The 55344-nt window shown below is 64.6% G+C and carries 55 protein-coding genes and 3 pseudogenes (2 of these 58 cut by a window edge); 30 read left to right on the top strand and 28 right to left on the bottom strand.

The features are described from left to right. The 3 genes and pseudogenes from arsH to chrA form a co-directional block, all read left to right on the top strand. Window positions 1–328, top strand: partial view of an arsenical resistance protein ArsH gene (gene arsH, locus VG556_RS12080; RefSeq protein WP_024957945.1) — the final stretch only. It extends 413 nt beyond the left edge of the window; only the last 328 of its 741 coding nucleotides appear in the window; its start codon lies off the left edge, out of view; its stop codon occupies window positions 326–328. After that, window positions 325–742: pseudogene (gene arsC, locus VG556_RS12085) on the top strand (arsenate reductase (glutaredoxin)). Before arsH ends, arsC begins: the two are co-directional and overlap by 4 nt. A gap of 54 nt (window positions 743–796) precedes the next feature. Next, entirely contained in the window at window positions 797–1999 is a 1203-nt protein-coding gene (gene chrA, locus VG556_RS12090) for a chromate efflux transporter (protein WP_024957944.1), read from the top strand. A 118-nt stretch (window positions 2000–2117) separates the two neighbouring features. Here chrA and VG556_RS12095 read toward each other — a convergent pair whose 3' ends face one another. The 3 genes from VG556_RS12095 to VG556_RS12105 form a co-directional block, all read right to left on the bottom strand. Beyond that, window positions 2118–3290 (bottom strand): serine hydrolase domain-containing protein, encoded by a 1173-nt coding sequence (locus VG556_RS12095; protein WP_111144157.1) that lies wholly within the window; start codon window positions 3288–3290, stop codon window positions 2118–2120. 169 nt (window positions 3291–3459) lie between these two features. After that, entirely contained in the window at window positions 3460–4575 is a 1116-nt protein-coding gene (locus VG556_RS12100) for a serine hydrolase domain-containing protein (protein WP_050426964.1), read from the bottom strand. Window positions 4576–5088: 513 nt separating this feature from the next. Further along, a complete protein-coding gene (locus tag VG556_RS12105; protein WP_049461414.1) occupies window positions 5089–5457 on the bottom strand; it encodes an H-NS family nucleoid-associated regulatory protein in 369 nt (122 codons plus the stop codon). A gap of 298 nt (window positions 5458–5755) precedes the next feature. On the opposite strand from VG556_RS12105, the gene VG556_RS12110 reads away from it, so the two are divergent. The 3 genes from VG556_RS12110 to VG556_RS12120 all read left to right on the top strand — a co-directional run bounded on the left by VG556_RS12110 (window position 5756) and on the right by VG556_RS12120 (window position 10278). Then, entirely contained in the window at window positions 5756–6853 is a 1098-nt protein-coding gene (locus tag VG556_RS12110) for a hypothetical protein (protein WP_033834877.1), read from the top strand. 51 nt (window positions 6854–6904) lie between these two features. Continuing rightward, window positions 6905–8884 carry a BCCT family transporter gene (locus VG556_RS12115; protein WP_100450732.1) on the top strand — a complete coding sequence of 660 codons (1980 nt, stop codon included), beginning with the start codon at window positions 6905–6907 and terminating at the stop codon, window positions 8882–8884. A gap of 122 nt (window positions 8885–9006) precedes the next feature. Further along, window positions 9007–10278, top strand: a complete 1272-nt coding sequence (locus VG556_RS12120) for a DUF2254 domain-containing protein (protein WP_024957939.1) — start codon at window positions 9007–9009, stop codon at window positions 10276–10278. Between the two features lie 72 nt (window positions 10279–10350). On the opposite strand, the gene VG556_RS12125 is transcribed toward VG556_RS12120, so the two are convergent. Genes VG556_RS12125 through VG556_RS12145 form a run of 5 tightly spaced genes read right to left on the bottom strand, consistent with a single transcriptional unit; the run spans window position 10351 to window position 13371 of the window. After that, entirely contained in the window at window positions 10351–11112 is a 762-nt protein-coding gene (locus VG556_RS12125) for a sulfite exporter TauE/SafE family protein (RefSeq protein ID WP_080264271.1), read from the bottom strand. Between the two features lie 18 nt (window positions 11113–11130). Beyond that, window positions 11131–11568 carry a TIGR01244 family sulfur transferase gene (locus VG556_RS12130; protein ID WP_033834874.1) on the bottom strand — a complete coding sequence of 146 codons (438 nt, stop codon included), beginning with the start codon at window positions 11566–11568 and terminating at the stop codon, window positions 11131–11133. Beyond that, window positions 11565–11996 (bottom strand): DUF6691 family protein, encoded by a 432-nt coding sequence (locus VG556_RS12135; protein ID WP_033834873.1) that lies wholly within the window; start codon window positions 11994–11996, stop codon window positions 11565–11567. The genes VG556_RS12130 and VG556_RS12135 overlap by 4 nt, the downstream gene beginning before the upstream one ends. Further along, window positions 11993–12433: a YeeE/YedE family protein gene (locus VG556_RS12140; protein WP_033834872.1), complete on the bottom strand. Its 441-nt coding sequence runs from the start codon at window positions 12431–12433 to the stop codon at window positions 11993–11995. The genes VG556_RS12135 and VG556_RS12140 overlap by 4 nt, the downstream gene beginning before the upstream one ends. After that, window positions 12430–13371: an MBL fold metallo-hydrolase gene (locus VG556_RS12145; RefSeq protein WP_223224754.1), complete on the bottom strand. Its 942-nt coding sequence runs from the start codon at window positions 13369–13371 to the stop codon at window positions 12430–12432. Before VG556_RS12145 ends, VG556_RS12140 begins: the two co-directional genes overlap by 4 nt. A gap of 172 nt (window positions 13372–13543) precedes the next feature. Here VG556_RS12145 and VG556_RS12150 point away from each other — a divergent pair, with 172 nt between their 5' ends. Further along, entirely contained in the window at window positions 13544–13837 is a 294-nt protein-coding gene (locus VG556_RS12150) for an ArsR/SmtB family transcription factor (RefSeq protein ID WP_024957933.1), read from the top strand. A gap of 263 nt (window positions 13838–14100) precedes the next feature. Here the strand turns inward: VG556_RS12150 and VG556_RS12155 are convergent. Further along, window positions 14101–15006: pseudogene (locus VG556_RS12155) on the bottom strand (YifB family Mg chelatase-like AAA ATPase); the annotation flags it as partial. A gap of 754 nt (window positions 15007–15760) precedes the next feature. Between VG556_RS12155 and VG556_RS12160 the strand changes: the two are divergent. Next, the gene (locus VG556_RS12160; protein WP_100450730.1) at window positions 15761–16147 is read left to right on the top strand and encodes an Imm10 family immunity protein; all 387 of its coding nucleotides are present in this window, start codon (window positions 15761–15763) and stop codon (window positions 16145–16147) included. 84 nt (window positions 16148–16231) lie between these two features. After that, a complete protein-coding gene (locus VG556_RS12165; protein WP_146257701.1) occupies window positions 16232–16789 on the top strand; it encodes a hypothetical protein in 558 nt (185 codons plus the stop codon). Window positions 16790–16841: 52 nt separating this feature from the next. Here the strand turns inward: VG556_RS12165 and VG556_RS12170 are convergent, their stop codons facing one another. Next, window positions 16842–17372, bottom strand: a complete 531-nt coding sequence (locus tag VG556_RS12170; protein WP_100450728.1) for a cold-shock protein — start codon at window positions 17370–17372, stop codon at window positions 16842–16844. A gap of 48 nt (window positions 17373–17420) precedes the next feature. Beyond that, a complete protein-coding gene (locus VG556_RS12175) occupies window positions 17421–17777 on the bottom strand; it encodes a hypothetical protein (protein ID WP_100450727.1) in 357 nt (118 codons plus the stop codon). A gap of 647 nt (window positions 17778–18424) precedes the next feature. On the opposite strand from VG556_RS12175, the gene VG556_RS12180 reads away from it, so the two are divergent. From VG556_RS12180 to VG556_RS12210, 7 genes are all read left to right on the top strand, one after another. Further along, on the top strand, window positions 18425–19027 hold the full coding sequence (locus VG556_RS12180; RefSeq protein ID WP_100450726.1) for a DUF998 domain-containing protein: 603 nt from the start codon (window positions 18425–18427) through the stop codon (window positions 19025–19027). Between the two features lie 61 nt (window positions 19028–19088). Further along, window positions 19089–19448, top strand: coding sequence for a hypothetical protein (locus VG556_RS12185; RefSeq protein ID WP_234413099.1), 360 nt, complete (start codon window positions 19089–19091; stop codon window positions 19446–19448). Between the two features lie 340 nt (window positions 19449–19788). Continuing rightward, complete coding sequence (locus tag VG556_RS12190) at window positions 19789–20097, top strand: hypothetical protein (RefSeq protein WP_141098874.1); 309 nt, start codon at window positions 19789–19791, stop codon at window positions 20095–20097. 76 nt (window positions 20098–20173) lie between these two features. After that, window positions 20174–20989 (top strand): hypothetical protein, encoded by an 816-nt coding sequence (locus tag VG556_RS12195; protein ID WP_141098873.1) that lies wholly within the window; start codon window positions 20174–20176, stop codon window positions 20987–20989. A 342-nt stretch (window positions 20990–21331) separates the two neighbouring features. Further along, the gene (locus VG556_RS12200; RefSeq protein WP_143570029.1) at window positions 21332–21874 is read left to right on the top strand and encodes a hypothetical protein; all 543 of its coding nucleotides are present in this window, start codon (window positions 21332–21334) and stop codon (window positions 21872–21874) included. Window positions 21875–22221: 347 nt separating this feature from the next. After that, window positions 22222–22710 (top strand): hypothetical protein, encoded by a 489-nt coding sequence (locus VG556_RS12205; RefSeq protein ID WP_100450725.1) that lies wholly within the window; start codon window positions 22222–22224, stop codon window positions 22708–22710. Window positions 22711–22894: 184 nt separating this feature from the next. Further along, window positions 22895–23341, top strand: a complete 447-nt coding sequence (locus VG556_RS12210; protein WP_100450724.1) for a DUF4279 domain-containing protein — start codon at window positions 22895–22897, stop codon at window positions 23339–23341. Here VG556_RS12210 and arr read toward each other — a convergent pair. Together arr and ubiK are read right to left on the bottom strand one after the other, a co-directional pair. Then, entirely contained in the window at window positions 23334–23768 is a 435-nt protein-coding gene (gene arr, locus VG556_RS12215; protein WP_100450723.1) for an NAD(+)--rifampin ADP-ribosyltransferase, read from the bottom strand. The two genes, VG556_RS12210 and arr, sit on opposite strands and share 8 nt — an antisense overlap. 126 nt (window positions 23769–23894) lie before the next feature. Further along, complete coding sequence (ubiK, locus tag VG556_RS12220; RefSeq protein ID WP_005419983.1) at window positions 23895–24146, bottom strand: ubiquinone biosynthesis accessory factor UbiK; 252 nt, start codon at window positions 24144–24146, stop codon at window positions 23895–23897. Between the two features lie 155 nt (window positions 24147–24301). Between ubiK and VG556_RS12225 the strand changes: the two genes are divergently transcribed. Further along, entirely contained in the window at window positions 24302–24640 is a 339-nt protein-coding gene (locus VG556_RS12225) for a P-II family nitrogen regulator (protein ID WP_005411374.1), read from the top strand. Between the two features lie 125 nt (window positions 24641–24765). On the opposite strand, the gene VG556_RS12230 is transcribed toward VG556_RS12225, so the two are convergent. Next, window positions 24766–25425, bottom strand: a complete 660-nt coding sequence (locus VG556_RS12230) for an RIO1 family regulatory kinase/ATPase (RefSeq protein WP_032958814.1) — start codon at window positions 25423–25425, stop codon at window positions 24766–24768. Between the two features lie 436 nt (window positions 25426–25861). On the opposite strand from VG556_RS12230, the gene VG556_RS12235 reads away from it, so the two are divergent. Next, complete coding sequence (locus tag VG556_RS12235; RefSeq protein ID WP_032954620.1) at window positions 25862–26767, top strand: aspartyl/asparaginyl beta-hydroxylase domain-containing protein; 906 nt, start codon at window positions 25862–25864, stop codon at window positions 26765–26767. Between the two features lie 119 nt (window positions 26768–26886). Here VG556_RS12235 and speE read toward each other — a convergent pair whose 3' ends face one another. After that, window positions 26887–27738: a polyamine aminopropyltransferase gene (gene speE, locus VG556_RS12240; RefSeq protein WP_032958815.1), complete on the bottom strand. Its 852-nt coding sequence runs from the start codon at window positions 27736–27738 to the stop codon at window positions 26887–26889. A gap of 191 nt (window positions 27739–27929) precedes the next feature. On the opposite strand from speE, the gene speA reads away from it, so the two are divergent. After that, window positions 27930–29819: an arginine decarboxylase gene (speA, locus tag VG556_RS12245; RefSeq protein ID WP_100450722.1), complete on the top strand. Its 1890-nt coding sequence runs from the start codon at window positions 27930–27932 to the stop codon at window positions 29817–29819. 37 nt (window positions 29820–29856) lie between these two features. After that, window positions 29857–30177: a DUF6122 family protein gene (locus tag VG556_RS12250; RefSeq protein WP_075075880.1), complete on the top strand. Its 321-nt coding sequence runs from the start codon at window positions 29857–29859 to the stop codon at window positions 30175–30177. 163 nt (window positions 30178–30340) lie between these two features. Here the strand turns inward: VG556_RS12250 and VG556_RS12255 are convergent, their stop codons facing one another. From VG556_RS12255 to VG556_RS12265, 3 genes are read right to left on the bottom strand one after another with little or no spacing between them, the layout of a single operon-like run. After that, a complete protein-coding gene (locus VG556_RS12255) occupies window positions 30341–31660 on the bottom strand; it encodes a sensor histidine kinase (protein WP_100450721.1) in 1320 nt (439 codons plus the stop codon). Then, entirely contained in the window at window positions 31657–32316 is a 660-nt protein-coding gene (locus VG556_RS12260; RefSeq protein ID WP_100450720.1) for a response regulator transcription factor, read from the bottom strand. The genes VG556_RS12255 and VG556_RS12260 overlap by 4 nt, the downstream gene beginning before the upstream one ends. Continuing rightward, window positions 32316–32606 carry a PepSY domain-containing protein gene (locus VG556_RS12265; RefSeq protein ID WP_049403791.1) on the bottom strand — a complete coding sequence of 97 codons (291 nt, stop codon included), beginning with the start codon at window positions 32604–32606 and terminating at the stop codon, window positions 32316–32318. Before VG556_RS12265 ends, VG556_RS12260 begins: the two co-directional genes overlap by 1 nt. Window positions 32607–32751: 145 nt before the next feature. Between VG556_RS12265 and VG556_RS12270 the strand changes: the two genes are divergently transcribed. Further along, window positions 32752–33186, top strand: coding sequence for a PepSY domain-containing protein (locus tag VG556_RS12270; protein ID WP_065178854.1), 435 nt, complete (start codon window positions 32752–32754; stop codon window positions 33184–33186). Window positions 33187–33338: 152 nt separating this feature from the next. Here the strand turns inward: VG556_RS12270 and VG556_RS12275 are convergent, their stop codons facing one another. From VG556_RS12275 to VG556_RS12285, 3 genes are all read right to left on the bottom strand, one after another. Then, complete coding sequence (locus VG556_RS12275) at window positions 33339–33818, bottom strand: hypothetical protein (protein WP_014038776.1); 480 nt, start codon at window positions 33816–33818, stop codon at window positions 33339–33341. A 125-nt stretch (window positions 33819–33943) separates the two neighbouring features. Beyond that, complete coding sequence (locus VG556_RS12280; RefSeq protein ID WP_032958821.1) at window positions 33944–35152, bottom strand: NAD(P)/FAD-dependent oxidoreductase; 1209 nt, start codon at window positions 35150–35152, stop codon at window positions 33944–33946. A 13-nt stretch (window positions 35153–35165) separates the two neighbouring features. Continuing rightward, a complete protein-coding gene (locus tag VG556_RS12285; protein ID WP_032958822.1) occupies window positions 35166–35660 on the bottom strand; it encodes a lipocalin family protein in 495 nt (164 codons plus the stop codon). Between the two features lie 182 nt (window positions 35661–35842). Here VG556_RS12285 and VG556_RS12290 point away from each other — a divergent pair, with 182 nt between their 5' ends. Then, the gene (locus VG556_RS12290) at window positions 35843–36091 is read left to right on the top strand and encodes a hypothetical protein (protein WP_014648700.1); all 249 of its coding nucleotides are present in this window, start codon (window positions 35843–35845) and stop codon (window positions 36089–36091) included. 95 nt (window positions 36092–36186) lie between these two features. Continuing rightward, the gene (locus VG556_RS12295; protein WP_049403795.1) at window positions 36187–38607 is read left to right on the top strand and encodes a DUF3772 domain-containing protein; all 2421 of its coding nucleotides are present in this window, start codon (window positions 36187–36189) and stop codon (window positions 38605–38607) included. A 517-nt stretch (window positions 38608–39124) separates the two neighbouring features. Here VG556_RS12295 and VG556_RS12300 read toward each other — a convergent pair. Together VG556_RS12300 and VG556_RS12305 are read right to left on the bottom strand one after the other, a co-directional pair. Further along, window positions 39125–41230 (bottom strand): phosphoglycerol transferase I, encoded by a 2106-nt coding sequence (locus VG556_RS12300; RefSeq protein ID WP_100450924.1) that lies wholly within the window; start codon window positions 41228–41230, stop codon window positions 39125–39127. Window positions 41231–41474: 244 nt separating this feature from the next. Then, a pseudogene (locus tag VG556_RS12305) lies at window positions 41475–43124 on the bottom strand (ABC1 kinase family protein); the annotation flags it as partial. A gap of 205 nt (window positions 43125–43329) precedes the next feature. On the opposite strand from VG556_RS12305, the gene VG556_RS12310 reads away from it, so the two are divergent. Further along, window positions 43330–44256, top strand: coding sequence for a DUF808 domain-containing protein (locus tag VG556_RS12310; RefSeq protein WP_100450719.1), 927 nt, complete (start codon window positions 43330–43332; stop codon window positions 44254–44256). A gap of 426 nt (window positions 44257–44682) precedes the next feature. Here the strand turns inward: VG556_RS12310 and VG556_RS12315 are convergent, their stop codons facing one another. Then, the gene (locus VG556_RS12315) at window positions 44683–46221 is read right to left on the bottom strand and encodes a GGDEF domain-containing protein (RefSeq protein WP_100450718.1); all 1539 of its coding nucleotides are present in this window, start codon (window positions 46219–46221) and stop codon (window positions 44683–44685) included. Window positions 46222–46327: 106 nt separating this feature from the next. On the opposite strand from VG556_RS12315, the gene VG556_RS12320 reads away from it, so the two are divergent. The 3 genes from VG556_RS12320 (at window position 46328) to VG556_RS12330 (ending at window position 48341) form a co-directional block, all read left to right on the top strand. Beyond that, window positions 46328–46963: an NAD-dependent dehydratase gene (locus VG556_RS12320; protein ID WP_169411315.1), complete on the top strand. Its 636-nt coding sequence runs from the start codon at window positions 46328–46330 to the stop codon at window positions 46961–46963. Further along, a complete protein-coding gene (locus VG556_RS12325; RefSeq protein WP_014648693.1) occupies window positions 46963–47670 on the top strand; it encodes a helix-turn-helix transcriptional regulator in 708 nt (235 codons plus the stop codon). The genes VG556_RS12320 and VG556_RS12325 overlap by 1 nt, the downstream gene beginning before the upstream one ends. A gap of 284 nt (window positions 47671–47954) precedes the next feature. Continuing rightward, a complete protein-coding gene (locus VG556_RS12330; protein WP_100450716.1) occupies window positions 47955–48341 on the top strand; it encodes a VOC family protein in 387 nt (128 codons plus the stop codon). A gap of 123 nt (window positions 48342–48464) precedes the next feature. On the opposite strand, the gene VG556_RS12335 is transcribed toward VG556_RS12330, so the two are convergent. Genes VG556_RS12335 through pdhA form a run of 4 tightly spaced genes read right to left on the bottom strand, consistent with a single transcriptional unit; the run spans window position 48465 to window position 52347 of the window. Next, a complete protein-coding gene (locus VG556_RS12335) occupies window positions 48465–49853 on the bottom strand; it encodes a dihydrolipoamide acetyltransferase family protein (RefSeq protein ID WP_046432903.1) in 1389 nt (462 codons plus the stop codon). Further along, entirely contained in the window at window positions 49850–50203 is a 354-nt protein-coding gene (locus VG556_RS12340; RefSeq protein WP_100450715.1) for an SH3 domain-containing protein, read from the bottom strand. Before VG556_RS12340 ends, VG556_RS12335 begins: the two co-directional genes overlap by 4 nt. A gap of 1 nt (window position 50204) precedes the next feature. Beyond that, window positions 50205–51272 carry an alpha-ketoacid dehydrogenase subunit beta gene (locus VG556_RS12345; RefSeq protein WP_005414714.1) on the bottom strand — a complete coding sequence of 356 codons (1068 nt, stop codon included), beginning with the start codon at window positions 51270–51272 and terminating at the stop codon, window positions 50205–50207. Further along, a complete protein-coding gene (gene pdhA / locus VG556_RS12350) occupies window positions 51265–52347 on the bottom strand; it encodes a pyruvate dehydrogenase (acetyl-transferring) E1 component subunit alpha (protein ID WP_049404539.1) in 1083 nt (360 codons plus the stop codon). The genes VG556_RS12345 and pdhA overlap by 8 nt, the downstream gene beginning before the upstream one ends. Window positions 52348–52682: 335 nt before the next feature. Between pdhA and VG556_RS12355 the strand changes: the two genes are divergently transcribed. The 3 genes from VG556_RS12355 to VG556_RS12365 form a co-directional block, all read left to right on the top strand. Further along, complete coding sequence (locus VG556_RS12355; RefSeq protein ID WP_100450714.1) at window positions 52683–53558, top strand: tryptophan 2,3-dioxygenase; 876 nt, start codon at window positions 52683–52685, stop codon at window positions 53556–53558. A gap of 181 nt (window positions 53559–53739) precedes the next feature. Continuing rightward, window positions 53740–55239 (top strand): peptide MFS transporter, encoded by a 1500-nt coding sequence (locus VG556_RS12360; protein ID WP_005411345.1) that lies wholly within the window; start codon window positions 53740–53742, stop codon window positions 55237–55239. 19 nt (window positions 55240–55258) lie between these two features. After that, a protein-coding gene (locus VG556_RS12365; RefSeq protein ID WP_014648687.1) for a thioredoxin family protein crosses the window boundary here: on the top strand, window positions 55259–55344 show its beginning. It continues 520 nt past the right edge of the window; only the first 86 of its 606 coding nucleotides appear in the window; the start codon lies at window positions 55259–55261; its stop codon lies beyond the right edge, outside the window.

Consider the following 55344-nt stretch of genomic DNA (forward strand, 5'->3'; position numbering starts at 1 on the left):
GGTCTGCGGCGGTTCGCAGTCGTTCAACGTCGTCAACGCGCTGCGTGTGCTCGGCCGGTGGATGCGGATGGTGACGATCCCCAACCAGTCCTCGGTCGCCAAGGCCTGGCAGGAGTTCGACGACGAAGGTCGAATGAAACCCTCGGCGTACTACGATCGCGTGGTGGACGTCATGGAGGAACTGGTCAAGTTCACCCTGCTGGTACGTGGGCGCACCGACTACCTGGTGGACCGTTACAGCGAGCGCAAGGGGGCCATCGAGGCGGCGGCGCTCGCGGCCGCTGCAGGGGTGGTGGAAACTGTTTTGAACGAGGAGGAAAGTGCGTGAACGCGGTCATCTACCACAACCCCAAGTGCGGCACCTCGCGCAACACCCTGGCGATGATCCGCTTCGCCGGGATCGAGCCGGAAGTGATCGACTACCTGGCCCACCCGCCCAGCCGCGCGCGCCTGGTCGACCTCATCAGGGCCGCGGGCTTGAGCGTGCGCGACGCCCTCCGGCAGAAGGGCACTCCTTATGACGAGCTGGCACTGGGCGATGCGGCACTGAGCGACGACGCGCTGCTTGATGCCATGCTGGCGCACCCAATACTCATCAATCGTCCTTTCGTGCAAACCGATAATGGCACGCGCCTGTGCCGCCCTTCCGAACTGGTGCTGGATCCTGCCGAAGCTTCCCGGACCATTCCGGAAGGAAGATGGAGAGTTGGTGGCCGAGCACAGGGGAAGCCCGGCGACCTAGTCTGGGTGCTGGGCCGGGCTGGCCGCCTTTGAGAACAACCGGAGATCCTGCCCCATGCCGACGCTCCATCCCGCAAAAAGCGAAAGTGCGTGGCGTGTCTTCCTGGTGTTCCTACGACTGGGACTGACCTCGTTCGGCGGCCCGATCGCCCATCTGAGCTACTTCCGCCTCGAGTTTGTCGAGCGCCGCCGGTGGCTGACGGACCGTAGCTACTCGGATCTGGTGGCCTTGTGCCAGTTACTGCCAGGCCCAGCCAGCAGCCAGGTTGGGATGGCGCTGGGCTTGGCTCGCGCCGGCTGGCTTGGCCTGCTGGCCGCCTGGGCAGGTTTTACCCTGCCATCGGCCGTACTGATGATCCTGTTCGGATTTGGCGTTGCTCGATACCAAGGCATCCTCGAATCCGGTTGGCTGCATGGCCTGAAGATCGTTGCAGTTGCCGTGGTGGCGCAGGCTGTATGGGGAATGGCCCGGACCCTATGCCCGGACCGCCTGCGGGCAGGGATGGCGCTTGTCGCCGCCGTATTGACGCTAGCACTGCCCTCGGTCTTCGGCCAGATGGTGGTGATCATCTGCAGCGGCCTGCTCGGTCGCTGGGCGCTGAAAATCGAGCCTGCCCAGGGCCAGTTCGCTTGCAGCTATCCCGTCTCGCGAAGAACGGGCTCGGTAGCGCTGATGCTGTTGGTGCTGCCGCTTGTTCTGCTGCCTGTGTGGGTGGTGGCTAGTGGCTCCCCGTTGGCTGTGCTGTTGGAGGGGACGTACCGTGCTGGTGCCTTGGTCTTTGGCGGCGGCCATGTCGTACTGCCGTTGCTGCAGACCGCGGTTGTCCAAAGCGGCACGGTGACCACTGCGGATCTGCTCGCTGGGTACGGTGCGGCGCAGGCGGTGCCAGGCCCTCTCTTCACTTTCGCGGCGTACTTGGGAGCCCTGGCCAAGGGGCCGCTGGGTGGCTGGCTTGGAGGCCTTGTGCTGTTGGCAGTCATTTTCCTGCCAGCCTTTCTTGTGCTCGTGGGGGCGCTGCCGTTCTGGGAGGCCCTGCGCCACCGAAAGGCTTTGCAAGCTTCGATTGCTGGCGTCAACACCGGGGTGGTCGGGATTCTGCTGGCTGCGTTGTACAACCCGGTGTGGACGAGTGCGATCCATGACCGATGGGATGCCGCGATGGCGCTGGTTGCGTTCGGGCTACTGGCCCTCGCGCGTACACCGCCGATCTTGGTTGTGTTGCTGGCTGCCATGACGACCTGGGCCCTGCCACGGTAACGCCGCCAGGTCAATCAGGCGCGCCTCTGCAGCACAATATAACGTCTGCTTCTGGCCAGCAGCGGTCATTCACAATCCCTCGGTCAAGTCGAGTCGCAGGACGCGAACGTGACAGGCCCTAGCTAGAGATGTTATCTCGCGCGGCTATTCTCTCGACCAGTGTATTGATCGCCGCCTCCATGGCGTGGGCAGTCTTGTCGCCGCTCTGGTTGGTGATGACGAAAATGCCAAGGTCATACTTCGGCATGATGTAGATATAGCACTGCGAGCGGGGCACACCACCATGATGGGCATAGTAGGTGCCCTTCAAGCGGTCGCCGCCGACGATGTTCCAGAAATAGCCGATGCTGAACTCGGAATCGAATTCGACAAGAGTACGGTGTGATTCCGTCACGACGGGCCCACCGGCCAGCTGGAACTTGAGGAACTTCACCATTTCCGGAACGGTCGCCTTTACGTTCCCCGATGCTCCCCAAGGCAACTCCGGCATGGGCGAGGTCGGTACCGCGTTGTCACTGTGGTAGCCGACCGCAAGCCGGGGCGCCTCAGCATCGCCCAGCCTGATTCTGAGGTCCGCCATTGCCGCGGAATCGCGGAAGAATTCGCGTAACAGCGACTCATAGTCGCTCTTGTAAACCGTCTCCAGAATATGCGCCGCCAGTTGGGTTCCAGCACTGGAGTAGGCGTAATCCTTTCCGGGCACCTGGTGAAGCTCGACGGCATGCAGGTCCCTGAAGAAATCCGCCTTGCCATAGCCGGCGTAAATGGCATTGAGTTCACGAGGCGTACGCTGATCGGTGAAGTCCGCGAGCACCGTGTTCGCGCGTTCCGGCAACATGTTCGGAAGACCGCTCGTATGCGACAGCAGGTGACGGATGCGGATGGGGTCGCCCTTGTACTGCAGGTTCGGATAATTGCCGTGCAGATACTTCCGGACATCGTCGTCCAGCCCCAGCCTGCGCTCCAGGACGGCATTGGCCATCAGGGTCCCTGCCATGGTCTTGCTCAACGAACCGATTTCGTAGAGGGTCGCGTCGGTCGGAGGGCTCAGCCTGCCGGCTTCCATGTTGCCGCGATGACGGATGAATTCCTGGCCCCGATATACGACTGCGATCGAGGTTGAGTGGAGCAACGGCTGCTGTATCAGTGTTGCGGCCACCTCATCGAGGTCCGCCCCGAGATCCTTTGCCGGCACATGCTCGCCCTTGCAGCCGGCAGCCAAGAACACGACGGACAATACGAAGTAGTTGAGCCACCGCCCGTTTCGAACAATCCTCGAAATCGCTTGCATGCGTCTGTGCTTGAAGGGTTTTGGCAAGAACTCTCAAGATAGCCGAACACCGAGGGCCGCACACCTGTCCCTGTTCTCGCGGCGGCCGCCCCTGGCGCCAGCCAGAAGGTGTGCGTGTGGACGTCCGCTTCGTGCCGAAAGCACACGTCGTCCCGGAGCTTCGTCGGCATCAATGGGTGGAGTCGTTCGCCCGCGACTGGTAGAACTCGCCGATGCGTCGAACAAACCGCTGCGGGTTCGCACCGGCAAGATTGGTCAGCACGATCACGGCCAAGTCTTCATCCGGGTAGACGACGAATGCCGCGCGGGCACCGCCAATGCCTGCGACCTGGCGCGGGCGATCAGCCTTCAAAACCGGCCAGCCTAAGGCCCAATCGCTTTTCGCCCCGCTGTTCAGTGGCTCTTGCTGCCACATGCGCTGGACATGTGCATCATCAATCAACTGGTCCTGCGACAGCGCAATGATCCAGCGCGACAGCTCTTCGGCCGTCGTCTGGATTCCGCCACCCGCCCACAGGCTGTAGGGCATTTCATAAATCCAATGCGACAGGCGCTCACCATCGTCCGGTGCCAGCGAGCCCCGCGGCGACCAGCTGTAGATCGTGGCGGCTCCGGCAACCAGGTCATAGCTGTCACCGAACGTGGTAGAGGGCATGCCCGCCACATCGAACTGTCGCTGCGTCACGAATCGCTCGTATGGTTGCCCGCTCAACTTGACGATGATCCGCGACAGCAGGCCGTAGTTGGTCTGGTTGTACGAGAACTGTTCGCCTGGCGATACCTCCAGAGGCCGAGCCTCGACCGCACTCCATGCCTCCGGCTCCGTCGCACCGCCAAAGGCCCCCTGCGAGTCGATGATCTCCGGAAGGCCTGATGTATGCCCCAGCAGCTGCCGGATCCGCACCCCACGCCAGGTCGCGGGCACATCGTCCAAATAGCGTGACAAGGGGGCGTCCAGATCCACCCGTCCGTCCTGGACCAGTTGCATCATGGCTACGCCGGTGAACGACTTGGTGGCCGAGTTGATCGGGAACAGCGTCTTGCCGGTAACAGGCACCCGGTTCTCGACATTGGCGAACCCGTAGTTCTCCAGCAGCACTACTTTCCCGTTTTGCACCACTGCCAGCTGGAGGCCCGGAATCCGCTGCTTCTGCATGGCCTGCTGGATGAAGGCCCTGGCCTTGCTGTTGGCTTCCTTAAGAGAACCGGCCGCAAGCGCCTGGGCTGGAAGCCATGCCGACAGGGCAACGGTCAGCAAGGCGGTGCGCAAGAGTGCAGGCAGCATGGATTTCCCTGGGCCAGGTCGTCTGGAAAATGGATTGGCGAGTGCCGACGGAACCGATGCCGGCCGGCAACCCTAGGCCCAGGCACCCGGGCACGACAGTGCAAAGAGTCATGCTCACAATGGAGTTGGCTGAATGGTCCGGGGGAAGTTAGGTAAGCCCGCGCATCGGCGGCCCGCTCGGCATGGGGCTGATCGGGCTGCCTGACGCCCGGAGCGGTTGCACGCCACACGCATGGCCCGGGCAGCGTCGAATCCCCGCTAGGAATCGGATCCTGCCAGATCGGACGGCAGCTGTCGGCCAGAAGTGGATACTGCAATCATTGCTGCCTGAGCCCACTCTCCAAAGGCAAGGGGAGCGCCTGCTGTTCGCCCGCTGTCACATCAACTGCGACTAGCTGAAATCTTTGATCGCCTACCTGGCAGGGCATTCCGCGCACCAGCATCCTGTTCGATCTGATGACTAATGATTCTCAGGACTTGCTGCGGTACCGGTGTGCGGCTACCTCGCTATCACTACTTGATCAGGAAGTCATTCAGTGATTTTCCGCTTGCTACCAGCTCGGCTATCCATCGCGGTTGCCGCCCTCGACCGGACCACGTCTGGCCGCGCACTGCAGGATTGCGGTACTTGGGAGCGATCTTGGGCACTGTCGATTTGGCAGGCCTCCGATCACCTCGCTTCTTGGCGGTTTCGGAGGGCACGATCACTGAAGCGCCGTAGAGTTCCTCTATCGTGTATCCATGATCCTTGACGTACTTGTTGATCTTGGCGCGCATCGCTGTGGCCTTAGGGCGTGACAGCACTTTGGACTGCTGCTTCTCCGCCTGAGCAATCAGTGAGCGAAGTTCCTTGGCAGAAAGGCCGCTGATATCAATAGTCATGAATTCTTCCCCGATGTCGAGGCCCTAGCCTATTCTCAAATGACATTGCGTGTCACTCCATGTCCACTATGAGTCGCTCAATCTCAGGATCGACTACTAAGAAGTTTATCGTGTTAGCTACTCTCTCACTGCACATGATTTTCACGTGGCATATGGACCTGAGGACTAAAGATGCGCCGTGAGTGATTGCTGTGGTCCCGCCAAGAATTCTTTGAGATCGCCAGTTTGAGGCATTGGATGAATCGACGTTAGACTCAAGCGCTTTCCGTAGCAGATCAGGGAGGCAAGGCGCATAACCGTGAGATCAATTCCCTTCATTGTCGCTGCCGCGTTGGCGGGAACTTCGCTGGCTGCAGAGGCTTCTGAGGATAACCTCCATAGAGATCCTTACTTTGATCCAGGAGGCGCCGTCAGGTTCAACTATGGCTGGCTCGACTACGGGCCGACCAGCCGCCTGCAGCTTGAACTGCTGCGTGCAGACCTTGACGCTGGAACCGGACCGTTTTCCTTCTCTGCCCAATACCGCTGGTACGATGGCTTCGACGCCGTGCATCACGCCTACGCGGGCTGGCAGTTCTCCGATGCTACCCAGCTCAAGGCAGGTATCCAGCAAGTCCCGTTCGGGCTGCTCCCTACCGTTTCGCAGAGCTTCTGGTTCGGCTCCGGCTACTACTTGGGCATTGAGGATGATTACGATCCGGGCCTTGTAGTGATTCACCGCACCGGCAGCACGACCTGGCATCTCGGCTGGTTCTCCGGAGACGAATACGGGTCCGGGGCTCGCTATGATCGCTACTCCTTTGATGTCGCGCAGACCGAGGCGTTGCCGTATCGTGAGCGGCAACGACTGCATGCACGCGTGGAGCGCGCGCGCGCCTGGGGCGGCGGCGAGCTGTTGCTGGGCGCATCAGCGTTTGCTGGCAAGGTGCAGAACACTCAGACACGGCGTCACTACGGTCATCAGGGCGCGGCCCTCCACGCACAGTGGCAGCGCGATGGTTGGACCGCGCAGTTGCAGTGGGCGCGGTACCGGTATGCCGTGCCCGGAGATCGCATCGCAATGTCGGCGTTCCAATCCCCCTTCCAGGTTGCAGCGCAGGCGGATGTGCCAAGCGCCAACATCGCCTATTCGTTCGGCCAGAAGGGCTGGCTGGATGACATCACCTGCTATAACAACCTCAGCATGACCCGCCCGGTCGGGCACCGCGCGGGCCTTCGTGATTCGTGGCAGAACGTGACCGGTTGCAGCCTGCAGAAAGGCATCATGCTCACCTATGTCGACTGGATCGCTGGCCGCAACATGTGGTTTGCCGGTGGTGATGGTATCGGCATCGACGAGGGAGGTCCTTCCCGCTGGCATTCACGGCTGAACTTCAACATCGGCTTCTACTTCTGATCGGCCTCGCGCAAGCCAGAGGCTTCTTCACCCAACAACACGGAGGTATCCATGCAGAGCACGGCTCCGCAACATCCCCCCGTTCGCCAGCGGATCCTTCCGCAGGTGTTCATTCCCACGGCAGCCATCGTCATCGCGCTGCTGGCGCTTGCTGCCATCGCGCCCGATATAGCCACGCGGTGGTTCACCGCGGCCAAGTCATGGGCTGCCAATGATGCAGGCTGGTTCACCATCCTTGCGGTGGCCGGCTTCCTGGTCTTCGTCGTCGGCGTCGCCATCAGCAGTTACGGCCGCATCAAACTCGGCCCTGACCACAGTACGCCGGACTACAGCTACGGCTCCTGGTTCGCCATGTTGTTCGCTGCCGGCATGGGCATCGGTCTGATGTTCTTCGGCGTTGCCGAGCCCATCATGCACTACGCCACGCCGCCGGTCGGCTCGCCCGAGTCGGCCGCAGCTGCCCGCCAGGCCATGCGCATCACCTTCTTCCACTGGGGCATCCACGCATGGGCGATCTACGCAGTGGTAGCGCTGTCGCTGGCGTACTTTGCCTACCGGCACAATCTCCCGCTGCGTGTCCGATCCGCACTGTATCCGCTCATCGGCGATCGTATCCACGGCCCGTTGGGGCATGCTGTAGACACGTTCGCCGCGCTGGGTACCATCTTCGGCCTGGCCACCTCGCTGGGGCTGGGCGTCATGCAGATCAACGCCGGCCTGAACTACCTGTTCGGCCTGGAGGTCAGTACGCTCGTCCAGGTTGGCTTGATCACCGTCATCACACTGGTGGCGACCGGCTCGGTCGTGGCTGGCCTGGACAGCGGCGTACGCAGGCTGTCCGAGCTCAACATGATCCTGGCGGCAGCGTTGCTGGCCTTCGTGCTGGTCTGTGGACCCACCGTGCACCTGATGCAGGCACTGGTGCAGAACACCGGCATGTACGTTTCCCAGCTGTTCTCGATGACCTTCAACCTTTATGCCTACGAACCCACGGGTTGGCTGGGTGGCTGGACGCTGTTCTACTGGGGCTGGTGGATTGCCTGGTCGCCCTTCGTTGGCATGTTCATCGCGCGCATCTCACGTGGACGCACCGTCCGTGAGTTCGTGGTGGGGGTGTTGCTTGTGCCGCTTGGCTTCACATTCCTCTGGATGACCATCTACGGCAACACCGCGTTGCACATGGTGCGGGCGGAGGGCATCCAGCAGTTGGTGCAGGCGGTCTCAACCGACAGCTCGATGGCGCTCTTCGAGTTTCTGGAGCACCTGCCGCTGACCATGCTGACCTCTTCGCTGGCGGTCATCCTGGTTGCGCTGTTCTTCGTAACCTCAGCGGACTCCGGTGCCCTGGTAATCGACATGCTTACCTCGAAGGGTGAGCAGGAATCGCCGGTCTTGCAGCGGATCTTCTGGGCGCTGCTGGTCGGCGGCCTTGCGATTGCCCTGCTGGTGGCCGGCGGCTTGGAATCATTGCAGGCGGCCACCATTGCCAGTGCGTTGCCATTTACGATCGTCATGATCCTGATGTGCTGGGGACTGCTGAAGGCCATGCATCTGGATGCAACCAAGCGCTCGATCCTGCGCGAGGCACGTATCTTGCCGGGTACCAGCGAGGATTGGCGGGCGCGCCTGCGCCTGCTGGCGCACAATCCGTTGAAGATCGAGGTGACCGGCTTCATCGAGCAGCGTGTCATCCCAGCATTGGAAGAGGTTGCGGCTGAGCTGCGCAAGCAGGATCTGCCGGTCCAGGTCTCCAAGGGGGAGGATGGTCGTGCGTGGCTGCAGGTTGGCCATGGCGAGGAGATGGACTTCTTCTACTCGGTACGGCCCCAGCCCTATGAGCCGCCGACGTTCGCCCTGCAGGATCCCCGTCGGCCGGTCAGCGAGGGTACCCGTCATTACCGTGCGGAGGTCTATCTGCGGGAGGGCGGGCAGGACTACGACGTCATGGGATGGACCAAGGTTCAACTCATCCACGATGTGCTCGATCAATACGAGCGCCACCGTCAGTTCCTGGACAAGGTGCGCTCGTAGAATCTGCACACAGATGCCGCCCGGAGTAGCGGCATCTGCCTTGGGTCGGGCATGACCCTGCGTTGACGTGGCCTCGGCGCCCGGCCGTGCTATTGATGGTCGAACTTCCCAGGAAGTAGCCCATGCTCACCAGATTGAGGCTTGCAGCCAGCAAAGTTACAAAGCGGATGTGGTTCCGTTCGACCCTGTATGGCGCCCTAGGCATCATCACGGCGTTGGCGGGCGCGTTCCTGAAGTTCCTCATTCCCGTCGGCCTTGCCGCGCGGATCGGCGCAGATTCCGTCGGCAACATTCTTGGCATTCTTGCCGCGTCGATGCTGACGGTCACCACCTTCTCGCTGTCCACCATGGTCTCGGCCTACGGGTCCGCGTCCAGCAGCGCCACCCCGCGCGCGGCCCGCCTGCTGATCGAAGACACCCGGGCCCAAGGTGCGCTGGCCACCTTCATTGGTGCCTTCCTGTTCTCGATCGTGGGCCTCATCGCGCTCAGCACCGGCATCTACGGAGATAGCGGCCGGCTTGTACTGTTCGGGGCAACTATCGCGGTCATCATCGTCATCACAGTGACGTTGCTCCGGGCTATCGAGCAGTTCTCACGCTTTGGCCGCGTCGGCGAAACCATCGATCTGGTGGAGCGGGCGACCCAAGTGGCAATGAAGCGCCGCGCCGAGGAGCCTTCGCTCGGCGGAGCCAGTGCGGTTCGGGTAGGAGAGGGGGCGGTGCAGCTGGTCGGCGATCAGGTGGCCTACGTTGAACACGTGGATGTCGGGCGGATCAACGCCATTGCGCAGGAACATGATCTACGCGTTCATCTGCTCTGCCAGCCGGGTACGTTCGCAACCCCAACCCGTCCGTTGATAGCCATCGAGGGAAATCTACTTCCTGAAGTACAGAGTAAAGTGATCTCAGCCATTTCCTTTAGCGACGCGCGCTCCATCGAAAATGACCCACGGTTCGGGCTGGTCGTGCTTGCGGAAATTGCCCAGCGAGCCATGTCACCTGCGGTGAACGACCCTGGGACCTGCATCGACGTCATCGGGACATGTGTCAGGCTGCTCTGTGCATGGTCCAGCCACGGAGGGGACGCTGCGACAGGCGAGGTGCTGTATCCGCGCGTGCACGTGCAGTGTCTCGACGTACGCGACATGTTTGAGGACGCGTTCACTCCGATTGCCAGGGATGCCGCCGCGTCCCTGGAGGTCAGTATCCGGCTGCAGAAGGCCTTCGCAGCGTTGGCAGGGTCCTCGAATGAAGCGACAAGAGTCGCATCACAGGCGCATGCCCGCATCGCGTTGGAGCGCGGCCTATTGGCCATGGATTTCGAAGCTGATCGCGAGGCGCTTCGAGCCGTCGCATCTTATTTGACTCTGGAGGATGTGGACCACCGTTCGTAGTATCTTCCTATCAAAGCCTTTGAAGCGCTGCGCTGGCTATCAGTGCTCGGCTGTGGTCTGGAGCACATCCGGTCAGCTCACCTTCCACAGCATGTATGCGGCAGTAATGAAGATCAGTACTGCAAATACCGTGTTCAGAGCTCCACGATAGTTGGCCAGCTTCGTCGAAGTTGCTGCACCTGCAATACCGCCAGCCACGCCGGCAACGACGAAAACTGCCGCGAGCTTCCAGTTGACCAGACCTGTACGCGCGTAGTTCAGTGCGGTGGTCATGCCAAATGCGGCGACGGCGACGAGCGAGCTTCCGACTGCGGCGATCATCGGCATGCCCGTCGCGGCCACCAGTGCGGGCACGATGAGAAAGCCTCCGCCAATGCCAAAGAAGCCAGAAAGCCCGCCGGCGGTGGTGCCCAGCCCAATCAGCGCGGGCGCGTTGCCTCTGCCGAGCCGAGCGTCCGTGAGTCCAGGCGTGTTGCGCCTGCGAAGCATGGCGATGCCGACAACGATCATAGCCACAGCAAACAGCGCCAACAGGCTCCTGCCGTCGAACGCCTTGCCCAAGCTGGAACCCAGGTATGCGCCCGCGATCCCCGCCAGAGCGAAGACCGAGGCACAAGGCCATCGAACGTTCCCTCTACGGGCATGTATCACCAGATTCGACACCGCATTGACCGCTACTGCCAGGGCGCTGGTGCCGATAGCCACATGCGGATCTCCCACTCCGACCACGTAGAGCATCAGTGGTACCGCCAGGATGGATCCGCCCCCACCGACCACGCCCAGGACGAAGCCGACCAGGACGCCAGACAGGCCGCCCAGAACCAACTGCAGCAGAGATAGCGCTTCCATGTGTCAGTCGCCGGACGCCGGGCCTTGCTGCAGCCGTGCTGCGATGGAAGAAAGGTCATAGCCTGCATCCGAAGCAACAGACAGGACGTGGTCAAACGCCGCTCCATTGTGAACGACTTCCGACAGCGCCCAAAGCATCGCAGCACGGGTGCCGGTTCTGCAGTACGCGGCAACAGGGCTTGGCAGCGCTTCGATCAACCTGGCAAAGGTATGCACCTGATCATCGGTAATGACGCCAGGCAGCGCAGGAAGATAGGCAAACTGCATGCCCGCCTGGTGGCAGGCGGCCTGCAGCGCATGGTGACTGGGCTGCTCCGGCTGTTCATCGTCGGGGCGGTTGCAGATCACGCTCGCAAAGCCCTGCTCCTTCAGGGCTTCAATGTCCTTTGGCAGGAGCTGGCCGGACACCTTGAGGCTGGCGGAGAGTGGCTTGAGGTTCATGGTTTTCCCGTAGTTGCAGTGGGGCGGTGAATGAGGCCATGCAGGAGCACGCCAGCGATCATTGCCGTGGCGAAGATGATCGCGAAGGGCTGGCCGGTTCCCAGCAACGCGATGGCTGGGCCGGGACATAGTCCGGCCAGACCCCAACCCAGGCCGAATATCGCCGCACCGATCACCAGGCGCCGATCGATGATGCGATGGGCGGGAATGTGCAGCGATACGGCAAGCAGCGGCGTTCTGCGGGCGCGTATCCACAGGTAGGCTGCGCCGGAAGGGATCAGTGCGCCCAGCATGACCAGCGCCAGGGAGGGGTCCCAGGCGTCGCTCACATCAAGGAAAGCAAGCACGCGGGCTGGGTTGGCCATATCGGATACGACCAGGCCCAATCCGAAGAGTGCGCCGCACAGGAACGCGGCTAGACGGATCATGCCGGGCCCCCGGTCGTAATCTGTACCAGGGTTGCCGTGGCCATGCCCACGAGCATGAACACGCAGGTCGCCACCACCGACCGAGGCGATGCCCGGCCCAGGCCGCAGACACCGTGCCCACTGGTACAGCCAGCCCCAAGGCGAGTTCCGTAACCCACCAGCAGTCCGGCGATCACCAGCACCACAGTTCCGTTTGCGGAGAGCGCCGGCAGGGGTATGGGTCGGGCCGCCAATGCCAAGCCTGACGCCAGGGCAAGTCCTGCCAGAAACAGGACTGCACCGCTGCGCCCGCCGTCACCCGTCATGCCCAGTGTCTTGGCAAGCAGTCCCGAGATGCCAGCAACGCGCCCGAGTAGGAGTAGATAGGCTCCGGCCGCTGTTCCGATCATGGCACCGCCAGCGAGCGGCCAATACCAGGCCAGGTGAGAGAGCGTCATAGCAGGTCCACCGGCAGCTTGAGATATCGCACGCCGTTTTCCTCGGGCTCGGGCAGATGGCCGGCGCACATGTTGACCTGCACTGACGGCAGGATCAGCCGTGGCATCGGAAGTGTGGCATCACGAGCCTCCCGCAGTTCCACAAACATGGCTTCGCTCACGCCCTCGTGCACATGCATGTTTGTTGCCCTTTCGGCACCGATGGTAGTTTCCCATGCGAAATGGTCCCGGCCGGTGGCTTTGTAGTCGTGGCACAGGAATACGCGAGCGGCGTCGGGCAGGAACAGCAGGCGCTGGATCGAGCGATACAACTGGCGCGCTGAGCCACCTGGGAAGTCGCATCGGGCAGTGCCGTAGTCCGGCATGAACAGCGTGTCGCCAGGAAATACGGCGTCGCCGATCACGTACGCCAGACAAGCGGGAGTATGGCCTGGCACGTGCAGCGACATCGCCTGCAGATTACCGATGCGGAAGGAGGCACCGTCGGCGAACAGGTGATCGAACTGGCTGCCATCCCGCTTGAATGCAGTACCGGCATTGAAGAGCTTGCCGAAGGTTTCCTGGACTGCGGTGATGTGTTCGCCAATAGCCAGCGCGCCTCCCACCTGCTCCTGCAGCCATGGAGCCGCGGACAGGTGGTCGGCATGCGCGTGGGTTTCCAGCAACCACTGCACCTGCAGGCGCTCGGCACGCACGTAGTCCACCAACGCCGATGCGGAGGAAGTGGACGTGCGGCCTGCGGCCATGTCGAAGTCCAGGACGCTGTCGATGATGGCGCACGCTGAAGAAGTTGGATCGCGTACGACGTGGCTGGCAGTGAACGTAGCAGGGTCAAAGAACGTCTTCACGGAAGGTGAGGGAAGCAGGCCGGCACGCGCATCGCTGACCAGGCGCACAGCCTGGTCCAAGGGGGCGTCTACCGCTACGGATGGGATCATGGCTGGCTCCAAGAGGCTTCGCGACCTGAGAATTACATAGTTACGTAATATGTGCAACTATTGAAATATGCTAGATTGGACGCGTGCCCGCATGGTCTTTGCATCACATCACCTGCCCAAGTTGCCCTTACCCGTGACCAGCCCCCCATTCAGCCCGTCAGACCTAGCCACGATGAAGGAGCGCGTGCCTGAAGTGGCCGAGTTGCTGCGCTTCATGGCCACCCCCTCGCGCCTGTTGCTGCTATGCCAGCTCGCGCAAGGTGAAATGACGGTGGGCGGACTGGAGGAAGCCACCGGCATTCGACAGCCGGCGCTCTCCCAGCAACTGGCCGAACTCCGTCAACGAAAGCTCGTAGCGACCCGACGGGAATCGCGGTCGATCATCTACCGCATGGAAGACCCGCGCGTTGCAGCACTGCTGGGCGCGATGCATGGGATTTTCTGCGTGGACGATGCATCAACTTGACGTGATCTAAAGCGTCCTGGAAGGGGCGGGCTGGACTTCCTGACCCAGGGAATTTAGGCAACTGGCGTAGTCTGCCCCAAAACCCTTTGGCCACAGCGGGCCCGAGGTCTGCTGCGGCCTAGGGGTATTCATGAGGGAGGGGGTGGCTGTCTGCTTCTGGTCGGAAACGGACCCCGCACATGGTGACTATGTGAAACGCAGTGAGTACTCCCTCTTCCCGTCAGAAGCCGACGTGTTGTCAGTCAACTTGACGACCTAAGGACGAGCTCATCAAGGAAAAGGACACCGTGATGGGCCAGCGAGATCTCACCGGGGCAGGGTGGATTGCCGCCGCCTACCAATGCCGCCGCGCTCGCACTGTGGTGCGGTGCCCGGAAGGGCCGCTGCCGCCATCGTCTGGGGTCCAGCCCTTCGCCACTCACCGAGGCAATCGCGGCCAGCTGCAACGCCTCGGCTTCCTCGGTATCCGGCAACAGGCTGGGCAGGCGCGAAGCCAACAGCGTCTTGCCGCAGCCAGGGCTGCCGATCAACAACAGATGGTGCCCACCGGCGGCCGCCACTTCCAACGCGCGCCGTGCATGCGCCTGCCCCCGCACGTCGGCCAGATCGGGCAGGGGCAACGGTGTCGTGTCCACGCGCTCCACGGGCGGCAGCAGGCGCGGATTGCCCAGACCGGCACAGCACTCCAGTAGCGTGCGCGCCACGCGCACATCCGCGTGCTCGGCCAGCGCCGCCTCGGCGGCATTGCCGGGCGGCACCACCAGGATGCGGCCGGCATCAGCCGCCGCAATCGCAGCAGGCAGCGCTCCGGCCACCGGCCGCAGTTCGCCGGTCAGCCCCAGCTCGCCCAGGAACTCGTATTGCAGCAGCGACTGCGGATCGACCTGGCCACTCGCGGCAAGAATGCCCAGCGCGATGGCCAGGTCGTAGCGCCCACCTTCCTTGGGCAGGTCGGCAGGCGCGAGGTTGAGCGTGATGCGCCGCTGCGGAAAGTCGAAGCGTGCACAGAGCAGCGCGGCACGCACGCGCTCGCGGGATTCGCGCACGCTGGTCTCGGCCAGGCCGACAATCTGGGTGGCGGGTAGGCCGCCAGAGAGGTGCACTTCCACCCGCACCAGCGGGGCATCGACCCCGGCGCGGGCACGGCTGTGGACCAGCGCCAGGCTCATGTGTGGATTCCTGCAGAAAGACGCCTGATGATGCGGCAGGTAATCTGCGTGGGACTATCGGGGTTTGCCGGCAATGCGTCTCGGGGTATTTCTGCCTGCAAAGGGTGCAGCGTGCGCATCGAGGGCAAATGATCTGTGCAGCGCGGCTCTGCGATGGCGGTCTCGCAGGTCTTGCGTCAGACAAGGCGTACTACAGGGCAGTGAAGGAAAGGAGCGAGCTGAAATGCAGTGCATTCGAGTACTGATGGCCCTCTCGCTCGCCATGGGCCTGCCGGGGTGCCGGGATGAGGTGGAGAGTTCAACGTATCCCATTGGCCAGACGGGAGAGACGTGCACAGCCTACAAGGGCTTCGACCGCCAGCCTCCTGAAGTAGTTGTGGCCGAGCTTGCCAAGCGAGGGTTGGATCGCAGCCGTTTGGTGCATAGGACAGTCTGCGGCCCGATCACAAGTTGGGACATTCTCCCCGCAGGGGCGTCGATCGATCGGACACCTCCGCCAGACGCATATGTAAGCGTCCACCTGCTGGAAGACGGCTCGGTTTCCGTCAGTACAGACCGCCCCTGACGTTGGCGCCGTCCTTGATGATCGAGCGGCGGGCGAACAGACAAAAGTACGGATGGGCTCGCAGGCGGGGCGAGTGGCACCCAGGTGGGCTGGAAGGGTGACAACGATGCGACCCTGCGTGCTGAGAGCGGCACCAGGACAGCGGCGGAGTAGACATTGAGTTTTCCACATGTCAGGAGTACCCGGGAAATGTACAGATTCAAGGCCGAAGTCGTTTCCATGGAGGAAGATGACTACTGCATCGTAGTTGGCTTGGCCGACAGCTCGACGAATCCGTCTCGTTACGTGGTATTGCAGAACGCGAAGGCGTATGACGACCAGGACGAAGAGTTGGGCATGGCGCACGCCCATATCGAGGTCGGTGGAGGTCTTGAGCCTTGCTATGGCGGTCTGGTGCATATCTCTCTGCGGCGCATGGAGCTTGAGCTGTCTCTCTCCGAAAGTGCACAGAGGAAGCTTGGGATCACTGGTGGGATTGCAGTGACACTGAAAACGTTGGAAAACGGCAGCAAGCTGGAGGCCGCGTTGCGGAAAATCTGTGTTGCGGAGGGTATTCCGTTTGATCTGAAATGGTGATACGTCTCCGGAACGAATGGGCTATCCGCGCATGAGTCGCGAATGTCCCGTGATCATTCCTTCAGATGGATGGACGAAGTTGTCATGAACACACGCAGACTCATCTTGATTGCGCTGGGCATGTTGCCTGCAGCTGCAGGCTTCCCCGCAGGGAGTCTACGTGTGGACTTTGTATCGGAAGCCTTCCGCGATGGAAGTTTCATCCCGCATGTCTACAGCGAGCGGGATGTCCTGCGCCGCTATGGTGATGGCGAAATGGTCGCGGACGCGGCAGGGCTGATACGGCGTAGATATCTGGATCCAACTACCCGATTGGAGGTGCTGATGACCTCCAACCCTGACGTCGCTCCGGAGTTCCGAACCATCGATGAGATCCGCGTTTCATCGATCAGCGCGGGGCAACCCGCTGCAGGCAGAACCGAGAGCTTGCGCGGCGTGAAGCTGAAAGGCGTTGCCATGGGTGACCCGGCGTCCAAGGCTGCCAGCGCAGCAGGCGGGTATGGCCCGAGGGACACAGAGCAGGCAACGCTGGGGGGCTTCAAGGTCGAGCGCACCTGTGGGTTCTCGGAAGGTGGATCGAGCATTTGCTTCTACGTCCGGGATGGAAAAGTGGTTGCGATGGCACTGGGGTTTGGCCCTTGACCAGTTGCTGCGCCCCTTGCGGTGCAGGCACAGCGCAACTGTGAGCGTCAGCCTACGATGGCACTTCAGCGCTGAAGTAGTTGGTGGGATCGGGCTGGCGGCGGCCTGGGGCCCCAAGCAGGCACCGCTGCTCATCCAGCACCAACCCATTGAAGCGCCCAAACCGCGTCTCAACCCACGAAGGCCCCGCACTTTCCACCAGCAACCGCCCCTGGCTCTGGTGCAGATCCAGCCAGCGCTCGAAGCTGATGCGCAGACGTTCGATATCCGGTGCCCGCCAGTGGGCATCGGCAGGCATGCGGATCAGCACGCGCGAGGGCGCGTTCTCCACCTCCATCACCAGCACGCCCTTGCAGCGGATCTCGAAGGACGTCGCCCCGGCATGGCGCGCGTGCAGTTCAAAGCCCTCGTGGGCCTTCGCGGTCACGAAGCCGCGCGCATCACTGTGCAGCAGGCGGTAATCGGCCGGCTGCAGCTTCTGGTAGGCCCACACCTGATCGCCCGCGGGCTCGGACCACTCCACCCACATCGCGCCGATCACTGCGATGCACACCACCGCAGCGGCCAGGCCGTGCATCTTCATTCGTCGCCCCCGCACACAGGCAGAAAGGTCCGCGCCATAAGCGTGCGCTCAGTCCTTGGGTCGCATCCGCTCGTGGATGAAGGCGGTCAGCGCCAGATCGGCCATCACCAGCCCCTCCATCACCCGGTCGCCGACGTACTGCTCGGGCTCACCGTTCTGGCGCGTGCGCTCGGCCGCCAGCAGGATCTCCTGCACGATGCGCTGGCCGGTGAGTGCGCAGTCGGCGTCGGACAACTGCATCTGCCGGCTGCGTAGATGATGCCGCTCGGGCCAGGGCTGGCCATCGGCCGCAGCGCCTGCGCCAATGGCGTGCAGGATGGCGATGAGGCTGTTGGGGTCAGGGCTCGGAGCGCGTGACGGCGCTTCCTGGATCGGGCGCGGGGGAGGGGAGTGCGGCGTGGTCATGGCGGGCTCCGTGCATGCAGGCAGAAGCCGCCACCGATAAAGGTGGCGGACAGGGCGTGGCTCGAAAACCGGTTGCTAGACAAAGCCGGCGGGCACGAGGCCCCCACGCCCCGCCCGCCATAGCCGGCAGACGGATTGCCAGCCGGCACCACGCGCGGTGGTGCCGGCTGGCAAGCGCAAACTTACGTCTAGCAATCCGGGTTTTCGAGTCCCGACCACCGATGCACGGTGGCGCAGTAACGATTACCTGCTGTTGTGCGGAATGCCAACGGGTAGGGGTCAATGCCGCCAAAACCCGAGACGCTTTTGGCATTGTCGCATAGCACCGGAAGCGGCGAGAGCCTTGGCGTGCTTGGCGCAGCGGCACTTCTGGAACGGAGTCGTCAGAACCTTCCGTCAGAGATGTAAGGCGCGGCAAATGCGACAGCACTCGCCCATCGGACATGTGTGATCGCTCATGCAACCGAACCGCTGCGACACCCGCTAGATGGTTTAAATGACTTCTTGCCTATTGAACCTACCGAGTGCCCCGCGCAATCTGACTACCGCTGTAGTCACGCGGGGCTACCCTGCCCGCAGCAGGACGGTCTTGTAGCGTTTGAACGGATTCCACCCACTGGCGCAGGCCAATACAAGGATCACTGTACGTGTTACGCCGCAATCGACTTCTTCTGTCTGCGGGTCTGATCCCGCTTCCGTGGTTCCTGTTCTGGACCAGCGTTGCCGCCGTGTTTGCGCCGGGCTTCAACCCGCTTGCGCAGCACGCCAGCGAGCTGCTGCAGGCGCCGACGCTCGCAAGCATCTGCGGCAGGATCGCCGCCATCGGCTCCGGTGTCGGCTTCGTGGCGTTCTCCATCGGGGTATGGCGGGAGTCCGGCCGCCGGCTTGCAGTAGGTGCAATCTGCTGGTTGGTCTTTGGCATTTCCATGCTGACCAACGGGCTCTGGCCCATGGGCCATCCGATGCACGGCTTCTACACCATCGGTATCGCCAACATCATTGCACCGGCGATGTCACACATCGAGTTGAGCGCGTGGTCTGCCAACCGAAGGGCGTACGCCGTGACCGCTGTGGTGAGCATCGGGGGCATCGTCTATCTCTGGTTGAACGTGGTGGGGGCGGATCCGGAGGGGTTCAGGGGGCTGACCCAGCGCGTGTTCTCTTCGATCAACTCGCTGTGGCCGTTCCTGGTTGCGTTATATCTGGTGCGCAGGGGTTCAAGTGCGTTGCGGACGCAGCCGGCGCCTTGATGGAAAGGCGCGCCGGCACATGGACGACTATTGAGCGTGTGGGGTTGAGAAGGGGATGAGGATGTTTCGCCGTCAGCTGATCTACGTTCAAGTGCACCAGGACCACTTTATCGCGCGCGTGGTGGGTGGAGACAGGACCATCCGTCGCCAGTGCCATGCCCTTGGCAATCGCGCGGGCCCGATCAAGGACTTCTCTACTCTCCAGCCCCAGCTCAAGGCGATCTTCTCGGAACTCTTGCCTGGGTTCTCTTTCGTCAAGCCGTGGGGGCTTCTGCACTTTGATCCGGTTGAGTATCCGGTCACGAAGGAGGAATTGGCCGGATTTCAGAAGGCTGCCATGCAAGGTGGTGTGAGCTTCTGTTTTCTCTCCACGTGGGAGCAGCGGCATGAAGACAAGGATCTGTTGGAGATGTTCAAGTAGGGTTCGGCCCGATACTTTGTTCTAGGCCATGCAGATTCTTGGGCCGGTTCGAGGCACTGCGAGAGTCCGCTCTTGGCCGAAAGCGGACACTGGGCCAGCTTCCGGCCTAAGCGGTGCCGATCTCCGCATTCGACACTCAGGCGGCCTCCGCCGGAGGGCTCGTTCCTACCGTTTGGAGGGAGGGGGGCGGCGGTGAAACATGTGCTTGTTAGCCGGACCCAGCCTCTCTAAGATCGATCAGTATCAAGGGGAAAGCCCGCATACGGTGATTTGTGGATACGTCGCAGGGCAGGACTCACGGGTCAGTCTATTAGGTCGTTAGAACTCATAGAGGAAATTCATGGCACGTTGGACAGAGACTCATGCAGATCTGGTTCGTATAGCCTCCGCTCTAAAAGAGATCCCAGTTTCTGGCATCGTTTCCATGCGTCTTTCAGATGGATCAAGCATCGAGGGTGTCATTCGGCGCATGAACTTCGGAAACAATGCTGGGCGCGGTGGTTGGCGCTACTACGGAGAGTACGAATTGGAAAGCATCGATGGAGCCAGATGGGTCATCGACGTTCTTGACATTGAATCAGCTTGTGACATGTGGAAAAGCCGCCACGCAGACTATGAGGCAGCGGGCCGGATTAACATCATCAGGTGAGTTCTAACAGTTCGTTCAAGGTGAAGCCATTTCGTGGCTCGCCTTAACTCTGGCGTTAGGCCAGGCAGGGGGGCAATTGATATTCGAACAAGCATTCATGGCGATGCCAGAGTTCCTAACCGGTACGCCGTTCTCGGCATATCAGTTCGAGGCGACAATCGCCAATGCTTTTACACTGGCTATGCTCCAAGAACTCAATTCGCGCAATGTACAAAATCCGATTTCACTGCTCCGCAGTGAGGTGTCGTATCCTGGAACGGGGAAGCATGCAGACATTCATATTGGGCTAGGGCCCCTGGGAATTTTTAACAAAGAATTCGCTTCATACGGGTATTACCAAGATAACTGGCTGGAGGCGAAATTCTGCCGTTTGTCTACGGCTGGTACGCCAATCGTCCCCCCGCTGACCTCTACCCATCTGCTGCTGAAAGATTTGCTCAGGCTTTGTATGCTGGTACCCGATGCGCGTCCTGGAGATGCGTCGTCATCGGGTCGCTACTTGCTGCACGCCTACCAAAACAATCCGAGCCAGTATCTCGTCCACAACCGAAACTCTGGCGGCTCGCGGACGGAAAGGGCTTGGCTGTCCCCGCTATTAGAAGCGGGCGACCAGCATCTTGTGATTCGAGACCTTGGGAAAGAACGAACGAAATCGTTTGATGTGAACGTTGGCAAGAAAGCTGCCCTCTATCAAGTTGAAGCTCACATCACTAATCTCGTGCACAAGCCTCGGACGGCAAGCTCCAATGTTTATTATATTGTGCTAACCCGTATCAATGATTTTTCGGTGATGAAGGGTAATCTTCTTTACGGTCGCAGCAATGGGCAAGCGACGGGAAATCCAAAATTCTTCCGGAACCTGGCGACTGCGGCTGACCGGCGTTTGGCGTGACAACTCAATCAATCCGAGGCCGCTTCGAGGCTCGGCGCAGTTCAGGCGTTGAACGTCCGCTACTGGCCGGAAGCAGACATCAGCACTGCGTCGGCGCTTGGTCCGGTGCTATTGTCCGCTTTCGACCCAAAGCGGATATCTGCACTTCTACCGGAGCGAGTCTGCTGTGAACACCAAGCCCTCCGTCGGGTTCCGTTGTACGCTGGCCTGTTCGCGGGACGCAGTCGCGCTAAGGTCACATTGCATCAAGGGGAAAGACCGCCATAGGTGCTTTCTGAATAAGTCGCATAACCAGACCCGCGCGTCTGTTTATTAGGTGGTTGGGCCGCTAAGGAGAGGTGTATGGATCGTGCACAAGAAACAATGCTAAACGCGGGTCTGATTTTTATATATTCCATCTGGCTTCAGGGGCAGATGTCAGATCTCGTCATCCTCAAGAAAAATCCGGAATTGGTGGTGGATTTTGTGGCTGACCCAGCCAAAATTCCTGCCGCCTACCACGAACTGCGAGTCAGCTACTGGGAGCGCCAGTTCGGAGATGTAAAGAAAGAGTTCTTGGAGGTGTTCGCTGATCAGCTAACGGAACTAGAGCTCAAAGAAATAGACGAGATTTATCACGTTCGCAATATGATCGGCCACGCCCATGTATCAGGAGGTCGTGATTACATGCTCTATCGGCCCAGTAGTTCCCGCAAGGAGAAAGAGGTCCTTGCAGCACTTAATATAAAATCAATTCTTGATCAGGCAGATCCTGTGCTCATCAAGCTGCCATTTGGGCAGCCAGAAGTTTTCAAGTCCCTATCTGATAAAATTGAACACCTTGATCAAGTTTGTTTTGCAAGGTTAGCAGCATCGCTTCGGGTGCCGCATGGCCGCGTTAGGTAGGTCGCAGCCTGACAATTCGTTTAAGCCGAACCCACTTCGCGGCTCGGCTAAATGCAAGGGTAGAGCGTCCGCTTCTGGCCGGGAGCGGACATTGGCTCACGCATGGCAATTCCTGCGGATCAGTGGCCGGCCAGCGATCCGTGACGGACATGCCCGTGGTGTCTTGAACGTGGATTTCGCGGGGCGTCTGATCCTATGCCTGCATCTGGCCATGCGCCGGCTTGATGGCCGAACCCAGCCGCCCTAGGATCGCGCTGTATCAGGGGAAAGCACGCCACATGGTGCTTTGTGGGCAGGTCGTATGACCGGACCCAAGTGTCCATCCATCCACCAGGGAGTCAGGTCCCATGAGAAACATGGCAGTGCTCCTACTCGTGCTTGCGCTTGCCAGTCCAGCTGCAGTCGCAGCGGATAGCCCTTCGGCACACGCCGTGCTCAATCGGATTGCCAACGAAGGGGGGCGCAAGGTGCTTTGGGACCTGTGGCAGCACGAGCGGGAGTTTGGGCAAGTCACCTCTGGCATCGAGTCAGGCGATCGTGCATGGCTCGAGGTTGCGGCTGCGCTAAAGCCGTTTTCAGATGCGGGCGCCTCGCTATCCATCAATTACGCGGTAGCCCGTGCATTGCCCAAAGCGCCTGAGCGGGTCTTGGCATTGACCACCCAGGGATTCAAGCTCGAGGACATCTGCACATCGCCGTTCATCGAGCCAGATCCGGGAGTCGCGGAGGCGTATGAACGACGTACGCTTGCGGCACTTTCACGACTGAAGGGCACATCGGTTGCGTCCGTTGCGGCAGAATGCGCGGCGCAGGTCCGCCTTCCGGATGGGGCTTGATGATTTTTACGGCTGGGCTTTTTGGACATGTTCAAGTAGGGACCGGCCAGCTCTCCGTTTGAGCCCAAGCCGATTCCCCCGGTTCGGCCTATTCTGAAGCTGCTGTCGTTCGGTTCCGGCCGGAATCTGACATCAACGAGGCCTACGCACTGGAATACATTCCGAAAAGGACAACTGGATTACCATGGCAGCATTCGATCATTCCCTGGTGACCCTCCGATTCTTCGGCGACGACCTCCTGCCCGAAGAAGTCAGTGCCTTGCTCGGAGCGACTCCAACCGCATCGCATCACAAGGGGCAGGAACTCAGAGGCAACCAATCAGGCACCGTGCGTATCGCCAGGACTGGAAGCTGGCAACTTGATGCGGCGCGTCGTGAGCCTGAAGATCTGGAAGCGCAGATCTTCGAGATCCTCGATCAACTCACCGGCGATCTCGCCGTATGGCAGGCTCTGGCACGCTTCCGACCTGATCTGTTCTGTGGCCTTTTCATGGGCAGCAGCAATGATGGTGTCTCGCTTTCGCCTCGCGCGCTGCTCGCCTTGGGTGAGCGCGGCATTGAGCTCGGGCTGGACATCTATGAAGCCGATGAAGAAGTGCGCAACGCCCAGCGCCAGCAGGCCATCAGTTGATGATCTCCCCACTCCCCGAAGCAACAAACGCCTTCAACTGCCGAACGAACTCCGCGTCATAGGCTTCCCACTCCACAATCTCCCCAACCACCCGCAACGGCTGCGCACTCCGATACGACCGCGTCGGGTTCCCGGGAAACTTCTTGTTGGTCACGTTCGGGTCGTCTTCAAACGGCCCGGTCGGCTCCACCACATACACGCGCGGCCGCCCTTCACCCCGGGCCATCTCCGCAGCCAGCCCGGCGCCCTTGGCAATCGTGGTGAAGTAGATGTGGTTCATCACCACGCTGTCGCGATAGTTGGAGCGGAAGCCCGCGCTCAGCAAGTCGCCCACGGCCAGGTCAGCGCGGGTGCCGTGATAGAACGGCCCAGCCACCTGGTCGCAGGTGTCATGCGAAACGGGTGTCCAGTCGGTGTCCTGTGCCATTGCTGCTGCCCCTCTCTGTGCTGCCGGATCGACAGGCCGGCGAGTCTAGGGCGCCCGTTGGGCCTTGCTGCAAGGCCCCATCCGGGAAATAATCTGTAAACGGGAGGCGCAGTGCGCCTCCTTTTTTCATTCCGCGGCGCCGCGCCCTTCCAACTCGCGCACGGCCGTTTCCAGCGCGTCCAGCTTCTGGCGGGTCTTCAGCAGCACGGCGCGCTGCACTTCGAACTCCTCGCGGGTGACCAGGTCGAGCTTGGCCAGGCCGGCCTGCAGCGCGCTCTTGAAGGTGGCCTGCAGTTCCTCGCGCGATTCGCGCAGGCCCGGCGGCACCAGGTCGCTGAGGCGACGGGCGAGGTCATCGATTTGATTCAGGTCGATCATGGGGTGCTCCGTGGGGGTGGGCCCGTGCATCCGGCGCGGGCAGGCCGTTCGGGCACAAGGATACTGCCGGCACCCACTGCCCGGACAGGCGGCAGCGGCTTCGCACGGGCCGTGTTCAGGCGCTATCCTCCACGCCGGAAGACAGGAGATAGACGATGAAGATGGTCATGGCGGTGATCAAGCCGTTCAAGCTCGACGACGTGCGCGAAGCGCTGGCCGAGCGTGGGGTTACCGGGATCACGGTGACGGAAGTGAAGGGCTTTGGTCGCCAGAAGGGCCACACCGAGCTGTACCGTGGCGCGGAGTATGTGGTCGATTTCCTGCCGAAGGTGAAGCTGGAAGTGGCGGTGACCGATGACCAGGTGGAGGCGGTGGTTGAGGCCATCGTGAAGGCCGCCGGCACCGGCAAGATTGGTGACGGCAAGGTGTTCGTGTACGACCTGGGCAGCGTGGTGCGTATCCGTACCGGCGAGTTGGACGCGGACGCGTTGTAACCCGCTCGGCGGGATGTTGTAGAGCCGAGCCCATGCTCGGCTGCATTTCGCGCGATGCAGGAACAGCAGCCGAGCGCGCGCTCGGCTCTACAAAGAGCGGTAAAGCGGTCGAGCGAGCTCGACCCCTACCGCCGCTTGGCCCACTTGTAGAACCGCTTCCAGCCCTGGCGCACGGCGGCGACCCAGCCCGGGTCGGCCACCAGTGCGGCCTGCGCGGCACTCGGCGCCTGGCCGGTCACGCGCTGGCGGATCTTCAGCAGGTTCTTCATGTCGCTGCGGCGCATCTGCCGGCTCAGCGGGCCACGGCGCAACCAGCGGGGTACGCGCCAGGCGGAGGTGAAATCCAGCAGGACCGGCACGCCGCCACTGACCACCACGTTGGTGCCATGCAGGTCGTTGTGGGTGATGCCGGCGGCATGCAGGCGGCTGAGCGCGTGTTGCAGCTGCTCGAACACGTCATTGCCGACGGCCTGCGCGGTGCTCAAGGTCTGGCCGGGAATGAACTCCATGCCGAGTGCCAGGCCGCCCAGGGTGCCGAGCAGCGCGGGGGCATGCTTCCAGCCGCCGAGGCGCTGCAGCATGCGTGCTTCACGGCGCACCATCAGCCGCGCGATCAGCGAAACGGGAGTGCCGCGGTAGCGGGAGTAGTCCTTGATGACCGCCTCGCGCCCGTCCAGGCAGGTGCGGTAGACATCGGGGGCCAGGAAGCGCTCGCCGCGCTTGAGCAGCAGCGGGGAGGCGGCATCATTGCCGCAGGAAGAGGGGGGAAGAGCAGGAAGATGCATGTCGGGGTCTCGGACGACCCGGTGGGTGGCGCAAAGCGTCAAGCGAACCGGTGTTACAGGGAGTTACTAAGTTTTCGTTAATTTTAGTACTCGCCAGTTCGCTATTCCACGATTTGTCGGAGAAATGTCGGGGTCGTGGCTGGAACAGTTCGTCACGCAGAATCGGACAATTCCGTCTCACTTATAAGGGTTGCCCCGCTGGATCAATGAGTTGGGCGCGCTTCCAGCCCATTCATCGGCGGCGCGCTGAACGCCACGCACGTCCAGCTTGACCCCGGCGCACGCCCTGCCGACCATAAGCTGTTAACCCGCGACATCGGCGGCCGCCCCCCTCCGGCACGTCCCCGTCCCCTGCCGCGTTCCGAACCGGTGCTGGCCGCCTGGCCGTGCATCGCCCCGTTTCCCGTTCCGGCCGCGGCTGGAGGAAAGTGCTTTGATCATCAAAATCGTCATTGCAGCGCTGTTCGTGGCCTGCGTGCTGTACATCCACTTCCGTGGCAAGGTCCGCGCGCGCTGGTCGCGCCAGCTGCTGGACCACTCCAGTTTCATGGCCCCGATCAACGTGGTCATGTACATGTTCTCGAAGGTGCCGACCACGCCGTTCCTGGACCCGGGCAAAGAGTTCCCGCAGCTGGAGCCGCTGCGCCAGAACTGGCAGATGATCCGCGACGAGGCGCTGGCGCTGCGCGACGCGCAGAAGATCGCTGCCTCCAGCACGTTCAACGATGCCGGCTTCAATTCGTTCTTCCGTCGTGGCTGGAAGCGCTTCTACCTGAAGTGGTACGGCCCGTCGCACCCGTCCGCGAAGACGCTGTGCCCGAAGACCACGGCGCTGATCGAGTCGATCCCGGACGTGCGTGCGGCGATGTTCGCGCAGCTGCCACCGGGCAGTGAGCTGCGCCCGCACCGCGACCCGTTCGCTGGCTCGCTGCGCCTGCACCTGGGCCTGAGCACGCCCAACGACGATGCCTGCTACATCGAAGTGGACGGCATCAAGAAGAGCTGGCGCGACGGCGAGTGGATGATGTTCGACGAGACCTACATCCACCATGCGCACAACGAGACGCAGCAGGACCGGGTGATCCTGTTCTGCGACATCGCCCGCCCGCTGCGCTTCGGCCTGCCGGGCCTGTTCAACCGCGCGGTGGCGGCCACGCTGCTGGCCGGTGGTGCATCGCCGAACCTGCCGGGTGACCCGACCGGTGGCGTCAACAAGGCGTTCGGCAGCGTCTACAAGGTGCGCCTGAAGGCCAAGGCATTGCGCGAGCGCAGCGTGGTGGCCTACCAGCTGATCAAGTGGGGCCTGGTGGTGGCGGTGATTGCCGGTATCTGGGCGCTTTGATCGTTACATGAGGTTGCCGGCCAGCGGCCGGCACTACCGGAACATGAAAAAACCCGCGCTGTCGCCAGCGCGGGTTTTTGTTTTTGCATTGGTGGGTGCCGACCGTTGGCCGGCATGCCTTACTTCAGTGCCGCCTGTACGAACGGCGGGGTCACCAGTACGCCGGTGTGCAGCGCGGCGGTGTAGTACAGGGTGTTGAAGGTCTTGGCGGCCGAGTCGGCCTGGCGGAAGTCGAAGCTGCTGTCGCCCTTGCGCGCCATGGTCACGCTCCACCAGCCGGTGGGGTAGCACGGCTGCGGGAACGGCAGGGTCTTGAACGAACCGAAGCCGGCCTTGCCCATCTCGGTGCGCATTTCGTTGATCAGGTCCAACTGCATCAGCGGCGATTCGGACTGCTGCACCAGGATGCCGTCGTCCTTCAGGGCCTTGAAGCAGCTCTCGTAGAAGGCCTTGTTGAACAGGCCTTCGCCGGGGCCGACCGGGTCGGTCGAATCGACGATCACCACGTCCACGCTGCCGGCCGGGCAGTTGGCCATGTAGGCCACGCCGTCGTCGAACAGCAGCTCGGCGCGGGCGTCATCGTTGGAGTCGCACAGTTCCGGGAAGTGCTTGCGCGCCATCACGGTGACCTGCTCGTCGATGTCGCACTGGGTCACGCTCTCCACGCCGCTGTGCTTGAGCACTTCGCGCAGGGTGCCGCAGTCGCCGCCACCGATGATCACCACGCGCTTGGGTGCGGCATGGGTGAACAGCACCGGGTGGCTGATCATCTCGTGGTAGAAGAAGTTGTCCTTGCTGGTCAGCATGATGGCCCCGTCGATGGTCATCAGGTTGCCCCAGTCGGTGGTCTGGAAGATCTCGATCTTCTGGAACGGCGACTGCACCTCGTCCAGCTTGCCGGTGATGCGGTAGCCGATGGCCGAGCCGGTGCGCTCGAAGTGTTCGATGTACCAGTTGTTGCTGTCAGTCATTGGAAAACAGTCCTGTTCGGAGGGGTGGAGCCGGGCTGGCGGGCGGGGCCGCGTGGCACAGATGCCACATCCGGACGGATCGGCCCGTTCAGGTTGGAACCTGTCACGGGCGCGGGCGCGCATGATAACGAACCTGTGGGCATATAGGCGTTATCATGCCCCCCCTTTTATTGCCAACAAGGCCGACTGAAATGACCGATTGGTCCCTCGACCAAGCCCGCAAGACCTACTCGATCCCGCATTGGGCGGACGGTTACTTCGACGTGGATCAGGCCGGGCACATGGTGGTGAGACCGACCGGGGCGGACGGCCCGGTGGTATCGCTGCCCAAGGTGGTGGACGCTGCGCGCGCGGCCGGTGCCAAGCTGCCGCTGCTGGTGCGCTTCCCGGACATCCTTGGCCAGCGCCTGGGCAAGCTGCAGGCGGCCTTCGCCCAGGCCCAGCAGGACTGGGAGTACAGCGGCGGCTACACCGCCGTGTACCCGATCAAGGTCAACCAGACCCGCGGCGTGGCCGGCACCCTGGCCAGCCACCACGGCGAAGGCTTCGGCCTGGAAGCGGGCAGCAAGCCCGAGCTGATGGCCGTGCTGGCGCTGTCGCGCCCGGGTGGCCTGATCGTCTGCAACGGCTACAAGGACCGCGAGTACATCCGCCTGGCCCTGATCGGCCGCAAGCTGGGCCTGCAGACCTTCATCGTCATCGAGAAGCCGTCCGAGCTGAAGCTGGTGCTGGAAGAGTCCAAGGCGCTGGACGTGAAGCCGGGCCTGGGCGTGCGCATGCGCCTGGCCTCGCTGGGTGCCGGCAAGTGGCAGAACAGCGGTGGCGACAAGGCCAAGTTCGGCCTGTCGCCGCGCCAGCTGCTGGACCTGTGGAAGTCGCTGCGTGACACCGAGTACGCCGACTGCCTGAACCTGCTGCACTTCCACATGGGTTCGCAGATCTCCAACGTGCGCGACATCGCCAACGGCATGCGCGAAGCCACCCGCTACTTCGTGGAGCTGTCGCGCCTGGGCGCGAAGATCACCCACGTCGACGTGGGGGGGGGGCTGGGCGTGGATTACGAAGGCACCCGTTCGCGCAGCTTCTGCTCGATCAACTACGGCCTGCATTCCTACGCCAGCAACATCGTGCAGCCGCTGGCCAATGCCTGCGAAGAGTTCGGCCTCACCCCGCCGCGCATCGTCACCGAGTGCGGCCGCGCAATGACCGCGCACCACGCGGTGCTGATCGCCAACGTGTCGGAAGTGGAAGAGGCGCAGGAAGGCCGCGTGCCGGACCAGCACGACGATGAGCCGGCGGCGATCCGCCACCTGCGCGAGATCCACGACGAACTGGACGTGCGCCCGGCGGTGGAACTGTTCCAGGAAGCGCAGCATTTCCATGCCGAAGGCCTGGCCAGCTACGCGCTGGGCCAGATCGACCTGCCGCAGCGTGCGCGCATCGACGACCTGTTCTATGCCATCGCCCATGGCGTGCGTGCGCGCCTGAGCTACGACGAGAAGAGCCATCGCTCGGTGCTGGACGAACTGAACGAGCGCCTGGTCGACAAGTACTTCGTCAACTTCAGCGTGTTCGAATCGATCCCGGACGTGTGGGCGATCGACCAGGTGTTCCCGATCGTGCCGATCGAGCGCCTGGATGAAACCCCGGACCGCCGCGGCATCATCGCCGACATGACCTGCGACTCGGACGGCATGGTGGAAACCTATGTCGAGAACGAGAGCCTGGACAGCTCGCTGCCGCTGCACAAGATGAGGCCGGGCGAGAGCTATCGCATCGGCTTCTTCATGGTCGGCGCCTACCAGGAAATCCTGGGCGACATCCACAACCTGTTCGGCGATACCGACGCGGTGGAAGTGCTGGCCGATGCCGATGGCTACGCCATCACCCAGCAGCGCCGCGGCGACACCACCGACGTGATGCTGGATTACGTGGGTTACCGCCTGGACGAACTGCGTGCGACCTATGCGCAGCGCGTGGCTGCGGCGCAGCTGTCGCCGGAACGCGCGCAGGAACTGTCGGACGCGCTGGAAGCCGGCCTGACCGGTTACACCTACCTGTCCGACGAACCGCTGGTGTGATGGACGGCGCCGGGTTTGCCCGGCGCCACCGTTGCCGATGAGCGCGCGCGCGATCTTCCACCTGTTCCTGCATGCCGCCGTGCCAGCGTTGCTGGCATGGCTGTTCTGGCGCAAGCGCTTTGCCTCGGCGTGGCTGCTGATGCTGCTGGGCTGGATCATCGACCTGGACCATCTGCTGGCCGAGCCGATCTATGCACCGAACCGCTGCAGCATCGGGTTCCACCCGCTGCACACCGCACCGGCCATCGCGGTCTATGCGGGGCTGTGCGTGCCGAAGAAAACGCGGTTGTTCGGTATCGGTCTGATCATCCACATCGTGCTGGACGCGATTGATTGCTGGTGGATGCATCACCGTTGATGCTTGGTGCGTGTCGACCAAGGTCGACACCTACCGGGTGTACGGCGACCGGTCGGATTGGCGCTCGGTAGAGCCGGCCGCTGGCCGGCTTCCGCTGGGTGTTCCCGGTGATCACGTGGCTGCCGGCCAGCGGCCGGCACTACCCACCGTTGGGTTGGCCGCGTCACGCCACCGGCAACCACAACGTCGCACGCAGGCCCGGCTGCGCATTCTCCAGCTGCAATCGCCCGCCATAGCTGGCGGCGATATCGCCTACGATCGCCAGGCCCAACCCGCTGCTGCCTTCGCGCTCGTCCAGCCGCACACCACGCTGGGTGACCCGTTCCAGCGCGTCTGCGGCCAGGCCGGGGCCATCGTCGCGCACTTCGACGCGTAGCTGCCCTTCGCTGGTTTCCGCTTCGACAGTGACCTGCTGTTGCGCCCAGCGCCCGGCGTTGTCCAGCAGGTTGCCCAGCATCTCCTCCAGATCCGCACTGGCGCCGGCGAACTGCAGCGCCGGATCGATGCCTGCCGCCGTGAACGCGATGCCACGTTCGCCATGCACGCGTGCCATCAGCCGGCACATCGCCTGTGCGACGGCCGCCACGTCGGTGCGCTGGCGATGGTCGGCAGCCAGTCCTGCAGCCAGGTAACGGTCGACACTGGCCTGCATGCGCGCACTCTGCTCGCGCACGGTGGCACGCCAGTGCGTACCGTCGCCGTCGGCCTCGGTGGCCAACACGCTCAGTGGAGTCTTCAGCGCGTGCGCCAGATCCTGTGCACTGGTGCGCGCACGCGCGACCATGCGTTGCTGGTGGTCCAGCAGCGCGTTGAGTTCTTCACCCAGCGGTGCGACCTCCGCGCCCAGTCCCTGTGTGTCGATGCGCTGCGCATCGCCGCGACGTACCCGTTCCAGCTGCGCACCGAGGCGATGCAGCGGGCGCAGGCCGAAGTGCACCTGGCTGGCCAGCACCGCCAGCCACGCCGCGACCAGCACGCCCAGTGCGATGGCGGTGCGCTTGCGGAACGCGGCAACATCGGCATCCAGCGCGCTGCGGTCGGTGGCGACCACGGCCACGAACGGTTCGCTGGCGCGTGGCAGGCGCACCTGCTGCACGCGTGCACGCAGGAATTGTTGCAGCGGCCCGGGCAGATTGCGCGTGGCCGGCCCGGCGGCCTTCGCCGGCAGGGTTTCATCCCACAGCGAGCGCGACTGCAGCAGCACGCGGCCATCGGCACCGGCGATCTGCCAATAGGCACCGGAAAACACGCGCTGGAAGCGCGCATCATTGGGTTCCTGGCGCAGGCGCAACTGCCCGTCCGGGTCCACTTCGGCCTGTGACAGCAGGGTCAGCATGTCCTGCTGCAGTTCGTGGTCGAGGCGGTCGCGCGCGCTGCGCTTGAACAGCTCGCCCAGCAGCGCGCTGGCCAGCAGCGAGACCAGCAGCAGCCCGACGCCGCCGGCCAGCAGCAGGCGCCGCCGCAGCGACGGTTGCCGGTTCATGGCGCGGCCAGCCGCCAGCCCTGGCCGCGCACGGTCTGGATCAGGTCGATGCCGAGCTTGCGGCGCACGCGTCCGAGCAGCACGTCCAGTGCGTTGGAGTCCGGGTCGTGGCCGCCGTCGAACACCTGTTCGCCCAGCCGGTCGCGGCTGATCACCTGTCCACTGTGGTGGATGAAGTAGCTGAGCAGGCGGAATTCCTGCGGACTCAGTGGCAGCGCCTGTCCATCCAGCTCGAAGCGGCCGGCGTTGACGTCCAGCTGCAGCGGGCCGCAGTGCAGGCGCGGGCTGGCGTGGCCATGGCTGCGGCGGATCAGGGCGCGCAGGCGCAGCACCAGCTCATCGGCCTGGAAGGGTTTGGTGAGGTAATCGTCGGCACCGGCATCGAAGCCGGCCAGCTTGTCGTGCCAGCGCCCGCGCGCGGTCAGCACCAGCACCGGAAAGCTGCGGCCGTTGCCGCGCCAGCGCTCGATCACGCTCAGCCCGTCCAGCCCGGGCAGGCCGAGGTCGACGATGGCGGCCTGGAGGTCTTCGATCTGGCCGATTTCTTCGGCCTGGCGACCGTCGGCGACCACCGCCACCACATAGCCGGCCTGTTCCAGCAGGGGCACCAGGCGCTGTGCCAGTGCGGCATCGTCTTCGGCCAACAGGATGCGCATCAGTCGTCGAGCTCCGTCTTCAGCAGCTTTCCGCTGCGCGCATCATAGTCCAGCTCCACCACCACGCCGTCGCCGCGCAGGATCTCCACTTCGTAGACGCCGTCGTCCAGCTCCACTTCCAGCAGCTGGCCCGGGTAGCGCTTGAGCGCATCGCGCACCACGCTCTCCAGCGGCACGTAGCGGCCCTGCTGCACGGCGCGACGCGCGACCTGCTGCGCCGGGTCCTGCAGGGGCGCGGCGGCGGTCGGGGCGTTGGCCAGGGCCAGCAGCAGGGGCAGGGTGGCGAGCATGCGGGTAAGGAAAGAGAGAGGGGTACAGGCGCGAGTGTGGCGGGGATGACTAACAGCCGGCTAACAGCCACGGCTAAGGCGCTGTTAACCGGGCCATGCATCGTGGCGTTGCCGGGATGGTCCGGCAACGAACAGGAGAACCCCCATGTTGAAGTCGCTCACCCTCGCCACTGTTGCCCTGCTTGCCGTCGCGCCGGCCGTACAGGCCGCGCCGCTGGGCATGGCCCAGGTTGAACAGACCCTGCGCAAGGCCGGCTACACCCAGATCCACGAGATCGAACGCGATGATGGCCTGTGGGAGGCTGACGTGAGCCGCGCCGATGGCCGCTTCAGCGAGGTCTACGTGGACCCGAAGACCGGCGAGATCTTCGATGAGCACAGCGGCCGCGCGCTGCTGACTACCGAGCAGGTGCTGGCACGGGCGCAGTCGCATGGCCTGCGCGAGATCCATTCGCTGGAACGCGATGGTGCGACCTGGTCGCTGGAAGCCCGCAATGCCCGCAACCAGAAGGTAGAGGTGCGCCTGAGCGGCTATGACGGCCGCATCCTGCACAGCGAGCGCGATGGCTGGCTGGATTGATGCGTGTGCGGGTAGGTGCCGGCCGCTGGCCGGCACGGAATGCAGAGCGTGTCGACCAAGGTCGACACCCACCGGCACATGCAAGGTCGACACCTACCAAGTGTACGCAGCGGTAGTGGCCGACCTTGGTCGGCCCAGGCCTGGCGCGGGGCTTACCAGCCGTACGGCGGCGGGTAATCCCAGCCCGGCCCGCGGCCGTAGTAGCCGCCATACGGGCCGAAGAAGCCCGGGCCCTTGCCCTCACTCACGTGGATGTTGAGGTTGACCCCGTGGGTCTTGCCTTCATCGGTGGTGTAGTTCTTGCTCAGGTTCAGCGTGGCCGCGTTGTAGTGGCTGTTGCCGCCGTTCTTCGAATAGCCGATGCCGGTGGTGAAGCTGCCGGACACCTTGACCTTGTCGTCGGTCACGTCGGCGATCTTCGCATCGTCGTGCACGCGCGGGCCGCTCTTGTCACCGTAATAGGTGCCGGGCGGGTCCTGCTGCAGGGCCGGGTCGTTGAGGTAGCGCATCGGCGCCTGCGGCAGCGTCAAGTCCAGGCCGGCAGCCTGCGGCGCAGTGGCGCCAGCGGCGGACTGGGCCAGCACGGTTCCCGGCAGGGCCAGGCACAGCAGCAGGGTCAGGGGGCGGATCATGACGGCGCTCCAGCGGACAGGTGGCCGCGCAACTCGCGGCGGTACAGGCCGACGCTAGCAGGGGTTGCTTGAATGATGCCTGTCGGCGCCGGATTGGGGTAGAGCCGGCCGCGGCCGGCTGCAGGTCACAACCGCCCGAACCCGAACAGCCTTTCCAGCGCATGCTTGCGCCGCTCGATCCGGGCCCGCAGCAGCTGGGCGCCGATCATCGAATAAGTGATGCCGTTGCCGCCGTAGGCCATGGCGAAATGGACCCGCGGTCCCCACTGCGCGTGCGGGCCGAAGAAGGGCAGGCCGTCGGCGGTTTCGGCGAAGGTGCCGGCCCAGGAAAAGGCGGGTATCGGATCCAGCCGTGGGAACCAGTGCCGCAGCTGCTTCATCAGCTTGCCGGCCTTGCCATCAACGCGCCGGTCGCGCCGGGCGGGGATATCGATGGCGTCGTCCAGCCCACCCACCAGCAGGCGGCGGTCGCCGGTGGCGCGCAGGTACAGGTACGGGCGGGCGCTTTCCCACACCATCGTGTTGCGCAGCCTGCCGAGCACGTCCGCTTCGATGGGATCGGTGATGAAGGCATAGCTGCTGCGGTTGCGCGCAACCCGCTGTTCCAGCCACGTCTGGTTGGCATAGCCCATGGCCAGGACCACGTGGCGGGCACGGACCGAGGCGCCGGCCTCGGTCATCGCGGTGACGCCCTGCGCGCCAGGCTTGAGCGTGTGCAGCACGGTGCGGTCGTGCACATGGCCGCCGCGGCGGCGCACTCGTTTGAGCAGGCCGTAGGTGAGACAGTAGGGATCGACCCGCGCCGCCTGGCGGGTCAGCAGGGCGCCGCCGGCATCCACGTCGAAACGCTCGCGAAGCGCTTCGCGGTCCAGCCAGCGGGCATCCAGGCCGATGCTGCGCCGCGCCTCACCTTCGGCCATCAGGCGCGGCACGTCGCGATGGCGGCTGGCCAGGTACAGGCTGTCCATGCGCTGGAAATCCACGTCCTTCAACCCGCGTGCCACTTCGCCCAGTGCCGGGATTGCCTCCGCGCAGGCCCGGTACGCCCGTGCTGCGGCGTCTTGCCCGTAGCGTTCGGCCAGTTCGAGCAGATGGGTATCGATCTCGTACTGCAGCAGCGCGGTGCTGGCCGCCGTGCTGCCCCAGCCGATGTCACGCTGCTCGATCACGGCCACGTCATGGCCATGGTGGGACAGCTCGTCGGCAATCAGCGCGCCGGTGATGCCGCCACCGACCACCAGCACATCGCAGCGCAGATCCTTCTCCAGCGGGGGGAACGCCTGGATCAGTCCGTTGCGTACGGCCCACCACGGGTAACCGCTTTTCAGGTCCATGCGTGCGTGGGGCTCAGGCTGTGGGTTTGCCGGTATGTGGCGTCTGGATCAGTTCGGACAGATCGAAGCCCTGCAGGCGGGCCGCCGCCAGATAATGGTCCTGCACGGTCGCGTCCAGGCGCGGCTCGCGCGCCAGCAGCCACAGGTACTTGCGATCCGGGCTGCCGACCAGCGACACGCTGTAGTCCGGGGCGATCTGGATCACCCAGTAGTCGCCCTTGGCGAACGGCAGCCAGCGCAGGCCCTTGGGCAGGAAGCTGACCTCCAGCCGCGCGCTGTCGTTGTCGACAGCGCAGGCCTCGCCGGTGGCCTCTTCGATCTCGCCGTCCATGCGGCAGCGGTTGGTGACGCCGACGTTGCCGTTGTCGAGCAGGGTGTAGTGCGCCGATACGTCGGTGCAGCCTTCCGGCTCGTGGCGCATCGGCAGGCGTGCGATCTCGTACCAGGTGCCTAGGTACCGCGGCAGCTTGAGGTCGGCGACGGTTTTCAGCGGCGGGTGCTCGGTCATCGGCGGTCGTGGCAGGGGTGGGCCTCCACGATGCCGATGGCCTTGCCATGGGCGGGTGAAGCCGGGGCGATGGCCGTGTCCAGAACGTTCCATCGCCCCGGCGGAGCGCCCGTTGTCACCGGCCTGGGGGTATCCTGCCGCCAGCGCCGTGTTTTCCTGATCCAACCGAGGTGGAGGTGCCGATGTACCAGGTGATCCTGTTGAAGAGTGAATCTGCGTTCGCGCGCGAACAGTGGCCGCAGGTCGACGAACTGGTCGACTACGAAGGTGTGAGTTACAGCCTGCGCGCCGGCCCGCGCCAGCCGCTGCCGACCGACCACGACTGGCACCCGGTGGCGGTGTACGCGCCCGATGAGATCACCGAGGAAGAGTTCCAGGACTGGTATGCGCTGCAGCAGCCGACGGTGGAAGAGCTTCGCCTGAAGTACTGATGCGCGACGCTGGCGGGGCCGCCCATCCGGCCTTGACCGGCTCTGCCGTATAGTCGCGCGCAGGCGCGGTGGTCCGCGCGAACCGGTGTGGCTGCGTGTCTTCTTTCCTGCGATCGATCCGTGCACGGGGGCCCTGGTGGGTCCTGCTGCTGTGTACCGCCTTCCTGCTGTCCGCGCCGGTGCTGGCGCAGGATGAGGACCCCACGCCGAAGCAGCAGCTGGCGGATATCGATTCCAGCCTGAAGGATGTGGAGCGCAAGCGTGGCGATGCAGAAGCCACCGAGACGCTGGCGATGCTGTCCGAGAATGCCTCGCAGGTACGGCGCGATGCCGAGGCGCTGGAAAAGGCGCTGCAGCCGCAGCTGGACCGACTCAACGAACAGCTGGCGCAGCTGGGAACGCCGGCAGAAGGGGCCGCTGAGCCGCCGGAGCTGGCGGCGCAACGGCGCACCCTCACCAAACAGCGTGACGGCCTGGCCGCTTCGGTGGTGCAGGCCAAGGCCAGTGCCGTGCGTGCGCAGCAGCTGGCGGCGGACATCGAGCAGCAGCGAGCCGCGCAACGCACGGAAGAACTGGGCCAGAAGGTGGCCTCGCCGTTGTCGCCCGCGCTGTGGAGCAAGGTGGCCGAACGTCTGCCGATCGATATCGCGCGGGTTGCGCCATTGGCCGGGCAGGGCCGCGATGCGCTGGTCGCCGGTATCCGCGCCCATGGCTGGGGCACGCCGTTGCTGGGCCTGCTGGCCGCGCTGGTGATGATGTTCCCACTGCGGCTGTGGCTGCGCAAGCTGGGGCGCCGTTTTGCTGCGTCCGAACGTGCGCCCGATGGTCGACTGCGCCGGTCCGGCCTGGCCATGTGGCTGCTGCTGGTCGGTACGCTGCTGCCCGGCTATGCCGTGGTGGTGCTGATGGCGGCGCTGGATGCCATCGATGGAATCGCGCCGCGCCTGCAGGTGGTGGCCGACGGCCTGGAGACCGCAACGTTCCGCGCGGCCTTCATCGCCGCACTCAGCGCCTGCCTGCTGGTGCCCAAGCGCCCGTCATGGCGGCTGTTGAACCTGGACGACACCGCCGCGCTGAAGCTGCGCAAATACGCCTGGGGCGCGGCGGCGCTGGCCTGGCTGAGCACGGTGCTGGTGGCCCTGGACCAGGCCACGCGCACCAGCGACGTCACCACGGTGGCGCTGGACGGACTGATTGCGCTGACTTACCTCGGCCTGATCATGGCCATGCTGGTGACCCTGGCGCGCCTGCATCGCCGGCAGACCGCCGAGGCCGAGGCCAAGCTGGAAGCGCAGGCCGATGGCGTGGGTGCAGCCACGCCGGTGCGCCGCAGCAGCTGGCTGGTACTGGCCCGGGTAGCGGGTAACATCGCGGTGGTGGCCGCCATCATTGCCACATTGCTGGGCTACCTGAATTTCGCCAAGTTCGTGAACCAGCAATTGATCGGCGGCAGCATCGTGGTGTTGGCCGCGACGTTGCTGTTCAAGTTCGTCGATGACCTGAGCACGTGGATGCTCAACGCCGACAGCAAGGTCGGCCAGACCATCCTGCTCAGCACCGGCCTGAGCGTATCGCGGCTGGAACAGGCGGGCGTGCTGCTGTCGGCAGCGCTGCGTACCATCGTCGTACTGATCGCGCTGCTGGCGCTGGTGGCACCGTTCGGCAACATCGGCGCGGTGGTGGAGCGCTTCACTTCACTGTTCACGACCGGATTCGATATCGGTGGCACCAAGCTGGCACCGGCGGGGATCGTGTTGGCGGTACTGGCGCTGCTGGCCGGCCTGGCGATCACCCAGCTGGTGCAGCGCTGGCTGACCGACACCTACCTGCCCAAGACCGAGCTGGACCTGGGCGCGCGCAATTCTGTGAGCACCGTTGCCCGTTACGTGGGCATCATCATCGCGGTGATCTGGGCGCTGTCGGCGATGGGGCTGCAGCTGAGCAAGCTGGCCCTGCTGGTCAGCGCACTGTCGGTGGGTATTGGCTTCGGCCTGCAGGTGATCACCCAGAACTTCGTCTCCGGCCTGATCCTGCTGGCCGAGCGCCCGGTGAAGATCGGCGACTGGGTGAAGCTGGGTGACCAGGAGGGCGACATCCGCCGCATCAGCCTGCGATCGACCGAGATCCAGGTGGGCGACAAGTCGACGCTGATCGTGCCCAACTCCGAGCTGGTCACCAAGACCGTGCGCAACATGACGATGGGCAACAACCAGGGCCGCATCCAGATCCAGTTCGCGGTGCCGCCCAGCACTGATGTCGGCAACCTGCGGCAGGCGCTGCTGGATGCGTACACCGCGCACACCAACGTGCTGAAGCAGCCGGCGCCGACGGTCTACATCGACAGCATTGCCGGTGGCCAGATCACCATCAACAGTTTCGCGTACGTGGCCAGCCCGCGGCAGGTGTATGCAACCCGCAGCGATCTGTACTTCAGCCTGCTGCAGATCCTGGCCGAGCGGAACATTCCGCTGTCGACCCCGACCGACATCCACATCATCCGCGACCCGCAGGAGTAGGGGTTGTTTTGCAGGGCTGCGCCCTGCACCCGCGGTAGTGCCGGCCGCTGGCCGGCAACTTCAACAGCAACAGCAACAGCAACAGCAACAGCAACAGCTGATTTCCTGCGGGATGGCGGGGTGGGACCGGTTGCGGGAGACGCCGTAAACCCCCAGGCCGGCCCAGCCGCTGGCGGCTGTGCGTTCGGGCGCTTGCGAAGCAGTGCTTCGCAAGCAAAGCGCCCTCACCCATGGGGGCTTGGCCGCGGCATCCATGCCGCGGACACTCCCGCGACCGGACCCACCCCGGCTTCGACAGTTTCCCGCAATCTGTCGGAAATGCTCTTGGGGTCAGATCCGTTTTCCGGAGGAAAACGGATCTGACCCCATCTTGATTTTCGATATCTGACAGAGTGTGTCGACCAAGGTCGACACCGCCCCGCCAAACTACGGATTGCACGCTGTTGCCGTTGCTTCTGAGGTTGCCGGCCAGCGGCCGGCACTACCACGGGTGCAGGGCGCAGCCCTGCAAAGAACCCTATCCCCGTGGTCGGCTGCGCGAGGGCACCAGTGCGAACGTATCCACCGCCAGCTTCTCGGCATGGTTCAACCACGCGCGGATCTCCAGATCATCCACTTCGTGGTCCAGCCCGAACGACACGTTGATCTTGCCGTCGGCATCGGGCTGCACCCACTGCTGGGCCAGCACCACCTTGCGCTGCGAGGACACCGCCTCGATCCAGAAACCGCGATCCGGGCGCGTGCTCGCCACCAGCTGCAGCATGTACTGGCCGGCACGGGTGCGGCGGCCCTTCTGGGTGATCATGTGCGCCTGGCGCACGCTCGGGCGCGGGCCCTGGAATGCGTCCAGCGGTGCATCGACCGCGATGCCGCCGCGCAGGTCATTGTCGCGGTACAGCTTGATGCCGTTGTCGCGGTTGACGAGCAGCGCACACCAGTCGCCGTCGGCCGAACCGTCCTCGAATGCGGTGCAGCGATCAACATAGGCCAGCGTGTTGTCCGGATCCGCGTCATCGAACTGGCGCGAGGTGTTCTCCAGGTAGACCGACTTCAGCCCCCAGTCCTTGCCGTACTCCAGCAGCACCGGTGGCTGCACGTGCTGCAGGCCGACCACCACCTGGTCATCGCCATCGATCTTCAGTTCGCGGGTCGGTTCGCCCAGCCACAGTGAGCGGGCGAAGGCCAGGTACTGCGGGTAGTCGCGGCCACCATCGCGCCGGGCCGCCACGCTGGCGCTGGGTGCGCGTTGGCTGTCGATCAGCGAGCGGCCAAAGCCCATCGTCTTCAGGTTCGGGTCCAGCAGGCTGAGCAGGGTCGCACCCGAATCCAGGGTGGTGCCGGCGTCGGCGCTGAGCTGCTGCGGGGCAATGCCATCGCCCAGGAACAGCAGCAGGTTCTCGCGCTTCTGCCGGGTCAGGATGTGGGTCAGATCGTTGGGCATCGCCAGGTGGTCGGAGGCGATCACGATCAGCGTGTCCTTGCCGTACGGGCTGGCCTGGATGCGCTGCACAAGCTGCGAGATCAGCCGGTCGCTGCACTTGAGCGCGTTGAGCATGTTGATGTTGCCGTACTGGCTCTGGTAGCGCTCGCCCTTGCACGATACCGGCAGGTGGCCCGCCGGGTGGTGGGTGTCCATGGTCAACGTGGTCAGCATGAACGGTGAACCGGCGCGCGAGAGCTGTTCGAAGCGCTGGTAGGCGGTATCCAGCAGCACGTCGTCGTGCACGCCCCAGGCCGAGTAGTGGATGCGGCCGATCTTCTTCTGCTGCTTGAACCAAGCGAGGTCATGCACTTCATCAAAGCCGTGGCTGGCCAGGAACTGGCCCTTGCCGGCGAACTGGCCGTTGGCACCCCCCAGATAGTGGTTGGTGTAGCCCTGCTGCTTCAGGTAGTCGCCCAGGCAGACCGCCTTGGGCAGGAAGCTGCCCATGCGGTCCATGCTGTTTTCATCGCCCTGCGAGGTGGTCAGCGGCACGCCGCACATCGACGACACCAGGCCGGCGATGGTCCAGCCGCTGCCTTCGGCCGAGGCCAGCCCACGCACGTCCAGCGACTCGGACGCCAAGCGGTTGAGGTTGGGCATCAGGCCGGGAAACACGGCCTCGTCCAGATAGGTGCGTTCCAGGCTTTCGCCGTAGATCCAGACGATGTTGCGCGGGCGCTGCAGCGGCTGCGTCGGCACCTGGTACTCAGGGGCGATGCGGGCGAAGTCGACCGGGCGCAGCTGCTGGTACAGGCGCTGGCCGTCACGGGCCAGCGGGCTGATCATGATCGTGGCCACCCACACGGCCGCGAAACCGGCGAACAACGCGCCACCGTGGCCGGGCCGGCGCCAGCGCTTCACCCGTGTGGCGAACAGTGGCAGCAGCGAGACCAGCGCCAACACGACGAAGCCGGCGATGTAGCCCTTGAAGTCGGAGACACCGGCACCTTCCATGTCGGCGCCGAGGTGGTACAGGGTGGCGGCATTGAGCCCATCACCGGACAGCTTGTCGATCAGCCACCACGCGCTGAGCATGAGCAGCAGCAGCGAGAACGCGCCGGCCTTCCACCACACCCACTTGTCGGACGCGAGGAACAACCAGCACAACAGCAACAACGACAGCAGCAGTATCCAGAGCATAGGCAGCTTCGGCAGTGACGGGGTGGTGGTGATGGACGTCGTACCGACGCGTGTCCATCCGACCGGCGCTGCCGCAAGCACATGCATGTGACAGGCCGATGACCCGATAGTGCATGCACGAACCTGACTGAAATGTTTGTTGAAATGACGCGCGCGTAATCGCGCTCAGAAGGTAAAACGAGCGTGAAAGGGGCAGCTGGATTGCATTAAAAACTGCATGAATACGGGCGTTTTCGTAGATGCGCTAGCGATGCCCGCGTTCTTCGCGTGCCCGCGCACGACGGTCGAACAGCAATGCACTGGTTACGATGCCCAGGCCGAGCACCACGCCGATGAACAACAGGATCAGGGCGATGAGCGGGTAACCGAACAGGTGCCAGCCGGTGTCGATCCTCATCATCATCGCGGCGGCCATGATCAATGCGGCGCTGATGATGCCGGCCGCCACGCGGTTGGCGATCTTCTGCAGGTTCTCCATCAGCCGCGATTCTTCCAGGCCGGTGACCTTCATCTGCAGGCGGTTCTCGGCCAGCAGCGCCATGATGTCCGACAGCTTGCGCGGCCCATCACGCAGCAGCTGCTGCAGCTCCATCGCCTCGCTGGCGATGTTGGCTGCAGACAGCGACTTCTTCAGGCGCGCACGCATCACGTGCTGCAGCTGGCGCTCGACGATGCGGCGCGTGTCCAGCTCTGGCGCCAGCAGCCGGCACACGGTTTCCAGGTTGAGCAGGGCCTTGCCGAGCAGGCTCAGTTCCGGCGGCGTGCGCAGGCCGCAGGCGGTGGCGATGCGCACCATGTCCAGCACCACGCGGCCTTCGGAGAAGCTGCCACTGGCCGCATAGCGCGCGATCAGCTGACCGGTTTCGCGCAGGTAGCGCTCTTCATCGAAGGCCTCCAGCCGCGTGCTGATACTGATCAGGTCATCGGCCACTTCCTCGCCACGGCCGTCGACCGCCGCGAACAGGATCTTCAGCAGACGCTCGCGCAGGCGCGGCGGCATGTGCGCGACCATGCCCAGGTCGAAGATCGCCAGCCGGCCGTCGGGCATCACCCGCAGGTTGCCCGGGTGCGGGTCTGCATGGATCTCGCCATGCACGAAGATCTGGTCCAGGTAGCCGCGGATCAGCGCCGCCGCCAACGGGTCCATGTCCTGCTCGGTGCGGCGTACGCCGGAGATCGCATCCACGCGCACGCCGGTGGCAAGCTCCATCGTCAGCACGCGCTGGCTGCTGTAGTCCCAGATCGGTTGCGGCACCCACAGCCGGCGGAACGGCCGGAGGTGCCGTCCGAAGCGCGCCAGGTTCTCGGCCTCGGCGTGGTAGTCCAGCTCCTGCATCAGGGTCTTGGCGAACTCGTTGAGCCAGTCGCGCAACCGCACGCGGCGACCCACCTGGGTCAGGTGGTCGGCGGCCAGCGCGAAGCTGCGCAGTGCCTCCAGGTCCGAGCGCAGCTGTGCGGCCACTTCGGGCTTCTGCACTTTCACCGCCACCTGGCGGCCATCGTGCAGCACCGCGCGATGTACCTGCGCGATCGAAGCACAGCCCAACGGCTCGGGATCGAACGAGGCAAACAGCTTGTTCACCCCTACGCCCAGTTCCTGCTCGATGATCGCGTGGATGCGCTCGACCGGGATCGGCGCCACCTTCTCCTGCATGCGCTCCAGCGCCGTGGCGAACTCCACCGGCACCATGTCCGGCCGCGTGGACAGCATCTGGCCCAGCTTGACGAAGGTCGGCCCCAACGCTTCCAGGTCGCTGACGAACTGTTCCGGATTGCCGTCGGCGGGCACGTCGGCCTGGTTGCTTGCCGCATCCAGGTTCATGCCCGAGAACACGCCCGAATGGCGGTAGCGCATCAGCAGGCGCAGGATCTGGCTGCGCCGGCTCATGCCTTTGACCAGCGGGGGATTGCCATTGGCGGCGGACGGATTGCTCAAGCGGGACTCCCATGCGACGAAGACAGGTAGCGCCGGCTGCGGGCCGGCAATGTCCGGATTCCGCAGTGTCGCCGGGGGGCGGTGGGCATGCGGTGAACCCGGTGTCTTCCGCAGTCCACACCGGATCGGTCAGAATCCGCCTATTCCCTTTCTTGGACGCCCCATGGCCGGTGCCAGCCTGTTCGCCCTGCTCGACGATATCGCCACCCTGCTCGACGATGTCTCGGTGCTGACCAAGGTCGCCGCGAAGAAGACCGCCGGCGTGCTCGGTGACGATCTGGCGCTGAACGCGCAGCAGGTCACCGGGGTCAACGCCAACCGCGAACTGCCGGTGGTGTGGGCGGTGGCCAAGGGCTCGCTGGTCAACAAGGTGATCCTGGTGCCGGCGGCCCTGGCGATCAGTGCGCTGGAAACCTGGCTGCACAGCCGCGGCTGGAACGTGCCCCTGATCGTGCCGCTGATGATGATCGGTGGTGCCTTCCTGTGCTTCGAGGGCGTGGAGAAGCTGGCGCACCGCTTCCTGCATTCGGCCGACGACGATGCCGAGCGCCAGACCGAACGCCGCAAGGCGCTGGCCGACGCGCAGGTGGACATGGTCGCGTGGGAGAAGGACAAGGTGAAGGGTGCGATCCGCACCGACTTCATCCTTTCGGCCGAGATCATCGTACTGACCCTGGGCGTGGTCGCCACCGCATCGTTCACCAACCAGCTGGTCACGCTGGCCGTGGTTGCACTGGCGATGACGGTCTTCGTCTATGGGCTGGTGGCGGGCATCGTCAAGCTGGATGACGTGGGCCTGTACCTGTCGCGCAAGGGTGGGGCTGTTGCCGCCTTCGGTCGCGGCCTGGTCGCGTCGGCACCGTGGCTGATGAAGTTCCTTTCGGTGGCCGGCACCATTGCCATGTTCCTGGTCGGCGGCGGCATCCTGGTGCACAACGTGCCGGCGCTGCACCACGCAGTACAGGCGCTGGGCGGCGAGGGCCAGTGGGGCTGGCTGGTCAGCGCGGCGGGCAACATGGTGGTGGGCATCATCGCCGGCGCCATCGTGCTGGCGGCGGTGACCGGGTTCCAGAAGCTGCGCGGCAAGTAGTCGCCGGCAGGTTCCCCGGTAGAGGCCGACCTTGGTCGGCGCTTTGTTTCCCACGCGTGCCAACCAAGGTTGGCACCTACCAAAGCGGTTCAAGGTGGTCGGCATCGTCGCCGGCGGGTTCCCCGGTAGAGGCCGACCTTGGTCGGCGCTTTGTTTCTGCGTGTGCCAACCAAGGTTGGCACCTACCAAAGCGGTTCAGGGTGGTCGGGATCATCGCCGGCGGGTCGCCGGGTAGAGGCCGACCTTGGTCGGCGCTTTGTTTCCTGCGTGTGCCAACCAAGGTTGGCACCTACCAAAGCGGTTCAGGGTGGTCGGGATCATCGCCGGCGGGTCGCCGGGTAGAGGCCGACCTTGGTCGGCGCTTTGTTTCTGCGTGTGCCAACCAAGGTTGGCACCTACCAACGTAGTTTGCTGCGGTCCGGACGGTCAGCCTGCCTGCACGCGGTTCTTGCCCTGTCGCTTGGCCGCATACAACGCGTCATCCGCACGGCGCAGCAGGGCCTCGGTGTCGTCGCCGGGTTGCCATTGCGCCAGCCCGGCACTGAAATGCACCGGTACGCGCCGGTCCTGCACGGTCAGCACGCGATGCGCCAGTGAACGCTGAAGGCGCTGCACCGTGGCCATGCTGTCGGCGCCCTGGGTTTCCGGCAGCACCAGTACGAACTCGTCGCCGCCCAGCCGCGCGATGCCATCGGTGGCGCGCAGCAGCAGCTTGCAGACGGCCACCAGGTGCTGCAGCAGTGCATCGCCACCGGCATGACCATGTGCATCGTTGGTCTGGTGGAAATCATCCAGATCGATCACCGCCACGCCCAGCGGCGAGTTGTTGCGTGCGGCACGGGCCAGCTCGCGTTGCAGCAGTTCGTCCAGGCCGCGGCGGTTCAGCGCCTGGGTCAGTGGATCGATGCGTGCCAGGTCACCGGCCGCGCGCAGTTCCTGCTCCAGCTCGGCGATGCGCTGCTCGGCACGCTCCACTTCCTGCCGTGCGTTGGCCAGGTGATCGCGCGCCTGCGCGGCCTGCTGCTGCACCTTGCCGGTGTCGCGCATCACGTCCTGCAGCAGCTGGTTGAGGTCGGCGATGCTGCGCGCCTCGCGCAGCTGCAGTGCGTAGCTGCCGATGCGATCGTGGTACTCGCCGGTGCTGGTGGCCATGCCATCCATGCGCTCGATGAACTCGCCCATCAGCCCGCGCATCGCCGCCTTCGAATCGTCGATGCCCTGGCGCAGCAGGCCCTGCTTGTAGATCACTTCGCGCAGTTCGGCGCGGGTGCGCTCGACCGCCTCAGCTTCCAACGGCCCGTCCAGCAGCTGGCGTACCGCGGCGATCTGGCCCTGCAGCCAGCTGCGGTCATCCAGCAGCTCGCTCACGTTCTCCAGCAGCAGCGCGAACAGCTCCAGCAGCAGTGCCTGCTGCTCCTGCCAGCTCTCGGCACGCACGCCGACCTGGTGGCCAAGTTCGCGCACGCCCTGCTCGATCGGTTCCAGCGCCGTGCCTGGCTGCCACTGGCGCAGGTGCATGGCCAGTGCCTGCGCCTGTTCGCGCAGGTCCGGGTCGTGCTGCAGCAGCGCCACCACCGCGCCGCCCAGCAGCAGCCGCAGCTGCTCGGACAGGCGCAGGCTTTCGGGTTGCCCATCCGGCGAATGCTGTTCGATGGTGCGGATGTATTTGTCGATCAACTGGCGCATCGCGCGCCCGTAGCGCGGCCAATCGGCACTGGCCTGCGCCGACTGCAGGCGGTCGCCCATGTCGCCCAGCTCGCCGGGCAGGGTGGCCATGCCGTTGGCGAACGCGGCCAGCAGCGGTTCCGGCGCGTCGGCACCGGCGAACAGCTGCTGCAGCGCCACGCCACCGCCGCCCTGCAGCACCACGCGGTCGCCCAGCCCATCGTCCACCACCGCGCGCACGCGTGCCGGCGGCCCAAGGGCGGTACCGGGGGCAGGGTGGTGGTCGGGCTGGTCCGTCATGGAGCGAATCCTGGGGGCTGGCAGGGACTGGTTCCAGCATATCGGCGCGGCCGCCGACGGCTTGAACGGCTAGGATGGGCGACAGGATGCCGCAGTGGAGGTGGTGATGCGCGTGATGTTGCTGGGGGCGACCGGCCTGGTCGGTGGGCTGACCCTGCCCCGGCTGCTTGACGACCCGCGCTGCAGCGCCGTGATCGCCCCGACCCGTCGCCCGTTGGGCGCAGCCCACGGGAAGCTGGAGAACCCGGTACTGGCCTTCGATGCGCTGCCTGCCGCAGCCGGGTGGGCGGGCGTGGACGCGGTCATCTGCGCGCTCGGCAGCACCATTGCCCAGGCTGGCAGCCGCGAGGCCTTCCATCGCATCGACCATGATTACCCGCTGGCGTTCGCCCGTCTGGCGCAGGCGCAGGGTGCGCAGACCTATGTGCTGAATTCCGCAGCCGGTGCCGATCCGCGGTCGTCGATCTTCTACAGCCGGGTGAAGGGTGAATTGGAGCGCGATCTGCGCGCGCTGGGCTTCACCTCGTTGACCCTGGTCCGCCCAGGGTTGATCGGTGGCGAGCGCAACGAGGTGCGGCGCGGTGAGCGTCTCGCGCTGAAGGTGCTGGGCGTGCTGGGGCCGGCACTGCCACGGGCGTGGCGGATCAACCCGGCGAGCGAGATCGCCAAGGCGCTGGTCGAGGCCGCGCTGGCCCCGCAACCGGGTGAGCACGTGGTGGCATCGAGCGCACTGGCCGGCTGATGTCGCGTGCGCTGCGCCTGACCCAGCTCCAACAGCTGCTGCGCCGCCATCGGCGGCCGGTGGCCGGCCAGGTGCTGGCCGACGCGCTGGGAGTCAGCCTGCGCACGCTGTACCGCGATATCGAAACCCTGCGCGAGCAGGGCGCCGACCTGCGCGGCGAGGCCGGCGTCGGCTACCAGCTGACGCCGAGCGATACCCTGCCGCCGATGACCCTGCCACCGGCCGAGATCGACGCACTGGTGCTGGGCCTGCGCTGGGTTGCGGCCCGTACCGAACCCGCGTTGGCCGAAGCCGCACGCGATGCCCTGGCGCGCATCGCCCATGTGTTGCCCGCAGCGCGGCGCGAGGCCCTGCGTGACAGTGGCCTGCGGGTGGGCCCTTCGCGTGCGGCGGCCAAGGTTCCCCCTGCTCGTCTGCAGGCCGTGCGAGAGGCTGTCGGTTCACAGCAGCGCCTGAAGTTCGGCTACGAGGACGCGCACGGCCAGCGCAGCGAGCGCATCGTCTGGCCGTTCGCGCTGGGCTACTTCGATGAGGTGCCGATGCTGGCGGCGTGGTGTGAGCGCCGCGAGGATTTTCGCCATTTCCGCCTGGATCGCATCCGCCAGGTGCGCGTGCTGGAGGAGCACTACCTCGTACCACGCGCCACGCTGCTGCGGCGCTGGCAGAAGGCGCAGGGCATCGCGCCGGACTGGCTGGACCGTTCGTAGCGTCGGGTCCGCTCGACTGCTGCTGCGTTCTGCTTCCTGCCTCTGGGGGAGGGCGGCCTTCGCACTTTGCTCCTGGTAGGGGGCGAGCTTGCTCGACCGCCTTTGATCTTCGCGAACAGCAGTCGAGCAAGCTCGACCTCTACCAGGGCAGTGGCAACGGCAGTCGAGCAGGCTCGGCCTCTACCAGGGCAGGAGCGACAGCAGTAGAGCACGCTCGCCGCTACTGACAGAATCTGTCAGCAGGCTCGTACCACCATGATCGCTCCCAACAACGGAGCTTCCCCATGTTCACGCCCAGCACCCTGCTGCAGTACGTGCGCGACGTCGCCACCAGCGCCACCTTCTACAGCGGCATCCTCGGCAAACCGCCGGTCGAGCAGTCGCCTGGCTTCGCCCTGTTCCTGCTCGGCGATGGCGCCGCACTCGGCCTGTGGCAACGTGACGGCGTGCAACCGCCGGTGTCTGCGCAGGCTGGCGCCGCCGAACTGGCGATGGTGGTCGCAAACCCCGAGGCCGTGCAGCAGATGCACGATGCGTGGCGTGGGCTCGGCGTGCAGATCCTGCAGTCGCCGGTGACGCTGGAGTTCGGCCACACCTTCGTCGGTGCCGACCCTGATGGCCACCGGCTGCGTGTGTACAGCCGCGCCGAAGGCATGGTCGCGCGCGATTGATCGCCCGCATTGTGTAGATCCACGCCATGCGTGGATGCCGGAAAAAAAACGCCGGGCAATGCCCGGCGTTCTCTCCAAGTCATGTGCCAACCAACGGTTGGCACCCACCGGTCAGGTGGCTGATCAGCTGGCCAGTGCCAGGTCGTCCATCATCGCGCGCAGGAAGCGGGCAGCTTCACCACCCGTGGCTGCGCGGTGGTCGAAGGTGACCGACAGCGGGATCACCTTGTGCGCTTCCACGCCGCCCATCACCGGGGTCATCTGGTGGCGGGCTCGGCCGGCACCGACGATGGCCACGCACGGCGGCACCACGACCGGGGTCGCGTAGCGGCCGGCGAACATGCCGAAGTTGGACAGCGAGATGGTGTAGCCACTCAGTTCCGACGCCGCGATCGAACGCGATTCCACCTGCTCGCGCAGGCGGTTGACGCCTTCGCGGATGCCGCGTGCGTCGAGCATGTCGGCGTTGCGCAGGGCCGGCACGAACAGGCCGTCGTCGGTGTCCACGGCGATGCCGATGTCCACCTGCGCGTGCAGGGTACGGGTCAGCGCTTCACCGTCGAACCAGGCGTTCATCGCCGGCACCTTCTGCGCGGCGACCACGATCGAACGCACCAGGCGGGCGGTGACGTCGTTGCCCGGCAGCCAGGCATGGATGTCGGCGTCGTCGTTCAGCGTGGTCGGCACGACCTTGCTGTGCGCATCGGCCATCACGCGGGCCATGTTGCGGCGCACGCCCTTCAGCGGTTCCGGCTGGCCCTTGGCGACCACGCCGGGCGGCTGGGTACGCATCGGCTTGCCGGCGGCGGACAGCGGGGTGCGGGCTTCGCTCTGCACGGGGGCAGACACCTGCGCCGGGGCCGGCGCGGCATAGGCAGCAGCGGCAACCGGTGCCGGAGCAGCGCCGAGCTTGGCGCTGCCGTTGGCGGCAGCCTGCTTGACGTCGGCCATGGTCACCGCGCCATCGGTGCCGGTAGCGGCCACGCGGCTCAGGTCCACGCCCAGCTTGCGCGCCATCGCACGCACGGCCGGCACGGCCTTGACGCCACCGACGGCCAGCGCCTGTTCGGCATGCACGGCATTGGAGCTCTGCATCGCGCCGACCACGGTACCGGCGTCATCGCGCTCGGCCGCGGCGGGCTTGGCCTCCTCGGCGGCAACCGGAGCGGCCGCAGCCGGCAGCGGCGGCGGGGTCGGTGCGGCCGCCGGTGCAGCGTGGCCATGGCTGTGGCCGGTGTCCTGGCCATCGGCTCGCTGCGGCAGGTTCGGGTCCAGTTCGAAGCTGGCCAGCACCGAGCCGGTCGGGATGATGTCGCCGGCGCCGCCGGACAGCTTCAGCACCTTGCCGGAGAACGGCGAGGGCACTTCCACCACGGCCTTGGCGGTCTCCATCGACACCAGCGGCTCGTCCAGCTTGATCACATCGCCTTCCTTGACGAACCACTCGACGATGGTCGCGTCCGGCAGGCCTTCGCCCAGGTCGGGCAGGTTGAAGTTCTTGGTCTGGCTCATTTGCAGTTCTCTTCCAGCAGTTCCAGTTCGCGGGCCGGCAGCCAGCCCGTCGCGCCATTGGCGCGCTCGGACCACCACCACCCGCCGTGTTCGTGATGAAGCTTCACCATCTCGCCGCTTTCCACATCCAGCTCGCGGGCGTCGTAGTCGCACAGCGCTTCGGCGCGACCCTCGTCCAGCAGCTGCAACCAGGCGATGGGCGCCCATCCAGCGCGCCCATCGTTGGTGCGTACCCAGGCAAACGCCGGCCATTCCTCGTCACGGACACCTACTTCGACGATCTGGCCGGTGTGGAACCGGAGCGGGTTGGGATACTGGCTACGGTAAGCCCCCATAAGGCGGGCCCGCATGTCAGCCGGCCGCCACCGCGCGCTTGGCCGCAGCCACGATCCGCTCAACGCTCGGCAGGTACTTCATTTCCAGGCGGAACAGCGGAATGTGGGTGTCGTAGCCAGTGACGCGCTCGACCGGGGCCAGCAGGTCGTAGATCGATTCCTCGGCCAGGCGCGCGGCGATCTCGGCGCCGAAGCCCGCGGTCTTCGGGGCCTCCTGCACGATCACGCAGCGGCCGGTCTTGGCCACCGATTCGGCGATGGTGGCGAAGTCCAGCGGACGCAGCGTGGCCACGTCGATGACTTCGGCACTGATGCCTTCACCGGCCAGCTTGTCCGCCGCTTCCAGCGCTTCCTTCACCTGCGCGCCCCAGGTCACCAGGGTCACGTCGGTGCCGTCGCGCAGCACGAAGCAGACGTCCAGCGGCAAGGCTTCGCCGTCGTTGACGACCACTTCCTTGTACTGGCGGTAGATGCGCTTGGGCTCCATGTAGATCACCGGATCCGGCTCGCGGATCGCGGCCAGCAGCAGGCCATAGGCACGCTGCGGCGACGACGGCAGCACCACGCGCAGGCCCGGCACGTTGGTGAAGATCGCCTCGTTGGCTTCGCTGTGGTGTTCCGGCGCGCGGATGCCACCGCCCCACGGCACGCGCAGCACCATCGGGCAGTGCAGGCGGCCACGCGTGCGGTAACGCAGGCGTGCCGCGTGGCAGACGATATGGTCGACCATCGGGTACATGAAGCCGTCGAACTGGGCTTCGGCCACCGGCTTCATGCCCTGTGCGGCCAGGCCGATGGTCAGGCCGGCGATGGTGGTTTCGTCCAGCGGGGTATCGAGGATGCGGTCCGAGCCGAAGCGCTGCTGCAGCCCGGCGGTGGCGCGGAACACGCCGCCGTTGACGCCCACGTCCTCGCCCAGCACCAGCACCGACGGGTCGTGTTCCAGCTCCCAGGCCAGCGCCTGGGTGATGGCTTCGATGAGGGTGATCGGGGTGGTGGTCATGCTCTCTTCTCCGCGCGCGACCGCAGCGCTGTCGGCGGCGTTGGTGTGCGCGCCGGGCGCGCCGTTCTTGATCTCATCCATGGCGCTTCTCCAGGGCGATCGCCTGGGCACGCTGGGCCAGCAGGTCCGGCGGCGGATCGGCATACAGGAAGTCGAACATCGCCTCGACCGGCTGCACCGGCGTGTTGAGGTACAGGTTCACTTCCTCGTCCACGCGCTTGCCGCACTCGGCGACCCAGGCGCTTTCCTCATCCTCGCTCCACACACCGGCGTTGATCAGGTACTTGCGCAGGCGCAGCATCGGCTCGCGCTGCCAGGCATCCTTCACTTCAGCATCGTCGCGGTAGCGGCGCGCGTCATCGGCGGTGGTGTGGTCGGACAGGCGGTAAGTCATCAGTTCCAGCACGGTGCCACCGTCGCCGGCCAGCGCACGTTCGCGCGCCTGCTCCATGGCAGCCAGCACGGCGATCAGGTCGTTGCCGTCCACCTGCAGGCAGTGCAGGCCGCCAGCCAGGCCCTTCTGCGCCAGCGTTTCGGCACCGGTCTGGGCCGAACGCGGGACCGAGATGGCCCAGCCGTTGTTGACGATGCACAGGATCAGCGGGAGCTTGTAGGCGCCGGCCGAATTCAGTGCCGCGTAGAAGTCGGTCTTGGAGCTGCCGCCGTCGCCGCACACCGCCACGGCGATCTGCGGTTCCTTGTTGAGCTTGAACTTCAGCGCGGCGCCTGCGGCATGCAGGCACTGGGTGGAGATCGGCACGCAGAACGGGAAGTCCTTGGCCGCGTTGCCGCCGTAATCGTTGCCGCGTTCGTCGCCGCCCCAGTACATCAGCACGTCGTGCGGGCGCACGCCACGCATGAACATCGCGCCATACTCGCGGTACGAAGGCGCGAACACGTCGTCCTTCTGCATCGCCGCGCCGATACCCACGTGCGCGGCTTCGTGGCCCAGGCAGGCGGCATAGGTGCCCAGCTTGCCGGTGCGCTGCAGTGCGATGGATTTGCTGTCGAACGTACGTACGAACAGCATCTGCTTGAACAGCGGTACCAGGACCTGGGGGTCGCGCAGCGACGCGGGCAGGTCATCGCGGACGAGTTTGCCGTCCGTATCCAGGTACTGCAGGTATTCGATCTTGAATTCAGCGGCAACCGTCATTGCGTACTGCACCTTCGACAGAGAAGTTACAAATGATATGAATCGCCATGTTAAGGAACGCGTACGGAATAGCCTTCCTGCGCCGCAACACGGCAACGCCCTGTTTTACCCCTGCCGGCGGGTGGGGGGCCAATAACAACAACGTATTCAGTCGTTGCTGCAAAGCATCAGAATACGCCTCTGGCTGACTGCTGGCGCAACGACCCGATCGGTTCCACGCGCAGGCCCCGCATCGGCCAATGCTCCACGGGGCACCGCACGCCCCGGTATGGACCCGGCGGCTGCCAGCGCGGCGGCAACGCGCTACCCTTGCCGCCCCCGATCTGGTCCCGCCCATGTCCGTCGACAACAACCAACGCGATCTCGAAGCCGGCATCCACACCGACCTGCAGGGAAGCCTGACCTACGGCGGCTACCTGCGGCTGGACCAGCTGCTCAGCGCGCAGCAGCCGCTGTCCAACCCGCCGCACCACGATGAGATGCTCTTCATCATCCAGCACCAGACCTCGGAGCTGTGGCTGAAGCTGCTCGGCCACGAACTGCGTGCGGCGATCGGCTTCCTGCAGCGCGATGAAGTCTGGCAGTGCCGCAAGGTGCTGGCGCGCAGCAAGCAGGTGCTGCGCCAGCTGACCGAGCAGTGGTCGGTGCTGGAAACGCTGACCCCGTCCGAATACATGGGTTTCCGCGACGTGCTGGGCCCATCGTCGGGCTTCCAGTCGCTGCAGTACCGCTACATCGAGTTCCTGCTGGGCAACAAGAACGCGCAGATGCTGCAGGTGTTCGAGCACGACCCGGCCGGGCAGGCGCAGCTGCGCACCGTGCTGGAGGCGCCGAGCCTGTACGAGGAATTCCTGAAGTACCTGGCCCGCTTCGGCCATGCCGTGCCGGCGGTCTACGAGGCCCACGACTGGACCCAGCCGCACGTGGCTGACGACGCATTGCAGCCGGTCTTCGAACGCATCTACCAGGACACCGATCGCTACTGGCGCGAGTACGCGCTGTGCGAGGACCTGGTGGACCTGGAGACCGCCTTCCAGCTGTGGCGATTCCGACACATGCGCACGGTGATGCGCGTGATCGGCTTCAAGCGCGGCACCGGCGGCTCGTCCGGCGTGGGCTTCCTGGCCAAGGCGCTGGAGCTGACCTTCTTCCCCGAACTGTTCCAGGTGCGCACCAGCCTGCAGGCGGCACCCCCGGCAGAACTGGGCTGACCCCCATTCAGCTTGGACCCCGGCCATTGGCTGGATCGTTTCAGATGCAAGTTCAGCGAGCAGGCTGGCACCTGCCTCAAACGGCGTGTATTTGACGTGAACGGCAGAAGTCGGTGATCCTCGCGCGTTGCTCCAACTGCACAGCGGACGTGCTCGTCATCCACCGAACCAGGAAATCCGCATGAGCGTAAACGCCACTGCGAACACCCCAGAGCCGGCGCTGCCGGACTTCAAGACCACGCTGGGCCACCCGCGCCCGTTGTGGATGCTGTTCATGACCGAGTTCTGGGAGCGCTTTGCGTTCTACGGCATCCGCTGGGCGTTGGTGCTGTACATCGTCGCCCAGTTCTACAACGGCAGCGCTGCCGGTGAAGGCGACGCCAGCCGCATCTATGGCGCCTACCTGGCCCTGGTATACGCCGCGGCGATCTTCGGTGGCTACGTGGCCGACCGGGTACTGGGCTACCAGCGCTCGATCCTGACCGGCGCGATCATCATGGCCGCCGGCCTGTTCATGATCTCGCTGCCGCAGGAGCACATCTTCAAGCTTGGCCTGGCCACGATCATCGTAGGCAACGGCCTGTTCAAGCCCAACATCTCGACCATGGTCGGCAAGCTGTACGGCCTGAAGGACGAGCGCCGCGACTCCGGCTTCACCATCTTCTACATGGGCATCAACATCGGCGCGATGATCGCCCCGGTGCTGACCGAGTACCTGGCCCGCAAGGTGTTCGGTACCGACGCGATGCCGTCCTACAAGGTCGTGTTCATCGCCTCTGGCGTGGGCATGCTGATCTCGCTGGTGTGGTTCTACATCGGTCGCGCCGGCCTGAAGGGCATCGGTGCACCGCCGGCCGGCGCTGAAGGCTTCGGCCGCATCATCATGGTGCTGGCCGGTGCCGTGGTCGCCATCCCGGTGGCGTACTTCCTGCTGGCTACCGGCGCCACCGCGCTGGCCTGGATCCTGGGTGCGATGTTCACCGCGCTGGCCGTCCTGCTGCTGGTCGAGGGCATCCGCGAAGGCAAGGTGCAGCGCGACCGCGTGATCGCCATGCTGATCATCTTCGCCTTCAACGTGATGTTCTGGATGTTCTTCGAACAGGCCGGCAGCTCGTTCACCTTCCTGGCCGAGAACATCGTCAACCGCCAGTTCGGTGACTGGACCTTCCCGACCGCGTGGTTCCAGTCGGTCAACTCGGTGGCCATCATCACCCTGGCACCGGTCATCGCCTGGATCTGGGTGGCCATGGGCCGCGCCAATCCGTCCATCCCGCGCAAGTTCGGCCTGGGCCTGCTGTTCAACGGCGCCGCCTTCGCCCTGCTGATGTTCGCCCTGTCGCAGATGGTCGTTGACGGCAAGATCCCGTTCTGGACCCTGTTCATGGTCTACGTCATCCAGTCCGTGGGTGAGCTGTGCCTGTCGCCGATCGGCCTGTCGATGGTGACCAAGCTGGCCCCGGTGCGCCTGGTCGGCTTCGGCATGGGTGGCTGGTTCCTGTCCACCGGCATCGGCAACAACCTGTCGGGCATCTTCGCCGGCGTGGTCAGTGGTGAAGGCGGCATGACGGTCGAGTCGGCCCTGAAGGGGTATACCTTCGGGTTCTGGGCCCTGATCGGCTCCGGCGTGGTGCTGTTCCTGATCGCCCCGCTGATCAACAAGCTGATGCACGGCGTCAAGTAATGATGAGAGGGTAGAAGGCATGCGCAGCAAGCTCGGTGGTGCAATGGTGGTGGTCTGTGCGGCGCTGATCGGCGCCTGTTCGCAACCGCAACCGCCTGCCGCCGC

It is taken from the genome of Stenotrophomonas sp. CASM106 (assembly GCF_049384825.1).
GTDB classification, from domain to species: domain Bacteria; phylum Pseudomonadota; class Gammaproteobacteria; order Xanthomonadales; family Xanthomonadaceae; genus Stenotrophomonas; species Stenotrophomonas muris.

Bases quoted from the DNA above. Each gene is read 5' to 3' on its own strand.
- chrA (WP_024957944.1), top strand. From the start codon at position 797: ATGCCGACGCTCCATCCCGCAAAAAGCGAAAGTGCGTGGCGTGTCTTC.
- VG556_RS12095 (WP_111144157.1), bottom strand. From the start codon at position 3,290: ATGCAAGCGATTTCGAGGATTGTTCGAAACGGGCGGTGGCTCAACTAC.
- VG556_RS12100 (WP_050426964.1), bottom strand. From the start codon at position 4,575: ATGCTGCCTGCACTCTTGCGCACCGCCTTGCTGACCGTTGCCCTGTCG.
- VG556_RS12105 (WP_049461414.1), bottom strand. From the start codon at position 5,457: ATGACTATTGATATCAGCGGCCTTTCTGCCAAGGAACTTCGCTCACTG.
- VG556_RS12115 (WP_100450732.1), top strand. From the start codon at position 6,905: ATGCAGAGCACGGCTCCGCAACATCCCCCCGTTCGCCAGCGGATCCTT.
- VG556_RS12120 (WP_024957939.1), top strand. From the start codon at position 9,007: ATGCTCACCAGATTGAGGCTTGCAGCCAGCAAAGTTACAAAGCGGATG.
- VG556_RS12130 (WP_033834874.1), bottom strand. From the start codon at position 11,568: ATGAACCTCAAGCCACTCTCCGCCAGCCTCAAGGTGTCCGGCCAGCTC.
- VG556_RS12135 (WP_033834873.1), bottom strand. From the start codon at position 11,996: ATGATCCGTCTAGCCGCGTTCCTGTGCGGCGCACTCTTCGGATTGGGC.
- VG556_RS12140 (WP_033834872.1), bottom strand. From the start codon at position 12,433: ATGACGCTCTCTCACCTGGCCTGGTATTGGCCGCTCGCTGGCGGTGCC.
- VG556_RS12145 (WP_223224754.1), bottom strand. From the start codon at position 13,371: ATGATCCCATCCGTAGCGGTAGACGCCCCCTTGGACCAGGCTGTGCGC.
- VG556_RS12150 (WP_024957933.1), top strand. From the start codon at position 13,544: ATGAAGGAGCGCGTGCCTGAAGTGGCCGAGTTGCTGCGCTTCATGGCC.
- VG556_RS12160 (WP_100450730.1), top strand. From the start codon at position 15,761: ATGTACAGATTCAAGGCCGAAGTCGTTTCCATGGAGGAAGATGACTAC.
- VG556_RS12165 (WP_146257701.1), top strand. From the start codon at position 16,232: ATGAACACACGCAGACTCATCTTGATTGCGCTGGGCATGTTGCCTGCA.
- VG556_RS12170 (WP_100450728.1), bottom strand. From the start codon at position 17,372: ATGAAGATGCACGGCCTGGCCGCTGCGGTGGTGTGCATCGCAGTGATC.
- VG556_RS12175 (WP_100450727.1), bottom strand. From the start codon at position 17,777: ATGACCACGCCGCACTCCCCTCCCCCGCGCCCGATCCAGGAAGCGCCG.
- VG556_RS12185 (WP_234413099.1), top strand. From the start codon at position 19,089: ATGTTTCGCCGTCAGCTGATCTACGTTCAAGTGCACCAGGACCACTTT.
- VG556_RS12190 (WP_141098874.1), top strand. From the start codon at position 19,789: ATGGCACGTTGGACAGAGACTCATGCAGATCTGGTTCGTATAGCCTCC.
- VG556_RS12200 (WP_143570029.1), top strand. From the start codon at position 21,332: ATGGATCGTGCACAAGAAACAATGCTAAACGCGGGTCTGATTTTTATA.
- VG556_RS12205 (WP_100450725.1), top strand. From the start codon at position 22,222: ATGAGAAACATGGCAGTGCTCCTACTCGTGCTTGCGCTTGCCAGTCCA.
- VG556_RS12210 (WP_100450724.1), top strand. From the start codon at position 22,895: ATGGCAGCATTCGATCATTCCCTGGTGACCCTCCGATTCTTCGGCGAC.
- arr (WP_100450723.1), bottom strand. From the start codon at position 23,768: ATGGCACAGGACACCGACTGGACACCCGTTTCGCATGACACCTGCGAC.
- ubiK (WP_005419983.1), bottom strand. From the start codon at position 24,146: ATGATCGACCTGAATCAAATCGATGACCTCGCCCGTCGCCTCAGCGAC.
- VG556_RS12225 (WP_005411374.1), top strand. From the start codon at position 24,302: ATGAAGATGGTCATGGCGGTGATCAAGCCGTTCAAGCTCGACGACGTG.
- VG556_RS12230 (WP_032958814.1), bottom strand. From the start codon at position 25,425: ATGCATCTTCCTGCTCTTCCCCCCTCTTCCTGCGGCAATGATGCCGCC.
- speE (WP_032958815.1), bottom strand. From the start codon at position 27,738: ATGACTGACAGCAACAACTGGTACATCGAACACTTCGAGCGCACCGGC.
- speA (WP_100450722.1), top strand. From the start codon at position 27,930: ATGACCGATTGGTCCCTCGACCAAGCCCGCAAGACCTACTCGATCCCG.
- VG556_RS12250 (WP_075075880.1), top strand. From the start codon at position 29,857: ATGAGCGCGCGCGCGATCTTCCACCTGTTCCTGCATGCCGCCGTGCCA.
- VG556_RS12255 (WP_100450721.1), bottom strand. From the start codon at position 31,660: ATGAACCGGCAACCGTCGCTGCGGCGGCGCCTGCTGCTGGCCGGCGGC.
- VG556_RS12260 (WP_100450720.1), bottom strand. From the start codon at position 32,316: ATGCGCATCCTGTTGGCCGAAGACGATGCCGCACTGGCACAGCGCCTG.
- VG556_RS12265 (WP_049403791.1), bottom strand. From the start codon at position 32,606: ATGCTCGCCACCCTGCCCCTGCTGCTGGCCCTGGCCAACGCCCCGACC.
- VG556_RS12270 (WP_065178854.1), top strand. From the start codon at position 32,752: ATGTTGAAGTCGCTCACCCTCGCCACTGTTGCCCTGCTTGCCGTCGCG.
- VG556_RS12275 (WP_014038776.1), bottom strand. From the start codon at position 33,818: ATGATCCGCCCCCTGACCCTGCTGCTGTGCCTGGCCCTGCCGGGAACC.
- VG556_RS12280 (WP_032958821.1), bottom strand. From the start codon at position 35,152: ATGGACCTGAAAAGCGGTTACCCGTGGTGGGCCGTACGCAACGGACTG.
- VG556_RS12285 (WP_032958822.1), bottom strand. From the start codon at position 35,660: ATGACCGAGCACCCGCCGCTGAAAACCGTCGCCGACCTCAAGCTGCCG.
- VG556_RS12290 (WP_014648700.1), top strand. From the start codon at position 35,843: ATGTACCAGGTGATCCTGTTGAAGAGTGAATCTGCGTTCGCGCGCGAA.
- VG556_RS12300 (WP_100450924.1), bottom strand. From the start codon at position 41,230: ATGCTCTGGATACTGCTGCTGTCGTTGTTGCTGTTGTGCTGGTTGTTC.
- VG556_RS12310 (WP_100450719.1), top strand. From the start codon at position 43,330: ATGGCCGGTGCCAGCCTGTTCGCCCTGCTCGACGATATCGCCACCCTG.
- VG556_RS12315 (WP_100450718.1), bottom strand. From the start codon at position 46,221: ATGACGGACCAGCCCGACCACCACCCTGCCCCCGGTACCGCCCTTGGG.
- VG556_RS12320 (WP_169411315.1), top strand. From the start codon at position 46,328: ATGCGCGTGATGTTGCTGGGGGCGACCGGCCTGGTCGGTGGGCTGACC.
- VG556_RS12325 (WP_014648693.1), top strand. From the start codon at position 46,963: ATGTCGCGTGCGCTGCGCCTGACCCAGCTCCAACAGCTGCTGCGCCGC.
- VG556_RS12330 (WP_100450716.1), top strand. From the start codon at position 47,955: ATGTTCACGCCCAGCACCCTGCTGCAGTACGTGCGCGACGTCGCCACC.
- VG556_RS12335 (WP_046432903.1), bottom strand. From the start codon at position 49,853: ATGAGCCAGACCAAGAACTTCAACCTGCCCGACCTGGGCGAAGGCCTG.
- VG556_RS12340 (WP_100450715.1), bottom strand. From the start codon at position 50,203: ATGCGGGCCCGCCTTATGGGGGCTTACCGTAGCCAGTATCCCAACCCG.
- VG556_RS12345 (WP_005414714.1), bottom strand. From the start codon at position 51,272: ATGGATGAGATCAAGAACGGCGCGCCCGGCGCGCACACCAACGCCGCC.
- pdhA (WP_049404539.1), bottom strand. From the start codon at position 52,347: ATGACGGTTGCCGCTGAATTCAAGATCGAATACCTGCAGTACCTGGAT.
- VG556_RS12355 (WP_100450714.1), top strand. From the start codon at position 52,683: ATGTCCGTCGACAACAACCAACGCGATCTCGAAGCCGGCATCCACACC.
- VG556_RS12360 (WP_005411345.1), top strand. From the start codon at position 53,740: ATGAGCGTAAACGCCACTGCGAACACCCCAGAGCCGGCGCTGCCGGAC.